Raw genomic sequence first — 56551 nt, 5'->3', positions numbered from 1 at the left:
CGAACGCCGTGTTCTTCCAGTACGCGGTTGGTGACTTCGCCTTTGGCGCGTCGTACGACCAGGCGACCGTTGCTCTCAACGGTGTTCCTTCCAATGCTGACCGTTGGGATGTCAGCGCGACCTACACGTTCAACAACATCACCGCCGCTGTGGCTTACGGTCAGACCGACGTAGCTCCCGGTCTTAGCAAACCGAGCCTGACCGTTCTGACTCTGGGTGGTGAATGGGGTGACTTCTCGGGTACTCTGTTCGTTGCAGACGACAAAACCCGAATCGCAGCAACTGACGGCACCGCATGGGGTCTGTCGGCAGCCTACAACCTGGGCGCTGCAACCACCCTGCTGTTCACCTACGGTGACGGCAACGCCGACCTCGACACTCAGCAGGTCGCAATCGGTGCGATCTACGACCTGGGTGGCGGTGCATCGCTGCGCGGTGGTATCGGTATGAACGACTGCGACATCTGCGCAGACTCGACCATCGTTGCTGACTTCGGTGCTCAGTTCAACTTCTAAGCTGATCTGAACCGTAAGGTTTAAGGGCGGGTCTTCGGACTCGCCCTTTTCTTTTGTGCCGACTTGGTGTTTTTCTGCGCCAAAGACAGATTGAGGATCCCATGTCGCTGCAAGATATCACCGTTCGTATCGCCAAAGCCGAGGACAGGTCGGGGCGTCCGACAGGCTCGGTTAAACTCATCGCCGTGTCGAAAGTTCAGCCGAATGAACGTGTACAGGCGGTCCTGGAGCAGGGGCACAGGTGTTTCGGCGAAAATCGGGTGCAGGAAGCCGCCGGGAAATGGCCGGCCTTCAAAGAACAGTTCGATGGGGTCGATCTGCACCTCATTGGCCCGTTGCAGACCAACAAAGCTCGGCAGGCGATGGAGCTGTGCAACGCGATCCACTCTTTAGATCGCCCTAAACTGGCCAAGACGCTGGCGCGATTGGCGCAAGAGATGGGGTCATGCCCGGATCTGTTCATTCAGGTCAACACAGGTGAGGAGGAACAAAAGGCCGGTATACTTCCCGCGGATGCTGACGGGTTTATCGCCGACTGCACGGCCTTGGATCTGCCGGTACGTGGATTAATGTGTATCCCTCCCGTAGACGAAGAGCCTACGCTGCATTTCGCTCTTTTAGCCAAAATCGCCGCGCGCAATGGGCTAGAGGGATTGTCGATGGGGATGAGTGGCGATTTCGAGCAAGCTATCGCTTTGGGTGCAACCCATATCCGCGTTGGCTCGGCCATTTTTGGCGAACGCGTTAAACCTCAGGAATAATCAGGCGGGTTCCCAAGGCAATGCGCCCCGCGATCCAGTGCAAATGGTCCCGACGAAAAGCCAGGCATCCTTCGGTTGGATAGCCCGGCCTGCGCCATTGGTGTAAGAAGATTGCTGATCCATCGCCGGGGACGGCGTTGGGCCAGTTCCAGTCTGTCAAAAGAACCAGATCATAAAGCGGGTCGGATCGACGAAGTTTTTCGTGACTAAAGGCGTATGGCGCAGCAACCATGTGGTTGTAGTTGCTGTCAGATACGTCATCCGACCATAAATCCTGCGGGCCAATCGGTCGCGCCCAGTAATTCGGTCGTGCAATCCGGTCTGCGCGGTAAAGCATTCCGATAATCCGATGCGCCCCAGTGGGTGTCGCACCATCACCTTCTCGCTTTGATTTGCTCAAACCGCCTTTTCCAATGGAACAAGGGAAGGTTCTGCCCAGAAACCGAATACCGCGCGGTGTCAGCACAAGGTCACTGGGGGTCAAAGCAGATGCCCCGACTTCGCAGCCTTTGTCGCCAGATAGCCCCGGTTATGCGCTGTTTCACCCACTTTCAGGGGCACGCGTTCGGTCACGGCAATCCCTGTCCGCTCCATCATTGCGATCTTGGCCGGGTTGTTGGTCAACAACCTGACCGAGTTGAAGCCCAGTGATTTCAAAATGTCCGAGCCCAGCCGGAAATCGCGTTCATCATCTTCAAAACCCAGCCTGTGGTTTGCTTCGACCGTGTCAAACCCCTGATCCTGCAGGAAATAGGCCCGCATCTTGTTGGCCAATCCGATGCCGCGACCTTCCTGATTGAGATACAGCAAGACACCAGCGCCTTCAGATCCCATCTGTGCCAATGCTCCGCGCAACTGCGGCCCGCAGTCGCATTTCAGACTGCCCATCAGGTCGCCTGTAAAGCAGGCCGAGTGCAAACGGGCCAATACCGGCTTGTCCCGATCCGGGCGGCCAATTTCGACGGCATAGTGTTCTTCGCCACCATCTTCTGGCCGGAAAACGTGCAGGCGACCGGCCTCTGACACTTCCATCGGCAATCGGGCGGCAACCACTTCGTGCAATGCGCTACGATCTGCCAGATGTGGTGCCGCGCGCGTGTGATCGATGCATGTCAGGCCGTGCGTGGCAGCAAAGGAACGCCCGTCTTCGATGGAAACAACCACAGCTGCCGGCAGGATTCGCGCGGATTTTGCCAGCGCGATTGCGATACGGTGCAGATTGGCATTGCCCTGCCGCTCGGTCATCAACGGGCCCTTCATCGGCGCGTTCAAGTCGTCCGAAGGATCTGCCACCGCCTGAACCCAGGTAATATCCGCATCTGCGGGAACCAAAACCCGCGCGAGATCTCCGTCATAGGCGCGTGCCTTTAGCGTCTCGGCCCGCCGTCCGGTTATGGCCACAACCGGCGTTCCTAATGCCTTCAGATCGGCCAGACGCTGCGGGCTGAGCGTTTCCGCAGAAACAGCAAGTACGCTGTAGCCACTGTCATCGGTAAGGGCCACGGGAACACCCATACGCAGATCAGCCCGTGCGCGGGCCAGCAATTCAGAAATATCGGGGGTGAGGCTCATCTAGGTTACCCTACAACGTTCAGCCCTTTTCCTATCTCTTACGAAAGGAAATGTGAAACATTTCTGCAAACTCTGACACGAAGGCGTGAGACGATTGCAGTAAAGCTTGTTGAAATCATATTCCACACGCAAGTGATGGAAAAGCGTTTGGAGGACCGGGAAATGGCTCAGCTCAAGAAAATCCTGTTGGTGGACGATGATGAGGATCTGCGCGAGGCGCTCAGCGAGCAACTTGTAATGACCGAGGATTTCGATGTGTTCGAAGCCTCTGACGGGACCTCGGCGATGGAACGTGCGCGTGAGGCGATTTATGACCTGGTCATTCTGGATGTCGGCCTGCCTGATACCGACGGGCGCGAGCTGTGCCGCCTGATGCGCAAACAAGGCGTCAAAAGTCCCATCCTGATGCTGACCGGTCACGACAGCGACGCCGATACCATCCTTGGGCTAGATGCAGGTGCGAACGACTATGTCTCCAAACCTTTCAAATTCCCGGTTCTTCTGGCCCGTATCCGTGCCCAGCTGCGCCAGCATGAGCAGTCAGAAGATGCCGTCTTTGTGCTTGGCCCCTATACCTTCAAACCGGCGATGAAGATGTTGATCACCGAAGATGACCGTAAAATTCGCCTGACCGAGAAGGAAACGAACATTCTCAAGTTCCTGTACCGCTCGACCGACGGCGTCGTGGCGCGGGACGTGCTGCTGCACGAGGTCTGGGGTTATAACGCCGGTGTGACGACCCACACGCTGGAAACCCACATCTACCGCCTACGTCAGAAAATCGAGCCCGATCCGTCCAATGCGCGCCTTTTGGTCACAGAATCCGGTGGATATCGGCTGGTGTCTTAACTCGTTATGGATTGATGTGGATCAAAGTGATACTGTGAAGTCATAATTAGGTTACTCCCAACCCGCGCATGTCCGGGTCATGACATGCACCTCCCTGTTGGACTGCCGGGCCGAATGGCCCGGCTTTTTTTGTGGGGTGGTTGGCAAGATGGCTGCTTTGAGCCCAGCAGAGACATCTCCAAACCCTCACGTTACAATCGATCGCAATGGAAATGGAACGCCATACCGGAAAAGTATCTAAGATTGTCCGAAGCAGGATTGTTGTGCCGACACAACTGTCGGCCAGTGAGCGGCGAACACTGTCGCACAAACTGTATTCAGTACATCAAAAGATCTTTGCGGGTGTTTCCGCCGAAGAGTTTCATCAGCACGTGATAGAACCACCGGCAGAAACAACATCCATCCAGCTTTACTGCGCGGCAGACCAACGTGTTATTGGTTATTGTGCAGTTCACCGTTATCGACGCCAAGTGCATGGGCGCGGCGCCATAGTACTGCGGGCAGAGGCTGGGTTGGAACCTGGGTTTCGCGGGCGCGGCGCAACCTACGGCTTCGGGATCGTACGTGCTTTAACTGAAAAGCTCAGCCATCCATTCACCCCGGTGTACTATCTCGGCACGCTCGTTCACACGTCGAGCTATCACCTGTTCTGCAAGTATTTTCGGCGAATTTTCCCGCACCCGGACATTAAACAGCCCGCTGATATTCAGGAAATCGCGCGCCAGCTCATAGAAAGTTTCTCTGATCCGGCAGTTCGTCCAGAAGACCCGTTTGTGCGCGACGTCGGCTGGGTCACTATCGAAACACCGCAAGAAAAACGTCTCAATGAACAGCTTGATCCATCAGACGTGCAGTTCTTTAAGCGACGCAATCCAGGTTTCACGAAGGGTCATGGCCTTGTCGTTCTAGTTCCGATGACCTGGGTCAACCTTTTAGGAGCACTTCTTTCACGTCTTTACGAGCGCGCGCGCATCGCTTCCGGACTTCATAAACCCGACCTTTGATTGAACGGCGGCTTCGTCCGCATAGCGGTCGCTCATTGACCTGGCTTTTTGGGGCCTTTTCCCATGGCACCCCATCCCACACCACGCTAACCTCCGTCCAACCGCGACAAAGGAATCCCCCATGCCCTTCACCCTTGCCACCTGGAACATCAACTCGGTCCGCCTTCGCGAGCCTATCGTATTGAAATTGTTGCAGGAAGAAGCGCCGGATGTTTTGTGCCTGCAGGAGTGTAAATCACCTGTCGAAAAGATCCCGACCGAAGGGTTTGCCGAGCTGGGCTATACCCACATGGTTGCACGCGGTCAGAAGGGCTATAACGGCGTCGCGATCCTGTCGCGCCTGCCGATGGAAGAGGTGGGCGACAAGGACTTCGCCGGTCTTGGCCACGCCCGCCATATTGCCGGGCGGTTGGAGAATGGTGTCACCATCCACAACTTCTATGTCCCGGCAGGTGGTGACGTGCCGGATCGGGAGGTGAATGAGAAATTCGGCCAGAAGCTCGACTACCTCACCGAAATGCGCGACTGGTTCCATGCGGAGAAGCCCGAGAAATCCATACTGGTCGGCGATCTGAACATCGCCCCGCGTGAAGACGATGTCTGGTCGCATAAACAACTGCTCAAGGTTGTCTCGCACACACCGATCGAGGTTGAGCACCTGGCCGAAACACAGGACGCAGGTGGTTGGGTCGACATTACGCGGCAGGATATTCCTGAGGGTCAGCTGTACAGCTGGTGGTCTTATCGGGCGCGCGATTGGGACGCAGCCGATAAAGGGCGGCGGCTGGATCATGTCTGGGCCACGCCGGATATTTCCAACGCGGGCCATTCCAGCCGCATCCTGCGGGACGCGCGCGGGTGGGAAAAGCCCAGCGATCATGCTCCGGTCTTTGCGACCTTTGACGTCTGAGATGTAACTCTGCCCTTGGTTTCTGCGGCAAGCGATTGCATATAGGGCGCAAGTTCGAACGAAAGAGTGATTGCCATGGACCTTCTGAACGGCGCAGATTCCCCCGCCACCGATCTGATCAAAGACGGGAGCGAGGCCACTTTCATGGCCGACGTGGTCGAAGCTTCGCAGGAAACGCCAGTAATTGTTGACTTCTGGGCACCTTGGTGTGGTCCGTGCAAAACGTTGGGCCCGATGCTGGAAGAGGCTGTTACCGCCGCGAAAGGCGCGGTGAAGATGGTCAAGATCAACGTGGATGAGGCGCAGATGATCGCCTCGCAAATGCGGATTCAGTCTATCCCAACCGTCTATGCCTTTTTCAAGGGCCAACCGGTCGATGGGTTTCAGGGCGCGCTGCCAGGGTCCGAGATCAAGGAGTTTGTCGACCGTGTGATCGAAGCGGCTGGCGGTGAAAGCCCGGGCGGCCAGTTGGATGATGCAGTGCAAGCCGCCGAGGAAATGCTGACCGAAGGCGCGGCTGCGGACGCGGCGCAAACTTTTGCGGCCATTCTGGGTGAAGACCCGAACCACGCAGCAGCCTATGGCGGTTTGGTGCGGGCACATATCGCAACCGGCGATCTGGAACAGGCCGAGGCGATTCTGAATGGCGCCCCAGCTGAGATTTCGACATCCGCCGAGCTGGAGGCTGCACATGCACAACTTGCGCTGGCCAAACAGGCCGCGGATGCAGGCCCCGTCGCCGAGTTGACGGCTGCTGTTGAGGCTGATCCTGGCAACCACCAAGCCCGGTTCGATCTGGCCCAGGCCCTGCATGCGAACGGCGATGTGGAAGAGGCTGTGGCGCAACTGTTGGAGCTGTTCCGCCGGGATCGCGAATGGAATGACGGCGCGGCCAAAACCCAGCTTTTTACTATCTTTGATGCACTCAAGCCCAATGATCCGATTGTTCTGAACGGTCGCCGCAAACTCAGCTCGATGATATTTGCCTAATCCCCGATCAGAGCTAGAATTGGGTACATGATTCATCCCGCCGACTTGCCGGATACGGTATCCGTTTTTCCATTGCCCGGGGCACTGCTATTGCCCCGGTCGCCTTTGCCTCTGCACATCTTCGAGCCGCGCTATCTACAGATGCTGGACGATGCGCTGAAAACCAAGGAAAGGCTGATCGCGATGGTTCAGCCGAACCCATCGGTCAGCGACGAGAACAAGCTGCACCGTATTGGCTGTGCGGGGCGGGTGACGCAGTTTTCCGAAACAGAAGACGGCCGGTATCTGATCACGCTGACCGGAGTGTCCCGCTTCCGAATTGTGTCAGAGTTGGACGCGTTCACACCCTATCGCCGGTGTGCTGTCTCGTGGGATGGATTTGATCGCGATCTTGGTAAGGCCGAGAAAGACGACGGGTTCAATCGCCCGAAATTCCTGACCCTTCTGGAACGTTTCTTTTTGTCCCGGCAATTGTCGACCGATTGGGAGTCAATGAAAGACGCTGAAGATGAGTTGCTTGTGAACTCATTGTCTATGCTTTTGGATTTCGATCCCGAAGAAAAACAAGCTCTTTTGGAGGCCCCCTGCCTGCGCACCCGGCGCGAGACGCTGGTGACGCTGATTGAATTCGCCATGCGCGGCGGATCAAACGAGGAAAAACTGCAATGACTGACACTGACCACGCTTTCGACCGCCGTATGCTCGAAGCGCTGATCTGCCCGCAGACACACACAACGTTGCGTTATGACGCAGAAAAACAAGAGCTGGTGTCCAAAGCTGCCGGGTTGGCCTTTCCCATCCGCAACGGGATCCCGGTCATGTTGATCGATGAGGCGCGGCAGCTCGACTAGATAGCTCGCCCTTGCAACAGCTTGGGCAGATCTCCGGTCAATCCTGCGGCCTCACGAACGAAGCCACGGCGCAATCCGGGCAATGACCCGACAATTCCCATTCCAATATCCCGCCCGAGGCGCAGCAGGGGGTTATCGTTGGAAAACAGCTTGTTGAAGACATCCGTCGCCATCGCAAGCGAGGCGGTGTCAAAGCGGCGCCATTCCTGATAGCGCTCCAACACTATGACCGAGCCGATATCCTCGCCGCGCCGCCCGGCCAGTGTCAGAACCTCGGCCAATGCGCCGACGTCGCGCAGGCCGGCATTTAGCCCTTGGCCTGCAATTGGGTGCATCCCGTGCGCGGCATCGCCGACCAGTGCCATGCGGTCACTGATAAAGGAATTGGCGATGGTCAGGTTCAGCGGGTATGTGAAACGGTCGCCTGCCAGACGGATATCACCCAGGAAATCGCCGAACCTTGGGCGTAGCACTTGCAGATAATCTTCTTCAGACATGGCGTTGATCCGTGCTGCAGCCTCGGTACGCTCACTCCAGACGATAGAGCTGCGGTTTCCGGTCAGCGGCAGAATCGCAAGCGGACCGGGGGGCATGAAGAACTGATGGGCAATGCCATTGTGCGGCAGATCATGTTCGATGGCACAGACCAGCGCGGTCTGACCATAATCCCAACCGGTGCGTTTAATACCCGCCCGTGACGCGGTGTCACTGCGGCGGCCGTCGCACCCAACCAGCAAGCCGCCGCCCACGGTTGTGCCGTCGTCCAACGTTAAGGTCACTTCGGTGGCGTCGGCTTGTTGGGATACAACTGTCTTACCGCTTATCTGGGAGATGCGCGGCGCCTCTGCCATTGCGTCCAGAAAAGCGCGGCGCAGATGGCGGTCTTCGACCATATACCCCATCGGGCCTTCTTCGATCTCGGCATGATCAAAATGCATGAAAAACGGCGATGGCCCTGTTCCGGCATGGCCATCTGTGACCTTGATTTCCAGCATTGGCTGAGCGTGTTCAGCAACGCGATCCCATACGCCGATCGCATCCAGCAGCCGTTGCGACGCCAGGGCCAGCGCATAGGCACGACCGTCAAATGCCGCATTCTTGCGAACCTTTTCCGCCAGCGCATCAATCACCGTGACCGAGTGCCCGGTTTGTGCCAGTGCCAGCGCCAAGGCTGGGCCGTTCAGCCCGCCGCCCACAATCAGAATGTCAGATGCCTGTGTCATGCCCTGCAATATGCGCGCCCTTTCGGGATTGTCCATGTGCAGTCCTGTCGCTACCGTCACCCAAAGCCGAAAAATCAGGAGGGGTGAGATGCAGGATTGGTTGACCATGACCGCGTGTGATTTGGGCCGTGGCATTGGGATGGGTCAGATTGACCCGGTTGAGCTGACGGAAACCTACCTGTCAGCCATCGACTCTCATCCGCATCGGGACCGCATCTATGCCCGCGTCACCCACGACCGCGCCCGGTCCGAGGCTGAAGCAGCCCAGCAACGCGCCAAACTGGGCCTGCGTCGGTCTTTGCTGGACGGCGTTCCGATCAGTTGGAAAGACCTATTCGACACAGCGGGCACTGTGACCGAGGCGGGTTCGGCGCTGCTAAAAGATCGTGTGCCGGATGCGGATGCGCTGGTGTTGCGCAATGCGACTCAGATGGGCACCGTCTGTCTAGGCAAAACGCATATGAGTGAGCTGGCATTCTCTGGTCTGGGTCTTAACCCGATTACCGAAACGCCGCCTTGCGTTCATGATGAAGCCGCTGTCCCCGGTGGGTCGTCTTCAGGGGCTGCGGCTTCGGTTGCGTGGGGTTTGGCGGCTTGTGGAATTGGATCGGACACGGGCGGGTCGGTGCGTATTCCGGCGGCGTGGAATGACCTTGTGGGATTGAAAACCACTGTCGGGCGGCTGAGCCTGGAAGGTGTGGTGCCGCTCTGCTTGCGGTTTGATACGGTCGGGCCTCTGGCGCGGTCAGTCGCGGACGCAGCGCATATGCTGGCTCTGCTTGAGGGTGGAACGCCAGCCGATCTGCGCGGTGCGTCGCTGAAAGGCCGGCGCTTTGCCGATTTGCAGAACATCGCCAAGGACGATCTGCGTGACACACCGGGTAAGGCATATGAGGATGCCCTTGCAAAACTTGCGGATGCGGGGGCTGAAATCGTGCCTTTGGAGGTGCCTGCGCTGAACGAGGCCATGACCCTGACCAGCATCGTTTACACGACCGAGGCCTATGGGCTGTGGCGCGATGTGATCGAAGCCAATCCCGAAGCGATGTATCCTGAGATTCTTGAACGGTTCCGTATTGGCATGGGATTCTCTGGCCCCGACTATGTGGCCGCCTGGTCCAAGCTCAAGGCTTGCCGCACCGCATGGGACGCAGCAACCGCCGGTTTTGATGCGGTTCTGGCCCCCACGGCCCCGATTCTGCCGCCTAATCTGGAACGGTTGATGAGCGACCACGACTACTACGTGACCGAGAATCTACTGGCCCTACGCAACACGCGGATTGGCAATCTGATGGGTCTTGCAGCGCTGAGCCTACCCACCGGAACCCCCAGTTGCGGGTTGATGATGTTGGGTTATCCCGGCTCGGAAGAGGCCCTTTTGCGGCTGGGCTCAGCAGCAGAAGCGGTACTGGCCTGAATGCCACAATCCCCTGATTCGGAACCTCTTTGTCTGGACGAAGAGGGGCCCGGGCTGTAATCTGCCAAAAAAACGGGGCGTAAATGACCCCGATATTGAGGCAGTACTATGGATTTCCCCGAGCGGTTTTCGAACCTACCGGCTTATGCATTCCCGCGTCTGCGCGCCCTGTTGGATCATCACCAGCCGGGCGGTGACGTCGTTCACATGACGATTGGCGCACCCACACATGATTTTCCGGCCTGGGTGACGGATGTCATCATGGAAAACGCCTCTGGGTTTCAGGGCTATCCGCCAAACGAAGGTTCAGAAGACCTGCGTGGTGCGATCACGGATTGGATTCATCGCCGCTATGGCGTTCAGATGGACCCGGATGCCAATGTGATGGCGCTGAACGGCACCCGTGAGGGGCTTTACAACGCCGCTATGGCGCTGTGTCCGGAACAGAAGAACGGCCAGCAACCGATCGTCCTGTGCCCGAATCCGTTTTATCAGGTCTACATGGTCGCTTCGCTTTCGGTCGGGGCGCAGCCCTATTTTGTACCCGCCACCGACGCAACGGGTCATCTGCCAGATTATGCCGGCCTGCCCGCGGAGGTGCTGAATCGCACCGCTGTGGCCTATATCTGTTCGCCTGCCAATCCGCAGGGGGCTGTTGCTTCGCGTGACTACTGGGGCGAACTGATCCGTTTGGCCGAGCAATACGATTTCCGCATTTTTGCCGACGAATGCTATTCTGAGATTTACCGGGACAAGGCCCCGACGGGCGTTTTGACCGTCGCGCAAGAATTGGGCGCTGATCCTGAACGGATCACACTGTTCAACTCGCTTTCCAAACGTTCGAACCTGGCCGGGTTACGGTCGGGGCTGATCGCGGGCGGGCCGGAGACGATCAAACAGGTCAAGCAATTGCGCACCTACGCCGGGTCGCCTTTGCCGCTGCCCTTGCAGGCTGCCGCGGCAAAGGTGTGGGCAGATGAAGAACACGTCCGCGAGAACCGCGCGCTCTATCAGGAAAAATACGCAATCGCGGATGAAGTCTTCGCGGGCGTGCAGGGATACATGTCGCCTGAGGCTGGGTTCTTCTTGTGGCTGCCGGTCGACAATGGCGAAGACACCGCATTGAAGGTCTGGAAGGACACCGGGGTTCGGGTCCTGCCGGGCGCATATCTTTCACAAGGTGATCCGGGGAATAACCCGGGCAAAGGCTTTATCCGGGTTGCATTGGTAGCCCCAAAAACAGAGTTGCAGCGTGGTCTGATCACACTCCGCGACTGTATCTATTCGTGAGGTACGAGGGCAAAATGGCATCATATAACGCGCGCAATCGCGATCCATTGTTGGACAGCACCACGCAAGCCGCCTTGGAGCGGCGCAGCAAGGAACTGATCGGCATCGCCCTGATCCTGCTGGGTTTGGCTGCGGCGGCGATGATCTGGTCCTACACGCCCGATGATCCGAACTGGATGGTGTCGACCGACGCGCCGGTGCAGAACTGGATGGGGCGTATAGGCGCATCGATCGCAGCGCCCCTTTTCATGATTGTGGGCTGGGGAAGCTGGGGTGTTGCCCTTGTTCTGATCGGCTGGGGTATGCGTTTTGCGGGTCATTTCGGTGAAGACCGCGCCATCGCCCGGTTGATTTTTGCCCCGATATGGATTGCCGTTGTCTCGGTTTACGCTGCGACCCTTGTTCCCGGTGCCGAATGGCGCGCGACGCACAGCTATGGTCTGGGTGGTCTGTTCGGCGACACGGTTATGGGCGCGTTGCTGACGCTTTTGCCGATCTCGTCGCATTTTCTGGTCAAGCTGATGTCGCTGGCCATGGCGGTCGGGATGATCGCGCTGGGTATTTTTGTTCTGGGCTTTACCAAAGCCGACGTGAAACGCGGCTTCCGTGCGTTCCTTTTGGGTTTGGTGATGGCCTACGACCTGCTGATGAATCTGCTGGGCCGTGGTGCCTCGGCGACTGCGCAGGCTGCGCGGGATCGACAGGCGCAATGGAAAGAGCACCGCGCCGCGCGGGTGGAACCTGTTTTGAATGATGACATCGCCTTCGGCGATCCCGTCTTTGAAGAACTGGAAGAAGAGCCCGAACCTGCGCCCAAAACCGGCCTGTTGGCGCGTATGCCGTCGTTGATCCGCCGCCCGGAACCGATGCCTGAGCCCGAGTTGGTCGATCCCGAACCGATCGCGGGCTTTGACGAAATGCCCGGCGAAGATCGCATCCGCTCAAAAATCTCGGCTGCTGTGCGCAATCGCAAAGTTGCCACTGGCGAGATGACGCCCGAGCCGGACCCGAACCTGCCTTTGACCAAAGGTCGAGGCCGTCGGCCCGACCCGTTGATCCTGAATGCGCATCAGCCGGATGAATTGCCGGCCGAGCCACCGGTTACCGCCAGCGGGTTGCCGCCCGAACCCCCGATGACAGCAGGAGCCGCACCCGAGTGGCATGATCCGGCCCCGGTCGAGTATGCGCCCGAAGCGATGCAAGGCCATTATGCACCGGACCCCGAACTGGACGATGAACCGCTTGTTGAGGATATGGCGGAACCCGTGCCGCAGTCGCGCCCTGCGATGAAGATCCCAGTGGCGGAGCCGCGCAAACCCGTGGTCGCGCAACCGGTGCGCCGCGCACCGCCGCCGTCGCGCCGCGCACAGGCCGAGGCACAACCTGCGTTGTCTTTTGAAGAAAAGCACTCGGATTTTGAACTGCCCCCGCTGGGATTGTTGTCAAACCCAGCCAGCATTCAACGCCATCATCTGAGTGATGAGGCGTTGGAAGAAAACGCGCGGATGCTGGAAAACGTTTTGGATGACTACGGCGTTAAAGGTGAAATCGTCAGCGTGCGTCCCGGCCCTGTGGTCACCATGTACGAATTGGAACCGGCTCCGGGTCTGAAAGCCAGCCGGGTGATTGGTCTGGCCGATGACATTGCGCGTTCCATGTCGGCGCTGTCGGCACGGGTTTCGACCTTGCCGGGCCGTTCGGTCATCGGCATCGAACTGCCCAACGAAAACCGCGAGATGGTGGTTTTGCGCGAAATCCTCGCCAGCCGTGACTTTGGCGACGGCAACCACGCACTGCCGCTGGCGCTGGGCAAGGACATCGGTGGTGAATCCGTTGTGGCCAACCTGGCCAAGATGCCTCACCTGCTGATCGCAGGTACGACCGGCTCGGGTAAGTCGGTGGCGATCAACACCATGATCCTGTCGCTGCTGTACAAGCTGTCGCCGGATGAATGCCGCCTGATCATGATCGACCCGAAGATGCTGGAACTGTCGGTGTATGATGGCATCCCGCATCTGCTCTCGCCCGTCGTCACCGACCCGAAAAAGGCGGTCGTGGCCTTGAAATGGGTCGTGGGTGAGATGGAAGACCGCTATCGCAAGATGTCCAAAATGGGCGTCCGCAACATCGCGGGCTACAATGGCCGCGTGAAGGACGCGTTGGACAAAGGCGAAATGTTCAGCCGCACGGTGCAGACCGGGTTTGATGATGAGACCGGCGAGCCGACCTTTGAAACCGAAGAATTCGCCCCCGAGGCGATGCCTTATATCGTTGTGATCGTCGACGAAATGGCCGACCTGATGATGGTCGCAGGCAAGGAAATCGAAGCCTGCATCCAGCGTCTGGCGCAGATGGCACGGGCCTCGGGCATTCACCTTATCATGGCCACGCAGCGTCCGTCGGTTGACGTGATTACCGGCACGATCAAGGCGAACTTCCCAACGCGAATTTCGTTCCAGGTGACCTCGAAAGTTGATAGCCGCACAATCTTGGGCGAGATGGGTGCCGAACAACTGCTGGGGCAAGGCGATATGCTGTATATGGCGGGTGGCGCCAAGATCACCCGCTGCCATGGTCCTTTTGTGTCTGACGAGGAGGTCGAGGAAATCGTCAACCACCTGAAGCAGTTCGGCCCGCCCGATTACATGAGCGGCGTGGTCGATGGCCCGGCCGAGGAAAAGGCAGAAAACATCGACGCCGTTCTGGGCCTGAACACCGGTGGCAACACGAACGGTGAGGATGCTCTGTACGACCAGGCGGTGGCGATTGTGATCAAGGATCGTAAATGCTCGACCTCGTACATCCAGCGGAAACTTGCCATTGGCTACAACAAGGCTGCCCGGCTCGTTGAGCAGATGGAAGACGAAGGCGTTGTTTCTGCGGCAAATCATGTCGGTAAACGCGAAATCCTCGTCCCTGAGCAGTAAGATATTTAATAACAAGGGCAGAAGGCCTATCTGTACGGCATGAAACAGATTGCTTTTGCCCTTGCTTTGACACTCGCCGCACCTGCCGCATGGGCGGCGGATAAGCTGCCGCTGTCGCAGATTTCGAATTACCTTAATGGATTGAAAACGGTTGAGACGACCTTCACGCAAGTGAACGACGATGGATCGCTGAGCACCGGTAAGCTGTGGATGCAGCGCCCGGGCAAGATGCGGTTCGAATACGATCCACCCAACAGTGCGGTCGTGCTTGCGCGTTCCGGCAGCGTACAGATCTTTGACCCGAAATCTAACCAACCGCCCGAGCAATACCCGCTGAAGCGGACACCCCTTTCCATCGTACTGGCGCGGAATGTGAACTTGGGGCAGGCCAATATGGTCGTGGGGCACAGTTTTGACGGCACCGCCACTGTAGTCACGGCGCAAGACCCAAAGAACCCAGAAGCAGGACGGATTGAGCTGATGTTCACAAACGACCCGGTCGAACTGCGCAAATGGGTCATTCACGACAATGCGGGGGGACAGACAACTGTTCTTCTGGGTGCTCTGACTGAAGGCGGACGCCTAGATCAGGGTTTGTTCTCGAACAGTAAAAGGCTCAGGTCAGGCAATCGCTGACCCGAGCCAAACTTTGTCAGTACCGGCAGTTTGACAACTGCGCCTGATATAGCTGCGCACGCGCGTCTACATCATTCGCAACGTTCAACAGCCAGGATTTGCTGTTGTAACTGCCGCGTGCGAAACCGGTATGGCCTTCGTGATAAGCCAGGTATTGATTGCGCGTATCGGCCGGGTGAATGCCGTTACGTTCGTAGCTTTTGTTCATATACCAGCCGATAAAGTCTGACGCGTCGCGAATCCGATCCCGCTTGGCGCGGCGTTTTCCGGTTTCACGCTGGTACTGTTCCCAAGTGCCATCCAACGCCTGACCATAGCCATAGGCACTGCTTTGACGCCCCATCGGGATCACACCCAACACATATCTGTGTGGGGTGCGCGCATCGTGGCGATAGCGGCTTTCCTGATAGATCGTGGCCATCTGAACGTGTACGGGAACACCCCATTTACGTTCCGTGTTCTTGAAAGCCCTGATATAGTCGGGTTTTTCGCGCGCAATGCTGCACGCGTCATTTAATTTGCTGGGCGGCTGTTTGGAGCCGCCCCCACAGGATGCCAGAAGCAGCACCCCGAAGAGTACGATAAGAATTCTGCTCATGTGCCTCATGCCTTTTTTTGGGCATTCTAGCGCAGATTGAGCGATTTTGAAATCACAATCGTTACAGAACGATAGCAAGGATAGCGGGCAGTGCCGCAACGGAAAGTACGGTTGACACCATCACCATCCCGGCGACGGCATCCGCGTCAGCTTCGAAGCGTTCCGCCAGAAGATAAGAGGTTACCGCGACAGGGGTGCACATCTGCAGAACCAGCACACCGAAGGCAATTGCATCCAACTCAAATACAACGGCGACCCCCCAGCCGAGGATGAAACATACCAGCAGCTTGAGAAACGACAGCCATACAGCCTGACCCAAACTGCGACTGGTCAGGCGTGCGATAGCCACTCCAACGGTCACGAGCATCATCGGAACAGCCATTTGCCCTAGCAAATCCAAAGTGTTGGTCAAAAAAAGCGGAGTTTCCCAGCCCTGCCACAAAAACAGGGCCCCCAAAAGCGTTGCCCAAACCATGGGCTGACGGATGACCTGACCAAAGGCGCCTTTGCCCGCCACAAGGTAGATGCCGTAAGTAAACGAAAACAAAGCGGTCACCGACAGAAAAATTACGGCATAGCCTAGACCGGCCTGGCCAAACGCGAAAATACACAGCGGCAGTCCCAGATTGCCGGTATTCCCGAATATCAGCGGTGAAAGATACGTACGCTGTTCGAGTTTCAGAACACGAACGACGCCCCAAAACACAAATGCCAGAATAATGTTTGCGACGATCGTGGCAGCGGTGAAGCGCGTCAGATCGCCTCCCGGAATCTCGGTCTGCATCAAGGCAACGAAGATCAGGCTGGGGACAGCCAGGGTCATTGCAAAGCGGGTAACAAACTGAAGACGATACTCGAATCCAAGTTTGACCCAGACAAAACCGATCCCCGCCAACAGAAAGACCGGCGCCGCAATTTCGAACACTGTCAATATTAGGTTCACAGACTGTTTCCCTGAGTTTCACATCAATGATTGGCTTTTAGGGCCAGAAACGGGTAGTAAATGCTTTGGGGGCTGAAACAATGCTAAAGACACGTGCAAAATACGGCTTAGGCCAGGTGGTTCGTCACAAAAAACACCCTTTTCGAGGGGTGATTTTTGACGTGGATCCAGAATTTTCGAACACCGAGGAATGGTATCAGGCCATTCCCGAAGACAGTCGTCCGCGGAAAGAACAGCCGTTTTACCACCTGCTGGCTGAGAACGACCAATCCTTCTATGTTGCTTATGTTTCAGAACAAAATCTGGTTGCGGACTATTCCGGAGAGCCGGTCGAGCACCCTGATATCCCCAATATGTTCGGTCCGTTCGAAGACGGAGCATACCCCCTGCATTTCCAACTGAACTGAGGTTCTCCAACCACGCGAGCGTGATTGCGCGTTTATCAGTAGCCAATCGCGCAACCGTCCTTGCGTGGGTCGCTGGCCCCCTCCAAAATACCATCTTCGCGGATTCGGATCGACTGCGCACCCCCAAGCGGCGTTTCCGGTCTTTCGATAGTGTGTCCGATTTCCGATAATTGTTTCGCAACCCCTTCAGGGTAGCCGCGTTCCAGTTTCAGAACCGATCCGTCGAAAAACGCACGGGGGGCGTTGATGCTCTCTTGCAGTTCAAGTCCGAAATCCCTGAGGTTTGAAACAAATCTAGCGTGGCCTGTTGGCTGGTAGGCTCCGCCCATCACGCCAAATGGCATCATAATGCGGCCATTCTCGGTCAGCATCCCTGGAATGATCGTGTGCATCGGACGCTTGCCACCGCTCAGTTCGTTCGGGTGCCCCGGCTCCAGCGTGAAGCCTGCGCCACGGTTCTGAAGCAATATGCCGTATTTTTCCGAGGCGATCCCCGACCCAAAGCTGTGGAAAATCGAATAGATCAGCGAAACCGCCATCTGGTCGCGATCTACGACGGTTATATACACGGTGTCCTTGTGAACAGCCTCGGTCAGTTGAGCCGCCGAAGGCATGGCGCGTTTCGGATCAATAAGCGCGGCAAGTTTTGCGGCTAAGTCCGGGTCAAGGAAACGCTCGGCTTTGGACACATGGTCCGGGTCCGCGATGAACCGGTTGCGCGCGTCATAGGCCAACTTGGTGGCCTCAGCCTCGATATGGACCCGTTCAGCGCCAAAGGGGTCCATGTTGGCCAGATCCAAATGTTTCAGAATATTGAGCAACAAAATTGCAGTTGCGCCTTGGCCGTTTGGCGGATGCTCAACCAGTTCGATCCCGTTATAGGCCCCTCGCATGGGCTGCGTTTCTGTAAATTGCGTGTTTTGAAAGTCGTCGGCGGAATGCACACCGCCCTGCGCTGACACGGCAGCGATCATGTCTTCGGCAATTGCGCCCGAATAAAACGCATCGCGTCCTTCGCGCGCGATGCGCCGCAACACTTCAGCCTGACCAGGTGCGCGAAAAACTTGACCGACATCAGGTGCTTGCCCATCGATCAGGTAATGGTCGCGCGCGGCACCTTGCAGCGTTGCAGCTCCAATCTTCCAGTCAAACGCAACGCGGGGCGCAACCGGAATGCCGGCTTCCGCGTAGTGAATTGCAGGGGACAGGATTGCCTCCAACCCCAAACGGCCTTCGGCCTCTGCCAGATGGCAGAACGCATCCACGGCACCCGGAATTGTAACGGAGTCCGGTCCGTTCAGTGGCACAGAGGACAGACCAAGATCGCGCAAAGGCTGTGCTTGCGAGCCGGCTGGTGACCGCCCCGAGCCGTTCAGAGCGCGGACCCGGTTCTCTCCAGCGCGGTTGAACAGAACAAAACAATCGCCACCCAGTCCGGTCATTTGCGGTTCGCAAATTCCCAAAAGGACCGCTCCGGCAATTGAAGCATCCATTGCGTTGCCGCCCCGTTCCAAAATGTCGATTGCGACTTTGGCCGCCAGCGGATGAGAGGTTGCGCACATCCCTTGTGTCGCAAAGACTTCTGACCGGCCTGGTTTGTGCAAATCCCGCATAGTTTCTTTCTCCTTGGAACAGGGGAAAGCTATTCACTGATCGGGGATTGTCCAGAAATTTCAGGGAAGAAGTTCCTCGGCGCCGTTCACTGGGTGGGGGCTGTGATAATTGGCGCCGAGGGAAGCTATCTGAGCTACGAGTCACTGTATGGCGGTTGTTTGCGGCGCGACAATGTTTCGAAAATGGCGTTATTGTGACCAATTGGGCCTGATTACGCACTTTTGCCGAAGTTAAACCGCAGCGAAAGCCGATTACACCCATCTCGGCGCTCATATTGGATGTCACTGGTGAGTTGGTGAATCAGGAACCAGCCAAACCCCCCTTCCGGCAAATCTTGCGTTGTTTTCCCCAGCGGCGCGGGCGTTCCGTCCGGCATTTGTAGGCCAGGCAGCGGGTGCCCGGTATCCGAGATCAAGATGTCCAGCCGATTCCGATCAAGTCGACAAGTCACCTGCACCTTAGCCGGAGCAATGCCCTTGTAAGCATGTTCCACCACATTGTTGATTGCTTCGGCCAATGCAATCTTCACATCGTCAGATTTATCAGGCGGCAAACCATGGTTTGCCAGACCGCTGCTAAGCCGCGCGATACCTGCGCTGGCTTCGGCGTCTGTTGCGGGGAAGCTTAGTTCCAGGCAGGTCTCGTTACAAATTGGCTCCACGCCCATTCACTCCTGCCTTGGTCACGCATCCGGGTCCGACAGTGCGTCGTCCAGTGTTTCAAACAGCCGGAAAACGGTGTCCATCCGGGTCAGGCGAAAGACTTTCTGGACCACGGGTTGCGGTCCGGCCAGATCCAGCCTGCGGTCTTTGCCCAGTTGCTTCATCGACGCCACAATCGCGCCCAGACCGCTGGAATCGATAAACTCAACCCCCGACAAATTCAGCACAACCCGATCTGCGCCGTTTTCGGTTTCCGCGCGCATGTCTTCCTTGAACTGAATGGCCATCGCGGCATCGATCCGGTCGGAATGCACGGTTATGACCTGTATTGGGCCGTGTGATGTGCTGGTCAGCCCCATGGCTCGGGCGCCCTCCAAACTGAAAAATGAGTCGTAGAAATACGCTAGACGCCAATTCTTACCATTCGGTATTCAAGAACCCGAAAGCAGGAGGAAAACCCGGATGAAAGATGTTGTGATTACAGGAGCCGCCAGAACGCCGATGGGTGGCTTTCAGGGCATGTTCGACGGCGTTGCCGCCGCCGACCTGGGGGGGGACGCAATCCGGGCTGCGTTGCGCCAGGCCGGGGCCCAGACCGTCGACGAAGTTCTGATGGGATGTGTTTTGCCTGCGGGGCAAGGCCAAGCCCCCGCGCGGCAGGCCGGATTTGCAGCTGGTTTGGGCGAAGAAGTTCCTGCGACCACGTTAAACAAGATGTGCGGCTCGGGCATGAAAGCGGCGATGGTCGCCTTTGATCAGATCGCGCTGGGCCATGCGGATACAATGGTCGCTGGCGGCATGGAGAGTATGACAAATGCTCCTTACCTGCTGCCCAAGATGCGCGGCGGCGCCCGAATTGGCCACGGTCAGGTGGTCGACCATATGTTCCTGGACGGGCTGGAAGATGCCTATGACAAAGGTCGTCTGATGGGCACCTTTGCCGAAGACTGTGCCGAAGCGTATCAGTTCACACGCGAAGCGCAGGATGAGTACGCTCTGCAATCTTTGTCGAATGCCCTGACCGCACAGGAAAACGGGGCCTTTGATCAGGAAATTGCGCCTGTCACAGTTCGCACGCGTAAGGGCGAGATTGTCCAGGACTGTGATGAGCAACCGAAATCTGCCCGCCCTGACAAAATCCCGACCTTGAAACCCGCGTTTCGAAAGGACGGCACGGTGACGGCTGCCAACTCCTCTTCGATTTCGGATGGCGCCGCAGCGCTTGTCCTGGCCTCGGCCGAAGCAGCCGAAGCGCAAGGATTGGCGGTGCGCGCACGTATTCTGGGTCATGCAAGTCACGCGCAAGCGCCCGGGCTTTTTACCACTGCGCCGGTTCCGGCCGCACAGAAACTTTTGTCCCGCATCGGTTGGAGCAAGGATGACGTTGACTTGTGGGAGGTTAACGAAGCCTTCGCGGTTGTGCCGATGGCGTTCATGCATGAGATGGGTCTGCCGCGCGACAAAGTGAATGTGAATGGCGGGGCCTGTGCGTTGGGTCATCCTATTGGTGCCTCGGGCGCGCGCATCATGGTCACATTGCTGAACGCTTTGGAGAAGCGGGACCTCAAACGCGGCGTGGCGGCAATCTGTATTGGCGGCGGCGAAGGCACAGCGATAGCAATCGAACGCGTTTGACCCTTCATCTTTTTCCAAATACTTCGAGGGTGCGGGGGCATGGCCCCCGCGCGGCCCCTATGGATAAGAAACAATGAAAGTCGAATACGATACCCTGACCAAGACAATCGCGGCCTTGACTGAAGGCGAAACGGATCTGGTCGCTTTGATGGCCACGGTCGCGTGCGAGGTGCATCATTCCGATGACCGCTTTGACTGGACAGGGTTTTATCGGGTCGTTGACCCTGGCTTGTTGAAAATCGGCCCTTATCAAGGCGGGCACGGTTGCCTTGTCATCCCATTTGACCGGGGCGTCTGTGGTGCCGCCGCAAGGACAGGTGAGGTGCAGCTTGTGCCGGATGTCGACGCCTTCCCCGGCCATGTTGCGTGCGCCTCTTCAACTCGGTCCGAGTTGGTTTTACCCGTTCGCAACGCAGCGGGTGAGGTGATCGCGGTTTTTGACATCGACAGCAATCAACCGGATGCGTTTTCGGTCGATGACGCGGAAAATCTGTCGACGATTCTGTCACAGACCTTCGCTTCAGCGTAGCAGTTTTTGGATGGGTTCAGACTCGTTCAATGGTGGCTGTGTTTTGGTTCTTCTCGGCATCTGATACAGTGTAGCTGCCGAATTTGAGTTGGAGCGGGCATGACACCAAACCAGTTCTCCACACCGCGCCTTTTGGTCAATCATTGGACGGAAGAACTTCAGGTCCCGTTGCTGCGGCAGAAACTCGAAAGCGAGCTCAGCACATTGCTGACACCCAATGTCTTGAAGTGCTTGCCGCCATCCATGCAGTTGCAGGATCGGGACATTTCGCACTGGATCGACGCCCGTTGCGTTGAAAGTGATGTTCTGGTGGTGCGGCAAAGACAAGATGGTCATCTGATCGGACTTACGATTCTGGCTACTGAGTTAAGTCTCAATGCAGTCCCAAATATTCATCTCGGCTATCTGATCGCAGAAAACGCCTGGGGCAATGGCTATGCCTCAGAGCTTTTGGATGGGCTGATCGCTGCGTTGACACCGGGCCCGGTCACACGCCTTGTTGCCGGGGTAGGACGTGATAACCCGGCTTCCACCCGCGTTCTTCAAAAATCAGGCTTTGTGTTGCTTTGTGAAAATGCGCCGGCAGATACCGAGATGTATGTCTGCCAAACCGGTAAACCGACAGAGCCATCGGCTGTTTAGTTTCCAAAGGCAGATTACCTGCGATGCAAGCCCGAGTGCGCATCGATCCGGAATGAGGGGTGCATGAAAAAAGGCTTGGATTTTTCACCAAATTGCCTCATCGTGAAAAAAGGATAAAAAATTTCACGAGATTCGGAGTGTCTGTGTGAACAACCAAGCCCCACAAAGCGCGACATTGGGTGCTGACTTGCGTGCCTTGCGCAAGGCGCGTGGGTTAACCCTGACCGAGATCGCGACACGGCTGGAGCGCTCGGTCGGTTGGCTCAGCCAGGTTGAACGGGACATGTCCGACCCTTCCATCTCGGATCTGCGACAGATCGCAGAATGCCTTGGTGTACCTATGTCGATGCTGTTTGCTCATGCGGCGGTTCCGGTTGATGAGAAGGGATATGTTGTTCGTGCGGGAACGCGCCGGCCCATGGGGTCGGGGGAAGAAGGGTTGATCGAAGAACTGCTTTCGCCTGATCTGACCGATGATTTCGAAATGGTGCATTCCACGTTCGAGCCCAATTCGAAGATGCAGACGCCCGCTAATCGCCCGACGCAGGAAGTGGGCTACATGATTTCGGGCCGGTTGGATCTGACCATCGGGTCGCGCGTATTTACCGTTGGCCCGGGTGACAGCTTTCGGATCAAACACGAAACTTACCAATGGTCCAACCCCTATGATGAGCACGCAGTGGCAATCTGGGTCATTGCCCCGCCGGTGTATTGATGAGCTTTGAAGCCTGGACCATATTCGCGCTGTTTTGCGTGGTGTTCGTGACCACGCCGGGTCCGAATGCGGTCAATTGTATCTCGAACGGGATGAGTTTGCCCTTCCCAAAGGCGATGTTGGGTGTTCTGGCAATCCTGACGCAAGCAAGCGCGTTTCTGATCATGTCGGCGCTGGGCATCACCGCACTGATCGCCGCGTCACCGACCGGGTTCTTCGCGGCCAAACTTGTGGGGGCCGCTTTCCTGATTTGGGTCGGCATCCGAGGCTGGATGAACGCTACGAAACCAGCGCCGGCCTCTGAACGACCTGCTCGGCATGTCTATTTTCACGCGCTGGCAGTGGCGACGATCAATCCTAAAAGCGTGGCCGGATACCTCGCTGCCTTTTCGCAATTCGTGCAACCTGACGTGCCGATCTGGCAGCAAATGGGGGTGATCATGCCCACCGCGCTGATCATCACCACGCTCAGCTATACCGGCTTCACCTTGTTGGGTGCGCTGATGGGCAAGGCGGCACTAGGGGCTGTGTTCAACATCTGGGTTCGCCGCGTGATGGCAACCTGTTTCATCATCTATGGCGTGTTGCTGGGGGCCAGCTCCACGCCCACAGCAAGGGGGTAGTCTAATGCATACTGGTTCCTGCCTGTGCGGCGCAGTTGCGTTTACGATCGATGGAGAGCTGTCGCCGCCCTCGGCCTGCCATTGCGGCCAGTGCCGCAGGCAGTCGGGCCATATCTGGTCCTCGATCTCGACCCAGCAGGACAACCTGAGCTTTACCGCCAGTGACACGCTGCGTTGGTTCCGTGCGTCAGATATCGCGCGGCGTGGCTTTTGCAGTGAATGTGGCTCTTTCCTGTTCTGGCAGCACAATGCCGAAGACACGATTTCGATTTCCATGGGTGCGCTCAGCGAACCTACGGGCCTGAAACTCTCAAAGCACATCTTTGTCGCTGACAAAGGTGACTACTACGACATCTCAGACGATCTGCCCCAGCGGGCACAGTAACAGAGGATCAAAACACATGAGTGACTTTCCAACCAAAGCCCGTGTTGTCATCATCGGTGGCGGCGTCGTGGGCTGCTCGTCCCTTTATCATCTGGCCAAGAAGGGCTGGACCGACTGCGTTCTGCTGGAAAAGAACGAGCTGACTGCTGGCTCGACTTGGCACGCGGCGGGCAATGTGCCGACCTTCTCGACCTCATGGGCGATCATGAACATGCAGCGCTACTCGACCGAGCTGTATTCGCGCTTGGCTGAAGAGGTCGACTACCCGATGAACTATCACGTTTCGGGTTCCATCCGTCTGGCGCATAGCAAAGAGCGGATGCAAGAGTTCGAGCGCGCCATGTCCATGGGCCGCTATCAGGGCATCCCGATGGAGATGTGGACCCCCGAACAGGCCAAGGAGCACTATCCGTTCCTTGAGACGCATGACCTTGAGGGCGTTTTATACGATCCCACCGACGGCGATATCGACCCGGCGCAGCTGACGCAGGCGCTGGCCAAAGGCGCGCGCGATCTGGGTCAGAAGATCATCCGCTTCTGTCCTGCGACCGGCGTCACCCAGCATGACGATGGCACCTGGACCGTGCATACGGAAAAGGGCGACATCGCCTGTGACTATGTGGTGAACGCCGCCGGCTATTATGCGCAGCGCGTGGGCGAGATGTTCAAGCCCTATGGCGGCCGCACCGTTCCCGCGATGGTCATGAGCCACCAATACCTGCTGACTGATGAAGTCCCCGAAGTCGAAGCGTGGTCGAAGGAACATGGCGGCAAGCTGCCTCTGCTGCGGGACGTCGATGTCTCCTACTATCTGCGGCAGGAGAAGAACGGCTTCAACCTCGGCCCCTACGAGCCCAACTGCAAAGGCCACTGGATGACCGAAGACGATCCGATGCCCGAGGATTTCAGCTTCCAGCTTTGGAATGACGATCTGGATCGAATCGAGGACATCGTCACCGACGCAATGGAGCGGGTGCCGCTGATGGCAACGTCGGGCGTAGGCCGGGTGATCAACGGCCCGATCCCCTACGCGCCGGATGGCCTGCCGCTGATTGGTCCGATGCCGGGTGTGAAAAACGCGTTCGAGGCGCACAGCTTTACCTTTGGCATCGCGCAGGGCGGTGGCGCGGGCAAGGTGCTGGCCGAGTGGATCGTTGATGGCGCGACCGAGTGGGACATGTGGGCCGTCGATCCGCGCCGTTACACCGATTACACCGATCAGGACTATTGCAACCAGAAAGGCATGGAAGTCTACGGCAACGAATACGCCATGCATTTCCCGCACCACGAATGGCCTGCCGCGCGTGACAAAAAGCTGTCGCCGGTACATGACAAGGTCAAAGCGCTGGGCGGCGTGATGGGTGTGTATAACGGCTGGGAACGTGCCAACTGGTTCGCGCAGCCGGGCGATGATACATCTTTGGAGGCGACGCATACCTGGGGCCGTTCCGGCCCGTGGGAGCAGCGGATCAAAGAAGAATGCGAGGCGGTGCGCGACCATTGCGGCGTGCTTGACCTGCCAGGGTTCTCGCGTTTCATGGTCAAAGGCGAAGGCGCGGCCGAGGCACTGCGTGGCCTAGTAGCTGGAGGATTGCCTAAAGTGGGACGTATCAATCTGGTCTACATCTCGGATGACCGCGGCCGCATCCTGACTGAGATGTCCTGTCTGCGTTTGGGTGAAGATGAGTTCGTCATGATCACTGCCGCGACCGCGCAATGGCATGACCGCGATATTCTGGTGAACGCAATGCCTACCAGCGTATCGGTTGAGGACGTCACCACAACCCGCGACACGCTGATCGTCACCGGCCCAAAGTCGCGTGAGATTCTTTCGGGCCTGACCGATGCCGATCTGTCCTCGGGCTGGCTGACCCACCAGGCCGCGACTGTGGCTGGCCAACCGGCCCATCTGATCCGCGTGTCTTTTGCTGGTGAGTTGGGGTGGGAAGTTCACGCCCTGAACGAGCATATGCCTGCGATCTATGACGCGATCATCGACGCCGGTGCCAAGCCGTTCGGCATGTACGCGCTGAACTCTCTGCGGATCGAGAAAGGCTACCGCGCATGGAAGGGCGATTTGTCGACCGATTACTCGCTGCTCGAAGGTGGTCTGGAGCGGTTCGTCAAACTGGACAAACCGCAGGACTTCCCCGGCAAGGCCGCGATCCTGAGCGAGAAGCAGCAAGGCGTGAAGAAGTCGTTCGTCACCCTGACTGTTGAGGCTGGCGATTGCGACGCGCCATACATGTCCTGCATCTGGCAGGGAGACGAGATCGTCGGTGAGACGACGTCGGGCGCATGGGGGTACCGTGTCGGCAAATCCATCGCTCTGGGCATGATTAAGGCTGAGCTTGCAAACCCGGGTACCGAGCTTGAGGTCGAAATCTACGGCCAAAAGTGCCGCGCTGTGGTAGAGCAGGATCAACCGCTTTGGGATCCCGAGAACGAGCGGTTGCGCGCTTAACCCCTTGCGGAGACCGCCATGAGCAAACGATACGCCAAACTGGGGCCCGGCGAGGGCCCCAACTATGACTGGGAAAATGACCATACCTTCGTGAAGGTGTCAGGTCAGGACACAGACGGCGCATACACGCTTATGGAAGACAATCTGAAGGCCAGCTTCGCGCTTGGCCTTCATCGCCACGATACGCACGCCGAAACCTTCTATTTTTTGGAAGGTGAAGTTGACTTCTATGTCGACGGCGACTGGCATCGATGCGGGCAGGGCACCACGATGCACGTTCCGCCCGGAGTACCGCACGCGTGCCGCATTGCAGGTGATACACCTGCCAAAATGCTCATGATCTTTCAGCCGTCAGGGTTTGATGGGTTCCTTGCCGAACTCGCGAAGATGACCGAGGCAGACTTTGCCGATGAGGCCAAAATGGCGAAGGTCAACGCAAGGTACGATATCGTTCCCATGGGGCCTGTTCCCGCGCACCCGGATGATGAGGTCTGAGATGGCTATCCCCAACACCATGTCTGGCGTTTATCTGACCGGTCACGGTGGACCCGAAGTCTTGGAGTGGCGCGAAGATATTCCGGTGCCAAAGCCCGGTCCGGGCCAAGTGCTTGTTCGGGTTGCCGCGGCCGGTGTGAACAACACGGATATCAACACGCGTGTCGGCTGGTACTCGTCGGATGTGACCGGCGCTACGGATACCGTGGAGCAAGACGTCGAAGCCGGTGGGTGGGGCGGTGCCTTGCACTTCCCTCGCATTCAGGGTGGGGATCTGTGCGGCATTGTCGAGATGGTGGGCGAAGGAGTTCATTTCAGCCCGGGCCAACGCGTAACCTGCCCGATCAACCTTCCGCGCCCGCGTCCCGGACATCCTCGGGGGTTCATTGCGCTGGGGTCAGAGATCGACGGCGCGTTTGCCCAGTATTGTCTAGTAGAGGCGGATGATCTGTACGACGTCAGCACCTCGCCCTTGTCGGATGCTGAAATTGCAGCCATACCCTGTGCCTTTGGAACCGCCGAAAACCTGCTGACCCGCGCAGGCGTGACTGCAGGGCAAAAGGTCTTGATCACTGGTGCGTCAGGTGGTGTCGGTCTGGCCGCTGTACAGCTCGCGTCACTGCGCGGGGCCACTGTATGGGGCGTAACGGGCGCTGCGAAAGCCAAGGTCGTCATGTCCCAGGGGGCAAGAGCTACGTTTGACCGTAGTGAACCGCTGCCTCAAGACATCTTTGATGTGGTCATTGACGTCGTTGGTGGTCCTGCTTGGGCATCGCTGATCCTTGCCCTGAAACCCGGAGGGCACTACGCCGTGTCGGGTGCAATCGCAGGCCCAATTGTTCAGGCCGATCTGCGGGATATCTACTTGCGCGACATCACAATTCACGGGTGCACCCATCAAAGCCCTGAAGTCTTTGGACGTCTTGTCGAATTGATGAATTCGGGACGGATCAAACCGCTGATCTCTTGCACCTATCCGTTAAAGGATATCGCCCAGGCGCAAGCGGACTTCCAATCCAAGACCTTACCGGGCAAGCTGGTTCTTTTGCCTCAAGGAGCGATAGCATGACAGATATCACCCTTTTGGATGGTTCGATCGGGCAGGAACTGGTTAAGCTCAGTGGCAATGCTCCAACGGCGCTTTGGTCAACCCGTGTCATGATTGAACACCCCGAATTGGTGCGCGAAGTTCACGCCGAATATTTTCGGCGTGGGGCCACCATTGCGACCACCAACACATATGCGGTTCACCGGTCGCGACTGCGGTTTGAAAACATCGAAGATCAGCTTGAGGCCCTTGTTGATACGGCCGTCTCGCAAGCGCAAGCGGCTTGCGAGGGTCGGCAAGGGCGCGTTGCCGGATCATTGGGGCCTTTGCTGGCATCGTACAGACCTGACCTGAAGCCCGACCCAATCGATGCTGGTGAGAAATTTGCGGAACTGGTTGGCCTTATGGCGGATCACGTAGATCTGTTTCTGATCGAGACGGTGTCATCAGTACTTGAAGCCGAAGGTGCGCTACGGGGTACGTCGGAATGTGGCAAGCCGGTATGGCTTGCTCTTTCAGTAAATGATGACGACGGTCGCTTCCTCAGGTCGGGAGAGCCCTTGGCGGATATTGCTCCGCTTATCAAAGAGTTTTCCCCGGATGCGCTGTTGATCAACTGTTCGCGTCCCGAAGCGATCCCGGCCGCGTTGGAGATCCTGTCCGGCATGTCCCTGCCATTTGGGGCCTATGCCAATGGGTTCACGCATATCTCGGACGGGTTCCTCGAAGATGCGCCGACAGTGGACGCATTGGAACAACGTCACGATCTTGGCCCGGACGCTTATGCAGATCACGCGATGCGTTGGATCAATCAGGGTGCTACTATTGTTGGCGGATGCTGCGAAATCGGCCCGGATCATATCGAAACACTGGCCAACCGTTTGCGGGCGGCCGGGCACAATATCGTCTGAGCACACAGATGACAGCAGAAGCGACACAGAGAAGCCCAAAGCAGACGATCCAGCATTTCGACATACTGGTCGCGCCCGGTTTTGTGCTGCTTGAGCTCGCCTCGCTGGTGGATGTTCTGCGTGTGGCGAACCGTGTTTGTGCTTCTCCACCTTTCACATATTCGTACCGGTCGCTGCGCGGTGGCGATGTGGCCAGCAGCAGTGACGCGGTTGTTTCGACCTCAATTGTGCCGCAGCAGCCCAAGGCGGACTATCTATTTGTCATCGGCAATTCCGACCCGGATCAACCCGACCTGTCGCTTGGGCGCACTGTCTCGGATTATACGTACCGTGGTGCACAGGTTTTTCTGCTGTCTGAAGCCGCCAGCCGTTACATAGATGAAAAAGGCACCGAAGACCTGGCAACCCATTGGGAAAATGCCTCTTTCCTGCGTGAGCGCGGCGCCCGGTTTGAGGCGAAACTTCTGATTGCCACAGAGAACGGACCTGTGGTCACATGTGCGGGCATGGGTGCGACTGCGGACATCGCACTGGCTGTCATCGGGCGGCACATCTCGGGGCCGGCGAAAATGACCGTCGCGGATATCATGCTGCATGAGCAGATTCGCGACTTTTCTTCCATGCAGCCGTTTTCCGGGGCAAAAACCTCGGCCACCGGAGATGCAAAACTGGATCAGTGCATCAAACTGATGCAAGAGAACATCGAAGATCCGCTGCCCATCCAGCAGATTGTCGAGGATCTGAACCTGTCGAATCGGTCGCTGGAGCGTAAGTTCAAATCCTTTTTGGGCACCACGCCCAATGGGTTTTATCGTGAAATGCGTCTGGCAAAGGCCAACAACTTGCTTATGAACACCACGATGAGCGTGCGCGAAATCGGTATGGCTTGTGGGTTTCCAAACGGATTTTCTTCTGTTTACAAGAGCTTCTTCGGGGTTACTCCGTTTGTCATGAGGCGGGACAGGCGTCAGACCAACCAAAGATGATTTTCACGAATTTGGTGACGTTTTTGGTGCATTTCCTGTCGACCTCCTATGGCATCCTTCCGCAGACCAAACACTATCGGAGTCGTCATCATGGTTGATCTTCCCAGCAAGGCCCGCGTGGTCATTATTGGCGGCGGTGTCATCGGATGTTCTGTTGCCTATCACCTGACCAAAAAGGGCTGGAAGGATGTTGTTCTTCTGGAACGCAAGCAGCTAACCAGCGGTACCACATGGCACGCGGCGGGTTTGATCGCACAACTGCGTGCCACTGCGAACATGACCAAGCTGGCGAAATACAGCCAGGAACTTTACGGATCTCTGGAAGAAGAAACCGGTGTTGCCACGGGCTTCAAACGCTGTGGATCAATCACCGTGGCTTTGACCGACGAGCGCAAGGAAGAGATTTACCGTCAGGCGGCCATGGCGCGCGCCTTTGGTGTCGAGGTCGAAGAAATCTCGAACGAACGCGTTCAGGAGCTGTATCCGCATATCAATCTCGATGGCGTCAAAGGGGCCGTTTACCTGCCGCTGGACGGCCAGGGTGATCCCGCCAATATCGCACTGGCGCTGGCCAAAGGTGCACGGCAACGCGGCGCCGTCGTGAAGGAACGGGTTAAAGTCACTGACATCGTCAAGCAGGGCCGTTCTGTCACCGGGGTGGATTGGGTCGCGGATGACGGCAGCGCTTCGGGCCATATCGAATGCGACATGGTGGTGAACTGCGCCGGGATGTGGGGCCACGAGGTAGGCCGCATGGCGGGTACCAACGTGCCGCTTCATGCGTGCGAGCATTTCTATATCGTGACCGAAAATATCGACGGTCTGACCCAACTGCCAGTGCTGCGTGTGCCTGACGAATGCGCGTATTACAAAGAAGATGCAGGTAAAATCCTGCTGGGCGCGTTCGAACCCAACGCGAAACCGTGGGCAATGGACGGCATCCCGGACACGTTCGAATTCGATCAACTCCCCGAAGACTTCGACCATTTTGAGCCGATCCTCGAAGCTGCGTGTGAGCGGATGCCGATGCTGGCCGAAGCCGGTATCCACACTTTCTTCAACGGCCCGGAATCGTTCACACCTGACGATGCCTATCATTTAGGCCTTGCGCCCGAGATGGATAATGTATGGGTCGCTGCGGGCTTCAACTCGATCGGTATTCAGTCTGCCGGTGGCGCGGGTATGGCGCTGGCTGAATGGATGGACACAGGCGAGAAACCCTTTGATCTGGGCGATGTGGACATCAGCCGGATGCAGCCGTTCCAGGGCAATAAAAAGTACCTCTTCGAACGCTCGAAAGAGACGCTGGGGCTGCTGTATGCCGACCACTTCCCCTATCGTCAAAAAGCCACTGCGCGCGGTGTGCGTCGAACGCCGTTCCACCACCACCTTTTGGAACAGGGTGCTGTCATGGGCGAGTTGGCTGGTTGGGAGCGCGCCAACTGGTTCGCGGGTGAAGGGCAAGAGCGCGCATACCAGTATAGCTGGAAGCGTCAGAACTGGTTCAAGAACTCGGCTGCTGAACACCGCGCCGTGCGCGAAAATGTCGGCATGTATGACATGTCGTCTTTCGGCAAGGTCCGCGTCGAAGGTCCCGACGCCGAAAAGTTCATGAACTATATCGGTGGTGGCGACTACTCGGTACCTAATGGCAAGATTGTCTACACGCAGTTTCTGAACCGTGCCGGCGGGATCGAAGCCGATGTGACTGTCACACGACTGAGCGAAACCGCATATCTGGTCGTGACTCCTGCTGCGACACGTCAGGCAGATCAAACCTGGATGATGCGCCACGCGGGCGATTTCAACGTCGTGATCACCGATGTCACAGCAGGTGAGGGTGTCTTGGCCGTTATGGGGCCCAACTCGCGTGCTCTGCTCGAGAAAGTGTCGCCCAACGATTTCACCAACGCGGCCAACCCCTTCGGCACTGCGCAGGAGATTGAGATCGGAATGGGCCTGGCGCGTGCTCATCGCGTCACCTATGTGGGCGAGCTTGGATGGGAGATCTATGTTTCTGCGGACATGGCAGGCCATGTATTCGAAACCCTCCACGAGGCCGGACAGGATATGGGGCTGAAGCTGTGCGGGATGCACATGATGGACAGCGCCCGTATCGAAAAAGGCTTCCGCCATTTCGGGCACGACATCACCTGCGAGGATCATGTGGTGGATGCGGGTCTTGGCTTTGCCGTCAAGGTGGACAAGGGCAGCGACTTCATCGGTCGGGAAGCCGTGATTGCCCGCAAGGAAAGTGGCCCCAAGAACCGGTTGGTGCAGTTCAAGTTAACAGACGCTGAACCGCTGCTGTTCCACAACGAACCAATTGTCCGCGATGGCGAATATGTGGGCTATCTGAGTTCGGGCAACTATGGCCACACATTGGGCGGTGCCATTGGTCTGGGTTATGTCCCATGCGAAGGCGAAAAGCCTGCGGACGTTCTGGCATCCACTTATGAGATCGATGTCTGTGGGGTGAAGGTTAGAGCAGAAGCTTCGCTTAAGCCGATGTACGACCCAAAATCCGAGCGCGTGAAAGTCTGACAATGGCGAGGGGGCACTGCCCCCGCCGCCCTTCTCGGGCGACTCCCCCGAGGTATTTGGGGCCAGATGAATGTAGGATCCCTTGTTCATCTGGCCTAAAAATACCTCGGAGCGCGAGGCAGCGCCTCGCTGCACTAACATGGGTTTCCAGGCGACGTCTGAGATCGACCCATCACTATTCGTTATGTACGACTTCACGGTTTTCAGAGTTTTCAAGTTGACCTGAACTGCCGTAAGTGTGTCCGGTACTTACCGGAGACTTACTGTGGCAAACACGCCTCCTGCTTCTCAGAATGCAGATACCCCGAAGGGCCTTGCGCTTGCGGTTACCGCCTATGTTTTGTGGGGGTTTCTGCCGCTTTACCTGAAAGCGCTGGACCATATCGGGCCGGTTGAGGTTGTGGCCCATCGCATTATTTGGTCGGTTCCGGTGGCCGGGTTGCTGTTGGTTATTCTCGGGCGCACTAGGGACCTTAAGGCGGCTCTGACCAATCCGAAGATGTTGGGGATGGCTGCATTGACGGCAGCGCTGATCTCGGTGAACTGGGCGATTTATGTTTGGGCAATTTCTACAGGGCACGCGTTGGATGCAGCGCTGGGATATTATATCAACCCCCTCTTCAGCATCGCACTCGGCGCGATTTTGTTGCGCGAGCCATTGACGCGGACGCATTTGGTGGCCGTAGGTCTGCCCGCTTTGGGTGTGTTGGTTTTGGTCCTGGAAGCGGGTCGACTACCTTGGGCTGCGCTTGGTCTGATGGTCAGCTGGGGATTTTACGCTTTTTTCAAACGATCTCTGCCAATTGGACCCAATCAAGGATTCTTGCTTGAGGTGCTGATCCTTTTGATCCCGGCTTTGGTCTACGTCACATTTCTGGGTGTGCAGGGTACGGGAAAATTTGGCGTGGCTCTTTCCGATACCTTGCTGTTGTCCTGCGCCGGAATCGTGACGGCCGTGCCGCTGCTGGTCTATGCAAACGGTGCCAAGCTGGTGCGGCTGTCCACGATGGGTATCCTGCAGTACATCGCGCCGACCATGATCTTTGTGACGGCAATCACTGTTTTTGGCGAAAAGATCGACACCGGTCGGATGATCGCTTTCCCGCTGATCTGGGCGGCGTTGATTGTCTATTCGATCCCGATGATCCGGCAGGCGCGGGCTCAGGCCTGACGCAACAATTGCGCTGCGGCGTCCGCCCAAAGGGCGTAGGCGTGTGGACTGGGATGATAGCCGTCCGGGGCAGCAAGCGCCGGGTCATCCGGCAGATCGAGTTTCAGATGCTGGACATGGGGGTAGGCCGACACAACCTGCTGCAGTGCCTGATCCAGCCGGGCCGCCTGACGGCCGAGGACCCAAGCCAAAGGATGGGACAAAGCCGGGAACCTGTTCATCTGTGGAACGCCGGTTACGACAATGCGTCGTGCTCCCAGATCGTTGGACAGAGCAGTGATAAGCTGCGTTTGGCGGTACGCAAATTGTCGGGATGTAACGGCACGGGTCACATCATTGACGCCCAACGCCGTGACAACTGCGTCAAACTCCCCCTTCAGGCTTTTCAAGCGGTCGAGTGTGTCCAGTGTTGTGTATCCCGTGGTCGCTTCCAATTGCCACTCGACCGAATAGTGTTTGGCCAGCCGGTCAACCAACTGCCCAGACAGAGCCTGCGCCTGAGTTCCGGCCCCAACACCAGCCGCCGAGCTGTCGCCACAGATGAGCAGGCGCAGGCGTGGTCCGCGACCTGATCGGCCATTCCGCGGGCCCGTCGGCTCTGGCAACATCTGAGCGTTGCTCCGGACTGAAAGCCCCTGCGCTGCCAGAACCGGCAGCAGAGGAATGCGCAGGACCTGATCGGCTGCAATCAAACCGCGCACGATCAGCTCAGGGCGTCTTTGAACTTGAGAAACCGTGCATCGGTCATAACGCGCGCCATCATCGCCTCTCGTAGTGCACCCACTGTCTTGTATGGCCGCATCGCGACCTCGAAGGTTTGAATCAAACCGTCGTCGTTTAGCGTGATCAGATCCACCCCGATCCCGTCAAGATCGCCGACCTTGCACTGGAATTCCAACGCCCAGTCTTTTCCTTCGCCCATGATGCGGCGATAGCGGAAGTCTGAAAACACCTGACCAACATGTCCCAGAACGGCGGCCACCGGCGCGCGCCCGGTCCAGGTGCTGTAGTAGGTTGGGGGCAGGAACCGGACATCCTTGGCCAGAAGCGCGTGGATCAGGGTTTCATCGCCTTTGGCGACAACCTCTTGTATTCGTTCGATGGTCGGGTGCATGTCGTTTCCTCCTGTGTCGAAGGTCTCTGAACATTGCCCAACAGGCAAGGACGACGTTGCGGGAGGTCACGGGCTGCGATAGGCAGGCCCCCATGAGCGAGACTTATGCCCCCCCTCAAACCCCGCTGGATGTCTTGCACGAAGACGCGCAACTCATTGTGGTGAACAAACCGTCTGGCCTGCTTTCGGTGCCGGGGCGTGGTGAACACCTGGCCGATTGTCTTTTGACTCGGGTGCAGGCGGCTTTTCCCCAGGCATTGCTGGTGCATCGGTTGGACCGGGATACATCAGGGGTCATGGTTTTTGCCCAAACGCCCCATGCTCAGCGCAATCTGAGCATGCAGTTCGAACAGCGCCAGACCCGCAAAACCTATGTCGCCCGTGTCTGGGGTCGGCTGGAGCCAAAGACCGGCACAGTGGACCTGCCTTTGATTGTGGACTGGCCCAACCGGCCCCGACAAATGGTCTGCCACGACACCGGAAAGCCTGCGCTCACCGATTGGCGCGTCGTAAAACATGAGGGCGACACAACGCGTGTGCGCCTGTTTCCCAAAACCGGTCGGTCTCATCAGTTGCGGGTTCACATGCAGGCGTTGGGTCATCCGATTCTGGGCGACCCGTTTTATGCAACGGGTGCTGCGGCGGATTTCCCAAGATTAATGCTGCATTCGGAAGAACTGCGCCTGAAACACCCAGAAGGCGGGGTTTCGATGAAATTTCGTGCCGGGGCCGATTTTTGAAGAATTCGCATCCCAGTTGGCGGCTAATTGCCGATCTCACTGGATTGTTGCTTGAGATCCAACACCCTGACCGTGATATACTGGGGAAAACCAAAAGCGCCTGACAAACGGGTGTTTGAGCAGAAGGTGATATCATGACGATTTCCAAGTTTATTCTGGCCACGGGGCTGAGTTCGGCTCTTGTTCTGTCGGCTTGCACAGATCCGGGTACGTTGTCGGTGCAAAGCGATCCGAACCAAAATACCAAGCAAGGCGCCGTTCTGGGCGGTCTTGTCGGGGCGGGCATCGGGGCGATTGCCAACAACTCGAACCCCGGTCTGGGCGCGCTGGCAGGGGCCGCAATTGGCGCTGCTGGTGGCGGTCTGATCGGCAACCAGCTGGACAAACAGGCGGCAGAGCTGCGTCAGCAATTGGCAAATGACGGGATCACCATCGTTAATGCGGGTGACCGGCTGATTGTGACTGTTCCTAACGATATTACCTTTGACACCGACAGTTCGACCGTGCGCCCGGCGCTGCGATCGGATTTGGTGAAAGTGGGTCAAAATCTGGTCAATTACCCCAATTCGAACGTGCAGATCATCGGTCACACAGACAGCGACGGTGACGCGGGTTACAATCAAGGGTTGTCTGAGCGTCGCGCCAATGCGGTTGCGGATGTCCTGCAGGCTAATGGTGTCAGCTATAATCGCATCACAACAATCGGTCAGGGCGAGAACAATCCTGTGGCATCGAACCTGACACCGGAAGGCAAGGCGCAAAACAGGCGGGTTGAAATCGTTGTTGTGCCCAGCGGAAACGCGTAACGCGGATTAAACATTTTGCACGGGGTCGCCTTTGGCGGCCCCGTTTGCGCATTGACTGTGCGTCAAATGGGGTTTGGAACAGGTCCAACTCGGGCTAGTTTCCCAGAAATCACAGAAATGGAGTTCCCCTAGATGTCTCAACCCACTCTCCTTGGTCTGTCCGGGTCCCTGCGTCAGGATGCGTCCAATCGCAAGCTTTTGCGAGAAGCGGCCCGGTTGTTTGATCCGACCCACTTTGTCGAAGCAGACCTGAACTTGCCCCTTTATGACGGGGATCTGGAAGAGGGTGAGGGCATACCGGCAGCGGTGCAGTCTCTGGCAGATCAAATCGCACAGGCTGACGCGGTAATTATCTCGACGCCGGAGTACAATAAGGGTCCATCTGGCGTTCTGAAGAACGCGCTGGACTGGGTCAGCCGCACTCAGGGTAACCCTTGGGCCGACAAACCGGTTGCGGTCATGTCGGCGGCAGCGGGTCGCGCAGGTGGTGAGCGGGCACAGATGATCCTGCGGTCGTTTATGGTGCCCTTTCAGCCACGCATTCTGCAGGGGCCTGAAATCCATCTGGCGAACAGTTCGAATGAGTTTGACGAGCACGGAAAACTGGCCTCTGAACGCTATGAAAAGTCACTGCACAAACTGATGCAGAAACTCCGGGCCGAGGCTGGTATCTGACAGCGGCCCGCGTATTGGGCATGGCACGTTCGGGCTGACTAGCCTCAAAGGGTGGTGTTTGGTCTATGCGTCCATCTCGTAGAGTGCATCGATTACAATGAGGCGTCGGGTCGGAAATCTTCGGGGATTTCATCCCGGTCTTCCAGCATCAGATCAGCCATGACCTCGGCGATCTTGGGGGCCATGCCAAACCCGATCTTGAACCCGCCATTTGCGATGAACTGCCCCTGATGCAATGGATGTGCGCCCAGCATTGGCGCGCGGCTGTTACTGCGGGGGCGGACACCAGCCCAGCGTTCTATTACCTCGGCCCCGTGCAGCAGCGGCAGGGCGCGCGTGGCGCGGTCAATCACGTCGTCCAGAGCGCTGTCTGTGCTGGTCGGATCGTCATACTCCCGTTCCGAGGTTGATCCGATCGCCAGTGTTCCGTCCGCGTGGGGCACAATATGTATAGCATCGGCAAAGAGCTGCGGGACCTCACCCGCGTCAAAGCGCAGCAGGGCAGCTTGCCCTTTGACGCCGTTGCCAACGGTCTTGCCGTAGGCATCGTTGAGCTCTTGTAACCCGGCAAGGCCAGTTGCGTGCACAACCTGTCCTATGTTTTCCGCATCATTGACAACGTGAACGCCCATAACATCAAGGGCGGCCACAAGCGCGGCGCAGGCTCGTCGGGGGTGCATCCGTGCGGTCAGAGTGTCCCGGATGACAAATCCGGTGGGGCTGGGCGGGCACCACGCTCCAGCTTGCGCGGTGGTGATCACGCGCCATTCGGCCTGACCTTGCCAAAGTCTATCTGCCGTACCTTCGCGCTGCCGCGCAAGGTCAAGGCTGCGGGTATCCGAGATGGGTTGAAGGCGACCCAACCGACCATAACCGGAGGAAACGCCGCCGGTTTCTTCGACTTGCCGCCAGAAAGCTTCAGCCATGATCAGGCTTTCGAACTGAAAGGCTTTCTTGGCGTTCCAGTTTTCAGGTACATGCGGGGCCAATGCGCCGACCAGACCGCCGCTGGAGCCGGCTCCGGGTCCGAATGGATCGACAACCTGCACTTTCGCGCCGCGCCGGGCGCAGGTCCAGGCAATGGACAGGCCGAAAATGCCTGCACCGCGAACTGTAACATCGACCATTGCCAATTCCCTTTTCCTTGTTCAGTGTCGCGCCGCTTAGCTACAGGATTCCCCGATGGCAGACCAGCGTGCCAAATTGACTTGGACCGAGGATCAGATACCGGTCTCGGATCGTTTCGATGATCCCTATTATTCGTTGCAGAACGGGCTGGAAGAGACGCGACACGTGTTTTTGGCCGGCAATGATTTGCCTGCGCGCTTCACACCTGGATTTCACATTGCCGAGCTGGGTTTTGGCACGGGCCTGAATCTGCTGACCGTTTGGTCTGAGTGGGAGAAATCAGGTCAAACAGGACCCTTGCGGTTTACCAGTTTCGAAGCTTTTCCCATGGCCGCGAAAGATATGCAGCGTGCGCTTGAAGCCTTTCCCGAATTGCAAGCGTGGAGCAGCCGGTTTCTTGCGCATTGGACGGGCCGCGATTGCACGCTTGAAACCCTCGCGTTTGAGCTGATCATCGGAGATGCTCGTGAGACTTTGCCGAAATGGGCCGGAATAGCAGATGCCTGGTTTCTTGACGGGTTTTCGCCCGCCAAGAATCCGGAACTATGGGGTGCAGACCTGATGCAGGAGGTTGCAAACCACACCGTTACAGAGGGGACCGCCGCCACATATACCGCCGCAGGCTTTGTGCGCCGAGGGTTGGAGGATGCCGGGTTCGACATCACCCGCGCGCCCGGCTATGGCCGCAAGCGACATATGACGCGGGCATTCAAAGCATGACACAAAAGAACAACGTTGGCGCAGGCATCGCCTTAATGGTGGGCGCGACAATTGTCTTTGCCCTACAGGACGGAATCTCGCGCCATTTGGCCGGGACCTACAACACCTACATGGTGGTTATGATCCGCTATTGGTTCTTCGCGGCGTTTGTCATAGCGATAGCCGCGCGCTCTGCAGGCGGTTTGAGGGCCGCGACGCAAACAAATCAGTTGGGTCTGCAGATCACCCGGGGCGTGTTGTTGGCCGCAGAGATCTGCGTCGCGGTCTTCGGCTTCACTGTGCTTGGACTGATCGACAGCATGGCCATTTTCATATGTTATCCTTTGCTTGTCGCCGCACTCAGCGGGCCGGTTCTGGGCGAACAAGTCGGATGGCGGCGGTGGAGCGCGATTGGAGTGGGGTGTATCGGCGTTCTGATCATTTTGCAGCCCGGCGTTGGGGTATTTGACCCATGGGCGATCATTCCCCTGATTTCCGCCCTGATGTTTGCGATCTACGCCTTGTTGACACGTTATGCCGCGTGTCAGGACAGCACAGCCACCAGCTTTTTCTGGACCGGCGTCTCAGGCGCAGTTGCAATGACTCTGGTCGGTATGTGGTTTTGGGAGCCGATGGTCCCCGCCGACTGGGGCTGGATGGCGTTGCTGTGTGTAAGTGGTGCATCCGGGCACTGGTTGCTGATCAAGTGCTACGAGATGGCCGAGGCCAGCGCGGTGCAGCCCTTCGCCTATTTCCATCTGGTCTGGAGCGCGATTCTGGGGATCTCGGTCTTTGGCGAGATGCTGCGCCCCGAAGTTGTCGTAGGCGCAGCAATTGTTGTGGCCGCAGGGCTGTTCACCTTATGGCGCGAACGCCGCCAGAGATGATCCGATCAGCTCCTGCGAGAACGGGATCGGAAGCGCGGGCTGCCCCAATCGGGCCCGGTACACTGGCAGGCTTTCGGTCACGCGCATCACGTAGTTGCGGGTTTCACTGAACGGAATTGTCTCGATCCAGTCGACGATATCTATCTGGCCGGCGCGGGGGTCGCCAAAACGTTCCATCCACGAGATCGGTCGCCTTGGCCCCGCGTTGTACCCGGCCGCCATCATCACTACGTTGCCGTTGAAATCAGCGGCCAGTCCAGAAAGGTAGTTGGCCCCCAGCTTGGCGTTGTACTGCCAATCCGTGATCAATCGACCGGTTTTGTGGCCACTGAGAATGCCCAGCTCACCTGCGACCAGCTTGGCTGTTGCTGGCATTACCTGCATCAGGCCGCGCGCTCCCGCGCCACTAATGACGACAGGATCAAACTCGCTTTCGCGTCGCGCAATCGCCAGCGTCATTTCCTTGGCCATAGGCAGGCGCATATCGGCCACCGGATGCATCGGGTAATATGCTGCGGGCAAAACAGTGCCTGTGGTCGCTGCCCGCTTGGCGATCATAACCGCCAGGTGCGGCTGTTTCAGCTCGATGACCAAGTCGCCAAGTTGATTGGCCTGTACTGGATCAAGGCTTTCAACCAGATGGGTCAGGAACCTCTCGGACAGGTTCGCCTCTCCGGCCTTCAGCAGCAGCAAGCCTGCTTCCAAAACACTGGAATCGGCAAATTCTGCCTGCCGCCAATGCGGTGCGCGGCGTGGGTTGGCCAGCTCTGTGTCAAACGGCCTTCCTATCTGTTCCGCAGCAAGCAAGCCGTAGAACGAAGTCTGATAGTCGGCCCCTGCGGCATACGCGTCATATGCTTTGTCCGCATCCCCCGACGCAGCATAAGCCCGCCCAAGCCAATAGCCGCCGCGCCCCTTCGAGATTGGGGATCGGACCGCGTCCGAGAAGTTTTGGAAATGCCGTACAGCCGTGGCTGGGTCATTCAGCTTACGCAGCGCCAGAAACCCTGCCAGCCACTCCAGATCTGCATAGCCATAGCCCATTTCAGGTGTCATGTGGTGATTGGCGGCGACGTCGTAAGCTCGTGCCAATCGTCCAGACCGCATCTCAAGCCGTGCCAGACGGCGGCGCCCTTCGGCCCATTTGTCGGGTTCGCCCAAGGCATCCGGGCCAGTCGAACGCGCCAGCATAAGGTCAATGGCACTGTCATCCAGTTCCTTCCTGTCCCGCCAGACAAACCGATCAAAGGCAAGCCCAGGCGCATCCTTTAGCGATTTCGGAACCGCCGCGACTTTGCTGTCTACACCAGGCTGGCGCTTTTGCAAGGCGATCCGCGCCTCTGCCAACTTGCGCTGATCGGCATTGACCAGCGACAGCATTTGGCCGGAACTGACCAGATGACCATCCCACAACATTCGGTCCAAACGTGCGGTGTGATGCGGTTTCAACAGCTTCGCAAAGTTTTCCAGATATGTCTTCTGCAACCCCGAACCCATCGGCATGGTCCGCCACGCGGTGACGATATCCGCTTCGGCGTCTCCGACGCGCCCCTTTGCTTTCAGAGCGATTGCATAGTTCAAAGCACCTTCAGCAGTCTGAGGGGGCATGTCAGAATAAAACTTCAATACCCTGTCAGGATCGGCGCCGGTAAAGACCGGTTCGCTTTTGCGGCGCAACCATGCAAGTCCGGGCCAGTCCGGACGGCGTTCAAGAAACACCAGCACATCGCCCGAGCTGCCGAACCCTTCGCGCAGCCAGTGCCAGACGATGATATCGCGCGATACGGACCCGCGCTGGCCAGACACACGCAGCGCGGCGTTCCAGTCGCCCTTGCGCATTTCATAAAGACCTGCGCGCAAATCACCTGCGGCATCCGCCCGCGCAAGCTGCGGTGCCGTCACTGAATACACAATCACAGCAATCAACAATGCCAGAAAGCGTGTCATCCCTTGCATTTCCCAACCAACCGAGGATAGAGCCTGTGAGGATAAACCGTGCGTCGCCGGGATCAACTCACAAAGCTGGAAACGTGAGGGACCGAGGCGCAAAAACCGCAAATTGCACCTTAAAGGAGCGTGTCATGTTCAAAGGCTCAATGCCAGCCCTCGTCACCCCGTTCAATAACGGCGAGTTGGACCTGAAGACGCTCAAACACCTTGTGGATTGGCAGATCACCGAAGGCTCGACCGGTTTGGTGCCGGTCGGAACCACGGGCGAGAGCCCCACGCTCAGCCATGATGAGCATGAAACGGTGATCGAAGAGGTTGTGAAAACAGCGGCGGGCCGCGTTCCGGTCATCGCCGGGGCCGGATCGAACAATACGGTCGAGGCTATTCGGTTCGTGCAGTTCGCCGAAAAGGTCGGCGCGGACGCAGCGCTGGTCGTCACCCCCTATTACAACAAGCCGACCCAAAACGGCCTGATCGCACATTTTCAGGCTCTGCACGAAGCTGCGAATATTCCGATCATCATCTACAACATTCCCGGGCGGTCCGTTGTCGATATGACACCCTCTACAATGGGTGAGTTGTCGAAGCTGCCACGCATCGTTGGAGTCAAAGACGCCACGGGCGATCTGGCCCGTGTCAGCCAACAGCGCGCGACCTGTGGCTCAGATTTCTGCCAGCTTTCCGGTGAAGATGCGACGGCGCTTGGTTTCAATGCTCATGGCGGTGTTGGCTGCATCTCGGTCACCGCAAACGTAGCCCCCAGGCTCTGTGCCGAGTTCCAACAGGCCACACTGACCGGGGACTATGCAAAAGCGCTGGCCTATCAGGACAAGTTGATGCCGCTGCACGAAGCCATCTTTATCGAGCCGGGCCTTGTTGGCGCCAAATACGCACTCAGCAAACTTGGTCTCTGCAGCACCGAGGTCCGTTCACCTTTGACCGAGCTTGAGGACAGCACCAAGGCCGCAATTGAAGCCGCAATGGCACATGCCAGCCTGATCTAAGATGGACCCGAGATGACAAAGGGCGGCCTCGAAGCACGAGAGCCGCCCTTTTCATTTTACGGGTCCAGACTTCATCTGGCTATAAATACCTCGGGGGAGGCGCGGCTTGCCGCGTCGGGGGCAGAGCCCCCTTTTAGCGTTTCCCGTAGTATAGCCCTACGACATGTTCTGCCTGCGCAAAGAACAACCAGCGGGACGTCGCCACACCCGCCAGATGCGACGCTACGGCCAGCAACGCAAAGACGTGATTGAACGGTAAAACCAGCAGCAACACCGGCAGCACAAAGGCCAGAACAAACGAGATGATCCGCAGCTTCTCGGCATGTTTGCGACCGACTACGTGCACAAATTCCCGCAGCAGATAGTTGGTTCCGGTATGCGGTGGTTCAAAGGCGCGGACAGATCCGCGCGCGCCAAGACCAGTCGCGGTGCCCAGATCGGTTCCCGAGGATGCAAAGGCCTGATCCCCTTTGCGCCAGTACAAGATCTGTACAAGCGCGGCGATCAGAAGCAGTGGAATAGCAACGCTTGTTTGACCAGCCAGCAATGCACCACCCGCCAAGCTAAAGCTAAGGAACATCACTGGGGTCAGGTTCATGTTCCAGCGCGGGATGGTTTTGAGCTGTGTGTAGATCATCGACGTGGTGAAAACAGTTGCCAGCGAGAACAGCGCACCGATCAAGCCCAACAGGCTCCATTTCTGATCCAGAAATACCAGGCCAAGCGCGTAGAGGCCCATGAAAATCAGGGCCAGAACAGCGCACCAGCCTTCGCGGCTGAGCCAACTGGTCTTCCATTGGGTAAAGGCTTTCCAAGCGCGCTCCGGGTGGCCCAGATGGAACGTTGATGCCATCAGCCCGCCGACAGCCAACGCATAGGCGATGGCAAAGAAGACAAAAGCTATCCAGCCCGAGACGGCTGGAAACCCGAGGCCCAGGAAGACCAACAGGCCAAAACCCAGTCCGGACAAAGTGGTGAAGATAATGACGGAGGGTGCAGGATGCATTAGAGTTTCTCCAGCGTCTTGTCGAGCCAGCCGAGGAAACCTTTGGGTTCTTCAGCGACCGGCGCCAACAGGGGTGCCAATATGTCGATTTGGTCTTCAACCGTATCCTTGGGGCGCGGCGGCAGGTATTTGTTAACGGGTTTGGTGCCCATTTCGGGCATCAGATCCATGCCACCCCGGTCTGCAACCAGCTTGCTGACGTCGCTGTCAGGATCGCCCAGATCGCCAAAGTGCCGGGCACCAGCGGGGCAGGTGCGTACACAAGAAGGGACACGATCCACCTCTGGCAGGTTTTCGTTATAGATTCGGTCAACGCAGAGCGTACATTTTTTCATGACGCCTTCGGCCTGATCCAGCTCGCGCGCGCCGTAAGGGCACGACCAAGCGCAGAGGCCGCAGCCGATGCAGTCGCTTTCGTTCACCAAAACGATGCCGTCTTCAACACGCTTATAGCTGGCACCAGTCGGGCAGACGGTGACGCAGGGCGCATCTTCGCAATGCAGGCACGACTTCGGGAAGTGGATTAACTGCGCGTGACCTTCCGCAGGTTGCACTTCGTACGAATGCACCCGGTTCAGGAACGTGCCCGAGGGGTTGGCGCCATAGGCGTCCTGGTCAGACAGAGGCGCGCCGTAGTTTTCGGTGTTCCAGCCTTTGCACGAGATCACGCAGGCGTGGCAGCCCACGCAGGTGTCCAGGTCAATGACCAGACCCATCTTGCGCTCGGTGGATGTGGGGAGCTGGGTCATGACTGCCTTGCCTCCGCGATTGTGGTGAGGGCGGGCTGGGGCTCAGCCCCAGACCCCGAGGTATTTTGGGCCAGATGAAAAGCGGATCGGGTCATTTTCCCACCTTCCACGCCAGGTCTTTCGGACCTTGGCCAACTGGTGATTTGATCGGTGCAAATTCCGGCTGGCTTTCTGTATCTGAAGGCGGTGCGGCCTTTTCGAGTTTGACTTTGAGGTCAAACCAAGCGGCCTGACCGGTGATCGGGTCGGAATTGGCCCAGCGCAGACCGTCGCCCTTTGCTGGCAGAAGCTCGTGGATCAGGTGGTTCAGCAGGAAACCCTTGGTGGCTTCGGGCGCGTCCTCCTGCAGGGCCCAAGCGCCTTTGCGTTTGCCGATGGCGTTCCAGGTCCAGACGGTGTTGTCGTTCAGTGCCGCCATTTCCATGACCGGGACCGTGATCTCTCCGTGCGGAGACGTCACCTTGGCCCAATCGCCGTCCTGCAGCCCGTGCTCGCGCATCAGCTTGGTCGGCACGTAGAGCGGGTTGCGCCCGTGCAATTGGCGCAGCCAGGCGTTCTGGGTGCCCCAGCTGTGATACATCGCCATCGGGCGTTGGGTCAGGGCATTGACGGTGAAGCCCTCGTTGCCAGTCTGATCGGTTTCGTACCAGATGGGCATCGGGTCCAGCGTCTCTTTTATGCGCGCGCGCAGATGATCCGGCGGTTGACGTTCGCCATGGCCTTCGGCGGCCAGCTGGAATTTGCGCATCGGTTCGGAATAAAGCTGGAACAGGTAGGGTTGCGGGCTGTCATAGATGCCCATGTCTACGGCCCAGTCCTGATAGGCAGTGTTCCACGGCTTGTAATAATCCGCACCCTGAGGGATGTGGGCCACGTAGAAGCCGCCGTTTTCGATGTAGCGGTTCAACTGGTCCGGGTTGACCTCGCCCCGACCTTCCTTGTCGCCGTTCTCGCCCCGGAACCCAGCCAGCGGGCCGATGCCCGGTTTGCGTTCGTGGTTCACGATGTAATCGGCATAGTCCGTCCACTTGGCACTGCCGTCTTCATTGGTGAAGCCGGGCAGGCCCATGCGGTTGGCCAGATCGATCAGCACCGACTGGAACCCGCGTACGTCGCGATCAGGTTCGATTACAGGCCAGCGGATCGCGTCTGCGGCGGCTTCGGCCTCGCAGATGGGGCGGTCAAGCAGTGAGATACAATCGTGGCGTTCCAGATAGGTGGTATCTGGCAGGATCAGGTCGGCATAAGCCACCATTTCCGAACTGTAGGCATCGGAGTAGATGATGCGCGGGATCACGTAATCGCCGTTCTCATCCTTGTCGGTCAACATCTCCATGACGCCCTTGGTGTTCATGGTCGAGTTCCACGACATGTTGGCCATGTACATGAAAAGCGTATCGATCTTGTAGGGATCACCTGCGTGGGCGTTCGAGATCACCATATGCATCAGCCCGTGGCTGGACATCGGGTTTTCCCATGTGAACGCCTTGTCGATCCTCGCCGGGCTGCCATCAGCCTTGAGTGCCAGATCATCAGGTCCTTGAACAAAGCCCAGATGCGGGCCGTCCAGCGGTGAGTTCGGAGTAACCTTGCAATGTGGTTTCGGGTGCGCCTCGACCGGTTTGGGGTAGGGCGGTTTGAAGCGGAAGCCGCCGGGAACCTCGACCGTGCCCAGCAGGATCTGAAGCACATGCAGCGCGCGGCAGGTTTGGAAACCGTTGGCATGGGCCGAGACGCCGCGCATCGAGTGCATGGCGACGGGCCGGCCGATCATCTTGGTGTGTTTTTCACCGCGGAAATCGGTCCATTCGTGATCCAACTCGAACGCTTCGTCGAAGGCGACGCGGGCCAGTTCACCTGCGATGGCACGGATACGCTGGGCCGGGATGCCGCACTGATCGGCGACATTCTCGGGGGCATATTCATCGCTGAGATACCGTTCGGCCATCAGGTGGAAGACCGGGCGGTGGGTGACGCCGTCTTTTTCGTAAGTGGCCGACAAGTCCGGGCGAACACCGGGCTTGTCAAAGGCAGTCAATTCACCGGTGACGCGGTCGATGACAAGCGGTTTGCCATCCTCATCCCGCAGGAACAAACCCTTGGTCGCGCCTTCGGACGCGTCGATCAGTACCGGTGCGTTGGTGTAGCGGCTGAGGTAGTCGAGGTCGATCTTGCCTGCTTTCATCAACACGTGGATCATAGACAGGATGAACAGCCCATCGGTGCCGGGTGTGATGCCGACCCAGTCATCCGCCACGGCGTTATAGCCCGAGCGGATCGGGTTGACACCGATGACCCGCGCACCTCGAGCTTTGATTTTGCCGATACCTATTTTGATCGGGTTTGAATCGTGGTCTTCCGCCACGCCAAACAACATGAACAGCTTGGTGTGGTCCCAATCGGGTTGTCCGAATTCCCAGAACGCGCCGCCCATCGTATAGATGCCACCCGCAGCCATGTTTACGGAGCAGAAACCGCCATGCGCTGAGTAATTACATGTGCCAAAATTTTGTGCCCAGAAACTGGTGAAGCTTTGGCTCTGGTCGCGGCCAGTGAAGAAGGCCAGCTTTTCAGGATTGTCCTCGCGGATCGGCTTCAACCAGCTGACGGCAAGTTCCAGTGCTTCATCCCAGCTGATTTCCTCGAACTCACCCGAGCCGCGCGGACCAACGCGTTTCAGCGGCGCCCGCAGCCGCGACGGCGCGTTGACCTGCATGATCCCCGCAGAGCCTTTGGCGCATAGGACGCCTTTGTTGACGGGGTGATCCCGGTTGCCCTCGATATAGGCGACTTTGCCGTCTTTCATGTGCACGTTGATGCCGCAGCGGCAGGCACACATATAGCACGTGGTCTTGCGCACCTCGTCCGAAACTTTCGGAGATTTATCAAGGATCGGCTGCTGATGGGTCATTGGCGGGTCCTGTCGGTTGAGTTGGGAAGAATGTGTCAGTTTCTTCCTAATTTGAGAACACTGTTCCGAAAAACGGTGTGAATAAGTGCGTTACGTCTTTTTGGCTTGCAGGCAGGTCACAGCGATCATTTGAGTCACATCCGCGGCGGAGCATCCACGCGAAAGATCGTTGGCCGGTTGGGCCAGCCCCTGAAGCACAGGACCAATCGCGGTGTAACCTCCCAGTCTTTGAGTGATCTTGTAGCCGATATTGCCCGCATCGAGATTGGGAAAAATCATCACGTTGGCCTGACCGGCGACGGATGATCCGGGGGATTTGCGTTCGCCGACCGAAGGAACAAAAGCGGCGTCAAACTGCAATTCTCCGTCGACGGACAGATCTGGTGCGGTCTGACGTAAAGTGTCCGTGGCTTCGATCACCTTGTCCACGTCCGGGTGTTTGGCGCTGCCTTTCGTCGAAAAACTGAGCATTGCGATTTTCGGATCGATCTGAAGAAGAGTCTTTGCCGAAGCGGCCGAGGCGATGGCGATTTTGCTCAATTCAGAAGCAGACGGATTGATGACCAGACCGCAGTCTGAATAAAGCATAGCCCGTGCGTCGGGTTGGGCATTTTCCGGAGGGTACATCAGAAAAAATGACGAAACCATTCCTGCATCGGGGGCCATTCCGATAACCTGAATTGCAGCACGGACAATATCGCCGGTGGTGTGCACCGCACCGCCAACCGTTCCGGTGGCGCGCCCGCTGCGCACCAGCATGGCGGCATAGACCGGCGCTGTTTCAACGGCAGCGCGAGCCTTGGCCAAGTCGACGCCCTTGTGTTTGCGCAATTCGTAAAATGTTTGGGTAAACTCCTCGGTCAGATCCGAGGTTGCAGGGTCATGCACCGCAACGTTCTGTGAAGGAGCAGCACCTTGGTCTTTCAGGACTGCTTCGACTTCGGCTTGCGGGCCAACCAGAACAACATCGGCCAGATCGGCCTTTTGGGCGGCAAGCGCCCCCGCAACAACGCGGGGATCACTGCCTTCGCATAAAGAAATCACAGGACGGGTGGCCGGGGCGCGCTGACGCAACAGCTCGATTGGTGTTTGGGTCATGCGCGCTGGCTCCTGTTCTGCTTAGACGGCTTGCTCGCGCATGTCGTCGGCGTCGATACCGGCAACAGCTACAGGCTTTTTCATCGCGTCACGACGGAAGGGCTCACCCAGTTCTTGGTTGATCAGAGCTTCGATCAGAGTGGTGATGCCGTTTTTCTGGTCTTCAATCGCCTGGTTCAGCGCATCGGTCAGCTCTTCCTGAGTGCGAGCGACAACGCCTTTCAGTCCACAGGCCTTGGCGATACCGGCATAGGAAACCTGAGTGTCCAGCTCGGTGCCGACGAAGTTGTCATCGAACCACAGGGTCGAGTTCCGCTTTTCCGCACCCCACTGGTAGTTGCGGAAAACGATCTGAGTCACGGCGGGCCATTCCGAACGGCCAATGGCGGTCAGTTCGTTCACGGCGATACCGAATGCACCGTCACCAGCAAAGCCGACAACAGGAACGTCTGGCTGGCCGATTTTCGCGCCAACGATGGCAGGCAGACCGTAGCCACAGGGGCCGAACAGGCCAGGGGCCAGGTACTTGCGGCCTTCTTCGAAGGACGGGTAGGCGTTGCCGATGGCGCAGTTGTTGCCGATGTCGGACGAGATGATCGCCTCTTTCGGCAGCGCGGCCTGGATTGCGCGCCATGCCATGCGGGGGCTCATCCAGTCAGGCTTGGCAGCACGTGCACGCTCGTTCCAGGTGGTGCCCGGATCGTCGTCTTCGTGGGTCATCGAGGTCAGTTCCTGTGCCCATGCGGATTTCTTCTGGGCGATACGGTCCTTACGCTCTTGACGGCCTTCGTCACCTGCAGTTTCGCTCAGGCGAGACAGGATGCCGGTGGCCACTTTGGCTGCGTCACCGATGATGCCGACGCTGACGTCTTTGGTGAGGCCGATACGGTCAGGGTTGATGTCGACCTGAATGATCTTCGCGTCTGCCGGCCAATAGTTGATGCCGTAGCCGGGCAGGGTCGAGAACGGGTTCAGACGCGTTCCCAGAGCCAGAACAACGTCTGCTTCCGAGATCAGCTCCATACCGGCTTTCGAGCCGTTATAGCCCAGCGGGCCAGCAAACAGCGGGTGGTTGCCGGGGAAGGCGTCGTTGTGCTGGTAGCCAACGCAGACCGGGGCGTCCAGACGCTCGGCCAGGGCTTTCGAAGCTTCGATGCCACCTTCGGCCAGAACAACACCGGCACCGTTCAGGATGACCGGGTTCTTGGCGTTCGAAAGCATTTCTGCAGCTGCCGCAACCGCATCTTCACCGCCTGCGGGACGTTCGAATTCCACGATCTTGGGCAGCTCGATGTCTACAACCTGGGTCCACATGTCGCGCGGGATGTTCAGCTGCGCCGGTGCGCTGGCGCGCTTGGCGTTCATGATCACGCGGTTCAGAACTTCGGCAACGCGCGAGGGGTCACGCACTTCTTCCTGGTAAGCAACACAGTCTGCGAACATGCGCATCTGCTCCATCTCCTGGAAGCCGCCTTGACCGATGGTCTTGTTGGCTGCCTGCGGAGTGACCAGCAGAACCGGAGTGTGGTTCCAGTAGGCGGTCTTAACAGCGGTGACAAAGTTGGTGATGCCAGGGCCGTTCTGCGCGATCATCATCGACATTTTGCCAGTGGCGCGGGTGTAGCCGTCTGCCATCATGCCGCCTGAACCTTCGTGGGCGCAATCCCAGAAGTTGATTCCAGCTTTCGGGAACAGATCCGAAATCGGCATCATTGCCGAGCCAATGATACCGAACGCATGTTCGATCCCGTGCATCTGCAGAACCTTAACAAAGGCTTCTTCGGTCGTCATCTTCATGTGAGTGCTCTCCAAACAAGTGGGTGAAACCGGGCAGATTGCCCGGGGTTTGATAAGGTTTTGGCGTATGGCCGCGACTGGCGTTAGGGCCAAAACGAAAGCCAGATTAGGTCCAGATGCCGCTTAGGCAGTCCGAATGGCGTCTGCGATCAGTTTGACGCCCGGCGCGATGCGCTCGGTCGAGATCGAGGAGTAACCGAGGCGGTAGAAGTTCTGAGGTCTGTTCCGCCCGGAGAAAAATGGCGCGCCTGGTTCAATATGAACACCTTGGGATTGCAGCTTTAATGCAAGTTGGGTCGTGTCTACTTGTTCGGGTGCTGACATCCACATTGAGGACCCGCCAATCACGCCACGTCCGGCCACGGTCAGCCCGCTTTCTTCTATGGCTGAGTTCATTGCCGCACGCCGCTCTTGCAAAGCTTTGGACATGCGCCGGATCTGCGCGTCGTAGTGACCCAGTGATAGAAAATATGCTGCTGTACGCTGTATGTGACCAGGCGGGTGACGCAGGACCAATGACCGAAGTGCACGTGCTTCACGGATAAAAGGTTCAGAGCCGACCATATATCCAAGTCGCAAACCGGGGAACAGCGACTTGGAAAAACTGCCGACATAAATCACGCGCCCATCCCGATCCATGGATTTGAGTGCTGGGGACGGCGCACCTCGAAAAGCCATTTCAAACTCGTAGTCATCTTCGACAACCATCGCATCCAGTTCGTGGGCTCGATCCAGCAGTTGGTTGCGGCGCTCGATTGGCATTGTCGCGGTGGTCGGGCTTTGATGGCTGGGAGTCGTAAAGATGACATCGGCGTCGTCAGGGATCGCCTCAGGCGGAAGCCCGTTTTGATCGACACTCAAGGGCGTAACCGCGCAGTCCCAATGGTTCAGTAGGCTCCGGAGCGCGTAGTAGCAGGGGTCTTCAATCACGGCGGAACGATTGTGAGTCAGCAAGATACGCGACGCCAGCCAGAGCGCGTTCTGCGCGCCCAACGTGATCAGTATTTCTTCGGGGCGGGCGGTAATGCCGCGCCTGGGAAGGGTGTGGCGGGCGATGAACTCGACCAGAAGAGGGTCATCCTGATCCACGTAATCACCGGTCAGTGAATCGAAGTCCTTGTGTCCCAACGCGCGCACGGCGCACAAGCGCCAGTTGGCGTGATCAAACAAAGTCCGGTCAGCCTGTCCGTAAATGAACGGATAGCGGTACTCGCGCCAGTCGCTGGGTTTTGGCAGTACGTTGCGGTCCAGAAAACGACGCGCCAGTGCTTTGTCCCAGTCAACGGATTCTGTGCCGCGCTGGACAGGAGAGTATTTAGGTGGGACAGGCGCGTTATGCGAAACGTAGTATCCAGATCGTCCCTTAGCGGTCAGGTAATCGTTCGCCAGCAATTCTGTATAGGCCAGTGTCACCGTGATTCGACTGACGCCAAGGTGGGCGGCCAGTTTACGCGAGGAGGGTAGCTTTTCTCCTACGTGAAAGCGTCCCGACAAGATGCCTTCGGCAATCATCTGTTGGATCTGAGCCTGCAGCGTGCCCTGACCGTTGAGTTCAAGAAAGAATGTATCGACCGAAATCCCCATGCTTGCTTATAGGGTGGACCTAAGGGGTGTGCAATCTGGACTTACATGGGCGCGACGTATTTTCCGGGCCTGGGTTGACTAGAGGATTTATTTAAACTAAAAAACCAGAAATCTAGTTTAATGGAGGTGCCGCATGTGGGAAGCAGCAGCTGCCGGATTTTCCGCCATGGGCTCGGAGGCCCGGCTGAAGGTCCTCAAGACCCTGGTACGGGCTGGCGAGGCCGGTTTGACGGTTGGTGAAATACAGAGCAGGACGGGTATCGCCCCGTCGACCTTGGCCCATCACCTGCGGTTTCTTGCGGCCGGTGGTGTGGTTGAACAGGAAAAGATCGGGCGTACCACGATCAACCGGGCCAGTTACGATGAATTGAGAAACCTTGCGCAGTTCATTCTAAGCGAATGTTGCGCCGACGCGGTTGGAGAGGCTGCGAACGATGGCTGAATTAACACAAAACCCCAAAGTGACTGCCAAGGGCGCGATTGAACTGATCAAGACGCCGTGGGCATTGATCGTTGCAATTCTTGCGGCTGTGGCGGTCCTGGATCCAAGTAATCTGCGCGAAGTCATAACGTTTGCCGCCAAGGCTTTGGCGCATACAGGGCAATACATCCTGTTTGCCGTGTTGCTCTTGTCATACCTGAAGGCCACCGGTGCGGAAGTGATGGTTGCGCGCGCCTTTGAGGGGCGCGAGACCCGGATGATCTTTCTGGCCGCACTGTTTGGCGGGCTGGCGCCCTTCTGTTCTTGTGAGGTCATTCCCTTTATCGCGGGTCTTCTGGCCCTTGGGGCGCCATTGTCAGCGGTCATGGCGTTCTGGCTCAGTTCGCCCTTGATCGACCCGCCGACGCTTTTGATTACCGCTGGTGCATTGGGATGGCCCTTTGCCATTGGCAAAGCCGTCGCGGCCGTTGCTTTGGGCCTGTTTGGTGGGTTCGCGGTGCGGCTGCTGATGCGCCATGGTGCATTTGCCCAGCCTCTGCGCGAATACAAACCGGCTGGATGCTGCGGATGCGGTCCAAAACTGGATGACAAGCCAGTCTGGAAATTCTGGCAGGAGCCCGAGCGACGCGTTCGGTTCCGCTCGGAATTCGTGCACAACGGCTTGTTCCTTTTGAAATGGCTGGCTCTGGCCTATGTGCTCGAAGCGCTGTTGGTCAACTACGTGCCTGCCGACCTCATCGCTGGCGCGGTTGGTGGGGAAGGTGTGCTGCCCATCGTTGTCGCCGCTTTGGTGGGAATGCCGGCCTATCTGAACTCGTACGTCGCACCGCCACTGCTGGCCGGTTTGATGGAGCAAGGAATGACAGCAGGGGCGGCCATGTCTTTTATGGTTGCCGGTGCCGTCAGCTCGATCCCGGCGATGGCCGCTGTGTGGTCGTTGGTCAAACCCCGCGTGTTTGCGACCTACCTGAGTCTTGGTGTGGGTGGTGCGATTTTCGCAGGCATCATCTTTCAGATGGTATAAATACAAAAGCCGCCCGACGTGAGGGCCGGGCGGCTTTATTACACGGGTTCAACCCATCAGTTGTCTTCGCACAGGTGTGGCAGTTTGAACCTATACCGGGCCTCGCCACTTTCGACATATACGCGTTTCTCGATACAAGCCGTTGTGCCCACGGTTTGGGAAATTTGCCCTTCGGTCGACGTGATTGAAGTAGCAGATCCATCCGGCAACCGAACCGAGGCGATGACTCCGTTTTTAAGATCTCCGTTCACCGCAGTCGCAGTCAAAACCGGTACTGTCAGGAAGGCTTCGTGCTCGTGTTCACCTTCGTCACCCAGCAGAAACAGGAACGTGACAATAGCGATCATGACAACGCCGCCAGCCAAACCAAGACCCCAGGTTTTGAGGAAGGCATAAATCGAGACGGCGCGATGCGGGCCAAAAACAGCGGAAAAAACGTTAAGCATGGCTAGTCCGTAAAAAAGCCCCAGCCGTACCGGCCAGGGCAGATTTTGGATTATGGGCGAAGATCATCTTCGTCTTCGTCATCCGCCCCACCTTTGGGAAGGTTGAAGAAGCTGTCGGCATCGATGACCGGCTCTTCGTCTTTTTCTTCTGCTGGTTCGTCGGACAGCGAGAAGGTTTCGAGCCCTTCAATGGCCGTCGGGATTTTCGGCGCGGCATCCATTTCCAGAGACTGTTCGGTCGAGACCAGTTTGCGACGCTCATCATCGCTCATCACACCGCCTTCGGCTGCTTTCTTGGCGGCTGCTTTCTGAACGGCTGTGTCCAGCTCGGATTGTTTGCAAAGGCCCAAAGCAACCGGATCGATGGGTTGCATGTTGGTGATGTTCCAGTGGGTACGCTCGCGGATCGACTGGATTGTCGGTTTCGTGGTGCCCACCAGCTTGGCAATCTGGCCATCGCTGAGTTCGGGGTGGAACTTGACCAGCCACAGGATCGAGTTCGGACGGTCTTGGCGTTTAGACAGCGGGGTGTAACGCGGACCACGGCGCTTTTCTTCGCCAGCGGCCGAAGGATTGAACTTGAGCTTCAGCTTGTGAAGCGGGTTGTTCTGCGCCGCGTCGATCTCGTCCTGGGTCAGCTGGTTGTTGGCGATCGGGTCAAAGCCCTTAACGCCAGCAGCGACATCACCATCGGCGATACCCTGCACTTCCAACTCGTGCATTCCTACGAAATCCGCGATCTGCTTGAAGCTGATCGTGGTGTTGTCCACCAGCCATACGGCGGTTGCCTTGGCCATAAGCGGTTTTGCCATCAGCCCGTCTCCTATACATACATCTGTCCCGTCGCCGGAATGCGGCGGCCCCGGGGATTTGGGGCAGGTTTCCGTTGTCGGGGAACTTGGGGCCTATATAGTCGCGGCAAGGCAAGAAGGGAAGAGGCGAATGCGCCACGGTATTTCGGGGCTGGTATTGTGGGTCTTCAGCGCGATTGCTGCGCAGGCCGACGGCGAAAAGGCCGGAGAGTTCGACTACTATGTTCTGTCGCTCAGCTGGTCGCCCAACTGGTGCGTCCGCGAAGGTGATGCGCGTGGGTCTGATCAGTGCGATGCGCGGCATGATCATGGCTGGATTCTGCATGGCCTTTGGCCGCAATTTCACCAAGGCTGGCCGTCGTATTGCAGAACGCCGGAAGCACCGCCAACCCGACGTATGACACGCGAAATGGAAGATATTCAGGGCAGTGCAGGCTTGGCCTGGCACCAGTGGAAGAAACACGGCACCTGTTCCGGGCTGTCGGCAGCCGATTATTTCGCGCTGTCCCGGAGTACCTATGACGCGGTTGAGCGCCCGGAGGTCTTCCGTAAGCTGGACGCATCCGTGAAGTTGCCCGCCGAAGTGGTCGAAGAAGCGTTTCTGAAGGCCAATCCCGAACTAGAGCGCGACATGATCACCGTCACGTGCAAGCAAGGCTATATCGAAGAGGTCCGCCTGTGCCTGTCGCGCGACCTTAACCCCGTGCCTTGTGGCCGTGACGTGATCCGCGACTGCACCGCAAAGGACGCTCTGTTCGATCCGATTCGTTAAAGCTTTTTGTTCTGACAATCGCGGGCATAATCCAGTGCTTTGGCGGTGCCTTTGAGATCGATGGCCATGACGACCTCACCAGCCGGATTGTAGACGGTCATTGTCTTGTTCTGGGCGATTGCGTTGACGAAGCTTCTGTCGGTGAAAAACACGGTTGCGCCCGGCACGTCGCGCTCGTTGAACCCGATGGCCGTGGCATCATAGCTTTTGCCGTCCAGATCAAAGCGGATCGGATAGCTCTCACCCTGTTTAATGTCGCCCCACGCCTTGTTGTAGACTGCGAAATACCCGCGATTGCCCAATGCGTCGTAGCCCAACCTGACCACCGAGAGATCCTGATACACCGTCTGGATCAGACAGCCATTGCCAAGTGCTGGGTCCATCATGATGTTCCAGCCTTCGACGAAGCCCTTGTCGACAAGTTCCTGCGACAGGGCGGTGGTTGCAGTGAAGGTGGCGAAGGTGAGGGCGAGAAGGCGGGTCATAACGTATTCCAATCAAAGGGATCAAGTCTGAGGCATTCTACTACGCGCGCACGGAAGGCAAAGGCCCTTTTGCTTTTTAGCGACCTTTTTGACTCCGGGTCTTGATCCATGCGCAAGGGTGAACCCTGCTATGAAGGCTTGGCCAGCAACTTGAAACCCGGACGCTGACCCATAGTTTTATGCCGAAACAGATTCAGGAGCGTTCCATGTCTCAATTTCCAAGAACCTTTTCACATATCGGATTGTCGGTTCCAAATGTGGATGAGGCTGTAAAATTCTACTCCGAGGTCCTAGGGTTTTACGTCATCATGACGCCCACGGATGTGGTCGAGGATGACTCGGATATTGGCGTCATGTGCACGGATGTTTTTGGTCCGGATTGGAAAAAACTACGTATCGCACATCTGGCGACTGCGGATCGCATCGGGATTGAGCTTTTTGAGTTTGACGGGAATTACGCGCCCGAAAACAACATCGATTTCCGCAGAAATGGAACGTTTCACTTTTGCATTCAGGACCCTGACGTCGAAGGTCTGGTCGAAAAGATTGTGCAAGCCGGTGGAAAACAGCGGATGCCGATCCGGCACTATTATCCCGGAGAAAAGCCATACCGCATGGTCTATGTTGAAGACCCATTTGGTATCGTATTCGAACTCTACAGCCACTCGTATGAGCTGACCTACTCGTCTGGTGCTTACACCTGAAGCCTGCGAGCATGCTTTGATAAGCGTTAGGGCGACAATGCAGTTGTCGCGCTGGTCCAACACGACCCGCTATATTTCCTTTCGCGCCCTGAGTGCCGCGGTGATTGTCCCGTCATCCAGATAATCCAGCTCTCCGCCAATCGGCACGCCCTGAGCCAGTGAGGTCAGGCGGACCTGCCCCTCCAACTGATCGGCGATGTAGTGGGCTGTGGTTTGGCCATCGACGGTGGCGTTGAGCGCAAGGATAACCTCTGTGATCCCTTCGGCCAGAACCCGATCCTTCAGGCGCGGGATGCGCAATTCGTCCGGGCCAACTCCGTCCAGCGCCGACAGCGTGCCGCCCAGAACGTGATAGCGGCCCTTGAACACGCCAGCGCGTTCCATCGCCCAGAGGTCGGCCA

58 protein-coding genes (2 of these 58 running past the window's edge) are annotated in these 56551 nt (G+C 57.7%); 36 read left to right on the top strand and 22 right to left on the bottom strand.

Annotated features, from left to right (window positions below):
• On the top strand, positions 1–515 hold the 3' end of the coding sequence (locus GS632_RS00545; protein WP_171238685.1) for a porin. The gene continues 544 nt to the left of window position 1, outside the view; 515 of the gene's 1059 nt are visible here — the last part of the coding sequence; its start codon lies off the left edge, out of view; its stop codon occupies positions 513–515.
• 101 nt (positions 516–616) lie between these two features.
• The gene (locus tag GS632_RS00540) at positions 617–1276 is read left to right on the top strand and encodes a YggS family pyridoxal phosphate-dependent enzyme (RefSeq protein WP_171238684.1); all 660 of its coding nucleotides are present in this window, start codon (positions 617–619) and stop codon (positions 1274–1276) included.
• Here the strand turns inward: GS632_RS00540 and GS632_RS00535 are convergent.
• Both GS632_RS00535 and ribA read right to left on the bottom strand, forming a co-directional pair.
• Positions 1260–1760, bottom strand: a complete 501-nt coding sequence (locus tag GS632_RS00535; RefSeq protein ID WP_171721961.1) for a L,D-transpeptidase — start codon at positions 1758–1760, stop codon at positions 1260–1262. The genes GS632_RS00540 and GS632_RS00535 overlap by 17 nt on opposite strands.
• Entirely contained in the window at positions 1757–2848 is a 1092-nt protein-coding gene (ribA, locus tag GS632_RS00530; RefSeq protein WP_171721960.1) for a GTP cyclohydrolase II, read from the bottom strand. Before ribA ends, GS632_RS00535 begins: the two co-directional genes overlap by 4 nt.
• Positions 2849–3010: 162 nt before the next feature.
• Between ribA and GS632_RS00525 the strand changes: the two genes are divergently transcribed.
• The 6 genes from GS632_RS00525 (at position 3011) to GS632_RS00500 (ending at position 7452) form a co-directional block, all read left to right on the top strand.
• Positions 3011–3697, top strand: coding sequence for a response regulator transcription factor (locus tag GS632_RS00525; protein ID WP_171096035.1), 687 nt, complete (start codon positions 3011–3013; stop codon positions 3695–3697).
• Positions 3698–3960: 263 nt separating this feature from the next.
• On the top strand, positions 3961–4701 hold the full coding sequence (locus GS632_RS00520; protein ID WP_371810046.1) for a hypothetical protein: 741 nt from the start codon (positions 3961–3963) through the stop codon (positions 4699–4701).
• A gap of 121 nt (positions 4702–4822) precedes the next feature.
• Positions 4823–5611: an exodeoxyribonuclease III gene (locus GS632_RS00515; protein ID WP_171180266.1), complete on the top strand. Its 789-nt coding sequence runs from the start codon at positions 4823–4825 to the stop codon at positions 5609–5611.
• 75 nt (positions 5612–5686) lie between these two features.
• Positions 5687–6601, top strand: coding sequence for a thioredoxin (trxA, locus tag GS632_RS00510; RefSeq protein WP_171721958.1), 915 nt, complete (start codon positions 5687–5689; stop codon positions 6599–6601).
• Positions 6602–6628: 27 nt separating this feature from the next.
• Entirely contained in the window at positions 6629–7270 is a 642-nt protein-coding gene (locus GS632_RS00505) for an LON peptidase substrate-binding domain-containing protein (RefSeq protein ID WP_171180262.1), read from the top strand.
• Positions 7267–7452, top strand: coding sequence for a Trm112 family protein (locus GS632_RS00500; protein WP_171180252.1), 186 nt, complete (start codon positions 7267–7269; stop codon positions 7450–7452). The genes GS632_RS00505 and GS632_RS00500 overlap by 4 nt, the downstream gene beginning before the upstream one ends.
• Here GS632_RS00500 and GS632_RS00495 read toward each other — a convergent pair.
• Positions 7449–8711, bottom strand: a complete 1263-nt coding sequence (locus GS632_RS00495) for an FAD-dependent monooxygenase (protein ID WP_245222917.1) — start codon at positions 8709–8711, stop codon at positions 7449–7451. The two genes, GS632_RS00500 and GS632_RS00495, sit on opposite strands and share 4 nt — an antisense overlap.
• Before the next feature lie 52 nt (positions 8712–8763).
• On the opposite strand from GS632_RS00495, the gene GS632_RS00490 reads away from it, so the two are divergent.
• The 4 genes from GS632_RS00490 (at position 8764) to GS632_RS00475 (ending at position 14945) form a co-directional block, all read left to right on the top strand.
• The gene (locus GS632_RS00490; RefSeq protein ID WP_171620059.1) at positions 8764–10092 is read left to right on the top strand and encodes an amidase; all 1329 of its coding nucleotides are present in this window, start codon (positions 8764–8766) and stop codon (positions 10090–10092) included.
• A gap of 108 nt (positions 10093–10200) precedes the next feature.
• Entirely contained in the window at positions 10201–11382 is a 1182-nt protein-coding gene (locus GS632_RS00485; protein WP_171180248.1) for an aminotransferase class I/II-fold pyridoxal phosphate-dependent enzyme, read from the top strand.
• A gap of 14 nt (positions 11383–11396) precedes the next feature.
• Positions 11397–14309 carry a DNA translocase FtsK gene (locus GS632_RS00480; protein ID WP_171721957.1) on the top strand — a complete coding sequence of 971 codons (2913 nt, stop codon included), beginning with the start codon at positions 11397–11399 and terminating at the stop codon, positions 14307–14309.
• 39 nt (positions 14310–14348) lie between these two features.
• Positions 14349–14945 carry an outer membrane lipoprotein carrier protein LolA gene (locus GS632_RS00475; RefSeq protein WP_171721956.1) on the top strand — a complete coding sequence of 199 codons (597 nt, stop codon included), beginning with the start codon at positions 14349–14351 and terminating at the stop codon, positions 14943–14945.
• Positions 14946–14961: 16 nt separating this feature from the next.
• Here the strand turns inward: GS632_RS00475 and GS632_RS00470 are convergent, their stop codons facing one another.
• Both GS632_RS00470 and GS632_RS00465 read right to left on the bottom strand, forming a co-directional pair.
• Positions 14962–15543 (bottom strand): lytic transglycosylase, encoded by a 582-nt coding sequence (locus GS632_RS00470; protein WP_171180236.1) that lies wholly within the window; start codon positions 15541–15543, stop codon positions 14962–14964.
• A 61-nt stretch (positions 15544–15604) separates the two neighbouring features.
• Positions 15605–16486, bottom strand: a complete 882-nt coding sequence (locus GS632_RS00465; RefSeq protein ID WP_171180233.1) for an AEC family transporter — start codon at positions 16484–16486, stop codon at positions 15605–15607.
• Between the two features lie 80 nt (positions 16487–16566).
• Here GS632_RS00465 and hspQ point away from each other — a divergent pair, with 80 nt between their 5' ends.
• A complete protein-coding gene (hspQ, locus tag GS632_RS00460) occupies positions 16567–16893 on the top strand; it encodes a heat shock protein HspQ (RefSeq protein ID WP_171180231.1) in 327 nt (108 codons plus the stop codon).
• Between the two features lie 35 nt (positions 16894–16928).
• Here the strand turns inward: hspQ and GS632_RS00455 are convergent, their stop codons facing one another.
• The 3 genes from GS632_RS00455 to GS632_RS00445 form a co-directional block, all read right to left on the bottom strand.
• Positions 16929–18506: a gamma-glutamyltransferase family protein gene (locus tag GS632_RS00455; RefSeq protein ID WP_171721955.1), complete on the bottom strand. Its 1578-nt coding sequence runs from the start codon at positions 18504–18506 to the stop codon at positions 16929–16931.
• A 212-nt stretch (positions 18507–18718) separates the two neighbouring features.
• Entirely contained in the window at positions 18719–19174 is a 456-nt protein-coding gene (locus GS632_RS00450) for an ATP-binding protein (RefSeq protein ID WP_171180226.1), read from the bottom strand.
• 15 nt (positions 19175–19189) lie between these two features.
• Positions 19190–19528, bottom strand: a complete 339-nt coding sequence (locus GS632_RS00445) for an STAS domain-containing protein (RefSeq protein WP_171180223.1) — start codon at positions 19526–19528, stop codon at positions 19190–19192.
• Positions 19529–19631: 103 nt separating this feature from the next.
• On the opposite strand from GS632_RS00445, the gene GS632_RS00440 reads away from it, so the two are divergent.
• The 13 genes from GS632_RS00440 to rarD all read left to right on the top strand — a co-directional run bounded on the left by GS632_RS00440 (position 19632) and on the right by rarD (position 33317).
• Positions 19632–20804 (top strand): acetyl-CoA C-acyltransferase, encoded by a 1173-nt coding sequence (locus tag GS632_RS00440; protein WP_171236065.1) that lies wholly within the window; start codon positions 19632–19634, stop codon positions 20802–20804.
• A gap of 73 nt (positions 20805–20877) precedes the next feature.
• Positions 20878–21333: a GAF domain-containing protein gene (locus GS632_RS00435; RefSeq protein WP_171721954.1), complete on the top strand. Its 456-nt coding sequence runs from the start codon at positions 20878–20880 to the stop codon at positions 21331–21333.
• Between the two features lie 99 nt (positions 21334–21432).
• A complete protein-coding gene (locus GS632_RS00430; protein WP_171180218.1) occupies positions 21433–21975 on the top strand; it encodes a GNAT family N-acetyltransferase in 543 nt (180 codons plus the stop codon).
• A gap of 145 nt (positions 21976–22120) precedes the next feature.
• On the top strand, positions 22121–22690 hold the full coding sequence (locus GS632_RS00425) for an XRE family transcriptional regulator (protein ID WP_171180216.1): 570 nt from the start codon (positions 22121–22123) through the stop codon (positions 22688–22690).
• Positions 22690–23313, top strand: a complete 624-nt coding sequence (locus GS632_RS00420) for a LysE family translocator (RefSeq protein WP_171721953.1) — start codon at positions 22690–22692, stop codon at positions 23311–23313. The genes GS632_RS00425 and GS632_RS00420 overlap by 1 nt, the downstream gene beginning before the upstream one ends.
• A 4-nt stretch (positions 23314–23317) precedes the next feature.
• The gene (locus GS632_RS00415) at positions 23318–23698 is read left to right on the top strand and encodes a GFA family protein (RefSeq protein ID WP_171721952.1); all 381 of its coding nucleotides are present in this window, start codon (positions 23318–23320) and stop codon (positions 23696–23698) included.
• A gap of 16 nt (positions 23699–23714) precedes the next feature.
• Positions 23715–26162, top strand: coding sequence for an FAD-dependent oxidoreductase (locus tag GS632_RS00410; protein ID WP_171721951.1), 2448 nt, complete (start codon positions 23715–23717; stop codon positions 26160–26162).
• A gap of 18 nt (positions 26163–26180) precedes the next feature.
• Positions 26181–26657, top strand: a complete 477-nt coding sequence (locus GS632_RS00405; RefSeq protein WP_171721950.1) for a cupin domain-containing protein — start codon at positions 26181–26183, stop codon at positions 26655–26657.
• Position 26658: 1 nt separating this feature from the next.
• The gene (locus GS632_RS00400; protein ID WP_171721949.1) at positions 26659–27726 is read left to right on the top strand and encodes an alcohol dehydrogenase family protein; all 1068 of its coding nucleotides are present in this window, start codon (positions 26659–26661) and stop codon (positions 27724–27726) included.
• A complete protein-coding gene (locus GS632_RS00395) occupies positions 27723–28616 on the top strand; it encodes a homocysteine S-methyltransferase family protein (protein WP_171721948.1) in 894 nt (297 codons plus the stop codon). The genes GS632_RS00400 and GS632_RS00395 overlap by 4 nt, the downstream gene beginning before the upstream one ends.
• Before the next feature lie 8 nt (positions 28617–28624).
• Positions 28625–29602, top strand: a complete 978-nt coding sequence (locus GS632_RS00390; RefSeq protein WP_171236059.1) for a GlxA family transcriptional regulator — start codon at positions 28625–28627, stop codon at positions 29600–29602.
• A gap of 90 nt (positions 29603–29692) precedes the next feature.
• A complete protein-coding gene (locus GS632_RS00385) occupies positions 29693–32146 on the top strand; it encodes an FAD-dependent oxidoreductase (protein WP_171721947.1) in 2454 nt (817 codons plus the stop codon).
• Between the two features lie 265 nt (positions 32147–32411).
• Positions 32412–33317, top strand: a complete 906-nt coding sequence (rarD, locus tag GS632_RS00380; RefSeq protein WP_171721946.1) for an EamA family transporter RarD — start codon at positions 32412–32414, stop codon at positions 33315–33317.
• Here rarD and GS632_RS00375 read toward each other — a convergent pair.
• Both GS632_RS00375 and GS632_RS00370 read right to left on the bottom strand, forming a co-directional pair.
• A complete protein-coding gene (locus GS632_RS00375; RefSeq protein ID WP_371810043.1) occupies positions 33308–34018 on the bottom strand; it encodes an SGNH/GDSL hydrolase family protein in 711 nt (236 codons plus the stop codon). The two genes, rarD and GS632_RS00375, sit on opposite strands and share 10 nt — an antisense overlap.
• Before the next feature lie 2 nt (positions 34019–34020).
• Positions 34021–34431: a nuclear transport factor 2 family protein gene (locus GS632_RS00370; RefSeq protein ID WP_171721945.1), complete on the bottom strand. Its 411-nt coding sequence runs from the start codon at positions 34429–34431 to the stop codon at positions 34021–34023.
• Between the two features lie 92 nt (positions 34432–34523).
• Here GS632_RS00370 and GS632_RS00365 point away from each other — a divergent pair, with 92 nt between their 5' ends.
• From GS632_RS00365 to GS632_RS00355, 3 genes are all read left to right on the top strand, one after another.
• Positions 34524–35171, top strand: a complete 648-nt coding sequence (locus GS632_RS00365) for an RluA family pseudouridine synthase (protein WP_171620041.1) — start codon at positions 34524–34526, stop codon at positions 35169–35171.
• A 134-nt stretch (positions 35172–35305) separates the two neighbouring features.
• Positions 35306–35977: an OmpA family protein gene (locus tag GS632_RS00360; protein WP_171620039.1), complete on the top strand. Its 672-nt coding sequence runs from the start codon at positions 35306–35308 to the stop codon at positions 35975–35977.
• A gap of 132 nt (positions 35978–36109) precedes the next feature.
• Complete coding sequence (locus GS632_RS00355) at positions 36110–36652, top strand: NADPH-dependent FMN reductase (RefSeq protein WP_171721944.1); 543 nt, start codon at positions 36110–36112, stop codon at positions 36650–36652.
• A 92-nt stretch (positions 36653–36744) separates the two neighbouring features.
• Here the strand turns inward: GS632_RS00355 and GS632_RS00350 are convergent, their stop codons facing one another.
• Positions 36745–37779: an FAD-binding oxidoreductase gene (locus GS632_RS00350; RefSeq protein ID WP_171721943.1), complete on the bottom strand. Its 1035-nt coding sequence runs from the start codon at positions 37777–37779 to the stop codon at positions 36745–36747.
• Positions 37780–37834: 55 nt separating this feature from the next.
• Between GS632_RS00350 and mnmD the strand changes: the two genes are divergently transcribed.
• Both mnmD and GS632_RS00340 read left to right on the top strand, forming a co-directional pair.
• Complete coding sequence (gene mnmD / locus GS632_RS00345) at positions 37835–38500, top strand: tRNA (5-methylaminomethyl-2-thiouridine)(34)-methyltransferase MnmD (protein ID WP_171180184.1); 666 nt, start codon at positions 37835–37837, stop codon at positions 38498–38500.
• Positions 38497–39366: a DMT family transporter gene (locus tag GS632_RS00340; RefSeq protein WP_171721942.1), complete on the top strand. Its 870-nt coding sequence runs from the start codon at positions 38497–38499 to the stop codon at positions 39364–39366. Before mnmD ends, GS632_RS00340 begins: the two co-directional genes overlap by 4 nt.
• On the opposite strand, the gene GS632_RS00335 is transcribed toward GS632_RS00340, so the two are convergent.
• Positions 39340–41313, bottom strand: coding sequence for a lytic transglycosylase domain-containing protein (locus GS632_RS00335; protein ID WP_171721941.1), 1974 nt, complete (start codon positions 41311–41313; stop codon positions 39340–39342). The two genes, GS632_RS00340 and GS632_RS00335, sit on opposite strands and share 27 nt — an antisense overlap.
• A 134-nt stretch (positions 41314–41447) precedes the next feature.
• On the opposite strand from GS632_RS00335, the gene dapA reads away from it, so the two are divergent.
• Entirely contained in the window at positions 41448–42320 is an 873-nt protein-coding gene (gene dapA, locus GS632_RS00330; protein ID WP_171180179.1) for a 4-hydroxy-tetrahydrodipicolinate synthase, read from the top strand.
• 133 nt (positions 42321–42453) lie between these two features.
• Here dapA and GS632_RS00325 read toward each other — a convergent pair whose 3' ends face one another.
• The 6 genes from GS632_RS00325 to GS632_RS00300 all read right to left on the bottom strand — a co-directional run bounded on the left by GS632_RS00325 (position 42454) and on the right by GS632_RS00300 (position 51465).
• A complete protein-coding gene (locus GS632_RS00325) occupies positions 42454–43326 on the bottom strand; it encodes a DmsC/YnfH family molybdoenzyme membrane anchor subunit (protein ID WP_171721940.1) in 873 nt (290 codons plus the stop codon).
• The gene (locus GS632_RS00320) at positions 43326–44075 is read right to left on the bottom strand and encodes a 4Fe-4S dicluster domain-containing protein (RefSeq protein WP_171180175.1); all 750 of its coding nucleotides are present in this window, start codon (positions 44073–44075) and stop codon (positions 43326–43328) included. The genes GS632_RS00325 and GS632_RS00320 overlap by 1 nt, the downstream gene beginning before the upstream one ends.
• Positions 44076–44166: 91 nt before the next feature.
• On the bottom strand, positions 44167–46986 hold the full coding sequence (locus tag GS632_RS00315) for a molybdopterin oxidoreductase family protein (RefSeq protein WP_171721939.1): 2820 nt from the start codon (positions 46984–46986) through the stop codon (positions 44167–44169).
• A gap of 90 nt (positions 46987–47076) precedes the next feature.
• The gene (gene pta, locus GS632_RS00310; RefSeq protein ID WP_171721938.1) at positions 47077–48084 is read right to left on the bottom strand and encodes a phosphate acetyltransferase; all 1008 of its coding nucleotides are present in this window, start codon (positions 48082–48084) and stop codon (positions 47077–47079) included.
• Positions 48085–48105: 21 nt separating this feature from the next.
• Complete coding sequence (gene xsc / locus GS632_RS00305; protein ID WP_171180169.1) at positions 48106–49881, bottom strand: sulfoacetaldehyde acetyltransferase; 1776 nt, start codon at positions 49879–49881, stop codon at positions 48106–48108.
• 123 nt (positions 49882–50004) lie between these two features.
• Positions 50005–51465, bottom strand: a complete 1461-nt coding sequence (locus tag GS632_RS00300; RefSeq protein WP_171721937.1) for a PLP-dependent aminotransferase family protein — start codon at positions 51463–51465, stop codon at positions 50005–50007.
• 133 nt (positions 51466–51598) lie between these two features.
• On the opposite strand from GS632_RS00300, the gene GS632_RS00295 reads away from it, so the two are divergent.
• Positions 51599–51907: a helix-turn-helix transcriptional regulator gene (locus tag GS632_RS00295; RefSeq protein ID WP_171180164.1), complete on the top strand. Its 309-nt coding sequence runs from the start codon at positions 51599–51601 to the stop codon at positions 51905–51907.
• Positions 51900–52931 carry a permease gene (locus tag GS632_RS00290; RefSeq protein WP_171620029.1) on the top strand — a complete coding sequence of 344 codons (1032 nt, stop codon included), beginning with the start codon at positions 51900–51902 and terminating at the stop codon, positions 52929–52931. The genes GS632_RS00295 and GS632_RS00290 overlap by 8 nt, the downstream gene beginning before the upstream one ends.
• A 56-nt stretch (positions 52932–52987) precedes the next feature.
• On the opposite strand, the gene GS632_RS00285 is transcribed toward GS632_RS00290, so the two are convergent.
• Entirely contained in the window at positions 52988–53377 is a 390-nt protein-coding gene (locus GS632_RS00285; RefSeq protein WP_171180160.1) for a hypothetical protein, read from the bottom strand.
• A 50-nt stretch (positions 53378–53427) separates the two neighbouring features.
• Positions 53428–54189, bottom strand: coding sequence for a DUF1013 domain-containing protein (locus GS632_RS00280; RefSeq protein WP_171180158.1), 762 nt, complete (start codon positions 54187–54189; stop codon positions 53428–53430).
• A gap of 130 nt (positions 54190–54319) precedes the next feature.
• Between GS632_RS00280 and GS632_RS00275 the strand changes: the two genes are divergently transcribed.
• Positions 54320–54961 (top strand): ribonuclease T2, encoded by a 642-nt coding sequence (locus tag GS632_RS00275; protein ID WP_171721936.1) that lies wholly within the window; start codon positions 54320–54322, stop codon positions 54959–54961.
• Here the strand turns inward: GS632_RS00275 and GS632_RS00270 are convergent.
• A complete protein-coding gene (locus GS632_RS00270) occupies positions 54958–55446 on the bottom strand; it encodes a hypothetical protein (RefSeq protein ID WP_171236039.1) in 489 nt (162 codons plus the stop codon). The genes GS632_RS00275 and GS632_RS00270 overlap by 4 nt on opposite strands.
• A 206-nt stretch (positions 55447–55652) precedes the next feature.
• Between GS632_RS00270 and GS632_RS00265 the strand changes: the two genes are divergently transcribed.
• On the top strand, positions 55653–56150 hold the full coding sequence (locus tag GS632_RS00265; protein ID WP_171721935.1) for a lactoylglutathione lyase family protein: 498 nt from the start codon (positions 55653–55655) through the stop codon (positions 56148–56150).
• Positions 56151–56219: 69 nt separating this feature from the next.
• On the opposite strand, the gene recR is transcribed toward GS632_RS00265, so the two are convergent.
• Positions 56220–56551: the 3' portion of a recombination mediator RecR gene (gene recR, locus GS632_RS00260; protein WP_171180150.1), read on the bottom strand. Its footprint extends 262 nt past the window's final position; the window shows 332 of its 594 coding nt (coding positions 263–594); the start codon falls outside the window, past its right edge; it ends in the stop codon at positions 56220–56222.

The sequence above is a fragment of the Ruegeria sp. HKCCD7296 genome, assembly GCF_013110775.1.
Lineage (GTDB): Bacteria > Pseudomonadota > Alphaproteobacteria > Rhodobacterales > Rhodobacteraceae > Ruegeria.
This window is presented reverse-complemented; position numbering and strand designations above follow the sequence as displayed.

What these genes read in the sequence shown, in the direction of transcription:
- GS632_RS00360 (WP_171620039.1), top strand. Translation starts at nt 35,306, where the DNA reads ATGACGATTTCCAAGTTTATTCTGGCCACGGGGCTGAGTTCGGCTCTT.
- GS632_RS00370 (WP_171721945.1), bottom strand. Translation starts at nt 34,431, where the DNA reads ATGCACCCGACCATCGAACGAATACAAGAGGTTGTCGCCAAAGGCGAT.
- GS632_RS00485 (WP_171180248.1), top strand. Translation starts at nt 10,201, where the DNA reads ATGGATTTCCCCGAGCGGTTTTCGAACCTACCGGCTTATGCATTCCCG.
- trxA (WP_171721958.1), top strand. Translation starts at nt 5,687, where the DNA reads ATGGACCTTCTGAACGGCGCAGATTCCCCCGCCACCGATCTGATCAAA.
- GS632_RS00430 (WP_171180218.1), top strand. Translation starts at nt 21,433, where the DNA reads ATGACACCAAACCAGTTCTCCACACCGCGCCTTTTGGTCAATCATTGG.
- GS632_RS00350 (WP_171721943.1), bottom strand. Translation starts at nt 37,779, where the DNA reads ATGGTCGATGTTACAGTTCGCGGTGCAGGCATTTTCGGCCTGTCCATT.
- GS632_RS00470 (WP_171180236.1), bottom strand. Translation starts at nt 15,543, where the DNA reads ATGAGCAGAATTCTTATCGTACTCTTCGGGGTGCTGCTTCTGGCATCC.
- GS632_RS00415 (WP_171721952.1), top strand. Translation starts at nt 23,318, where the DNA reads ATGCATACTGGTTCCTGCCTGTGCGGCGCAGTTGCGTTTACGATCGAT.
- GS632_RS00325 (WP_171721940.1), bottom strand. Translation starts at nt 43,326, where the DNA reads ATGCATCCTGCACCCTCCGTCATTATCTTCACCACTTTGTCCGGACTG.
- GS632_RS00275 (WP_171721936.1), top strand. Translation starts at nt 54,320, where the DNA reads ATGCGCCACGGTATTTCGGGGCTGGTATTGTGGGTCTTCAGCGCGATT.
- GS632_RS00480 (WP_171721957.1), top strand. Translation starts at nt 11,397, where the DNA reads ATGGCATCATATAACGCGCGCAATCGCGATCCATTGTTGGACAGCACC.
- ribA (WP_171721960.1), bottom strand. Translation starts at nt 2,848, where the DNA reads ATGAGCCTCACCCCCGATATTTCTGAATTGCTGGCCCGCGCACGGGCT.
- GS632_RS00435 (WP_171721954.1), top strand. Translation starts at nt 20,878, where the DNA reads ATGAAAGTCGAATACGATACCCTGACCAAGACAATCGCGGCCTTGACT.
- GS632_RS00265 (WP_171721935.1), top strand. Translation starts at nt 55,653, where the DNA reads ATGTCTCAATTTCCAAGAACCTTTTCACATATCGGATTGTCGGTTCCA.
- GS632_RS00340 (WP_171721942.1), top strand. Translation starts at nt 38,497, where the DNA reads ATGACACAAAAGAACAACGTTGGCGCAGGCATCGCCTTAATGGTGGGC.
- pta (WP_171721938.1), bottom strand. Translation starts at nt 48,084, where the DNA reads ATGACCCAAACACCAATCGAGCTGTTGCGTCAGCGCGCCCCGGCCACC.
- mnmD (WP_171180184.1), top strand. Translation starts at nt 37,835, where the DNA reads ATGGCAGACCAGCGTGCCAAATTGACTTGGACCGAGGATCAGATACCG.
- GS632_RS00500 (WP_171180252.1), top strand. Translation starts at nt 7,267, where the DNA reads ATGACTGACACTGACCACGCTTTCGACCGCCGTATGCTCGAAGCGCTG.
- GS632_RS00420 (WP_171721953.1), top strand. Translation starts at nt 22,690, where the DNA reads ATGAGCTTTGAAGCCTGGACCATATTCGCGCTGTTTTGCGTGGTGTTC.
- GS632_RS00385 (WP_171721947.1), top strand. Translation starts at nt 29,693, where the DNA reads ATGGTTGATCTTCCCAGCAAGGCCCGCGTGGTCATTATTGGCGGCGGT.
- GS632_RS00390 (WP_171236059.1), top strand. Translation starts at nt 28,625, where the DNA reads ATGACAGCAGAAGCGACACAGAGAAGCCCAAAGCAGACGATCCAGCAT.
- GS632_RS00450 (WP_171180226.1), bottom strand. Translation starts at nt 19,174, where the DNA reads ATGGGCGTGGAGCCAATTTGTAACGAGACCTGCCTGGAACTAAGCTTC.
- GS632_RS00395 (WP_171721948.1), top strand. Translation starts at nt 27,723, where the DNA reads ATGACAGATATCACCCTTTTGGATGGTTCGATCGGGCAGGAACTGGTT.
- GS632_RS00475 (WP_171721956.1), top strand. Translation starts at nt 14,349, where the DNA reads ATGAAACAGATTGCTTTTGCCCTTGCTTTGACACTCGCCGCACCTGCC.
- dapA (WP_171180179.1), top strand. Translation starts at nt 41,448, where the DNA reads ATGTTCAAAGGCTCAATGCCAGCCCTCGTCACCCCGTTCAATAACGGC.
- GS632_RS00495 (WP_245222917.1), bottom strand. Translation starts at nt 8,711, where the DNA reads ATGGACAATCCCGAAAGGGCGCGCATATTGCAGGGCATGACACAGGCA.
- GS632_RS00410 (WP_171721951.1), top strand. Translation starts at nt 23,715, where the DNA reads ATGAGTGACTTTCCAACCAAAGCCCGTGTTGTCATCATCGGTGGCGGC.
- GS632_RS00440 (WP_171236065.1), top strand. Translation starts at nt 19,632, where the DNA reads ATGAAAGATGTTGTGATTACAGGAGCCGCCAGAACGCCGATGGGTGGC.
- GS632_RS00270 (WP_171236039.1), bottom strand. Translation starts at nt 55,446, where the DNA reads ATGACCCGCCTTCTCGCCCTCACCTTCGCCACCTTCACTGCAACCACC.
- GS632_RS00525 (WP_171096035.1), top strand. Translation starts at nt 3,011, where the DNA reads ATGGCTCAGCTCAAGAAAATCCTGTTGGTGGACGATGATGAGGATCTG.
- GS632_RS00300 (WP_171721937.1), bottom strand. Translation starts at nt 51,465, where the DNA reads ATGGGGATTTCGGTCGATACATTCTTTCTTGAACTCAACGGTCAGGGC.
- GS632_RS00290 (WP_171620029.1), top strand. Translation starts at nt 51,900, where the DNA reads ATGGCTGAATTAACACAAAACCCCAAAGTGACTGCCAAGGGCGCGATT.
- GS632_RS00455 (WP_171721955.1), bottom strand. Translation starts at nt 18,506, where the DNA reads ATGCGGGATTTGCACAAACCAGGCCGGTCAGAAGTCTTTGCGACACAA.
- hspQ (WP_171180231.1), top strand. Translation starts at nt 16,567, where the DNA reads ATGCTAAAGACACGTGCAAAATACGGCTTAGGCCAGGTGGTTCGTCAC.
- xsc (WP_171180169.1), bottom strand. Translation starts at nt 49,881, where the DNA reads ATGAAGATGACGACCGAAGAAGCCTTTGTTAAGGTTCTGCAGATGCAC.
- GS632_RS00320 (WP_171180175.1), bottom strand. Translation starts at nt 44,075, where the DNA reads ATGACCCAGCTCCCCACATCCACCGAGCGCAAGATGGGTCTGGTCATT.
- GS632_RS00285 (WP_171180160.1), bottom strand. Translation starts at nt 53,377, where the DNA reads ATGCTTAACGTTTTTTCCGCTGTTTTTGGCCCGCATCGCGCCGTCTCG.
- GS632_RS00540 (WP_171238684.1), top strand. Translation starts at nt 617, where the DNA reads ATGTCGCTGCAAGATATCACCGTTCGTATCGCCAAAGCCGAGGACAGG.
- GS632_RS00295 (WP_171180164.1), top strand. Translation starts at nt 51,599, where the DNA reads ATGTGGGAAGCAGCAGCTGCCGGATTTTCCGCCATGGGCTCGGAGGCC.
- GS632_RS00365 (WP_171620041.1), top strand. Translation starts at nt 34,524, where the DNA reads ATGAGCGAGACTTATGCCCCCCCTCAAACCCCGCTGGATGTCTTGCAC.
- GS632_RS00515 (WP_171180266.1), top strand. Translation starts at nt 4,823, where the DNA reads ATGCCCTTCACCCTTGCCACCTGGAACATCAACTCGGTCCGCCTTCGC.
- GS632_RS00335 (WP_171721941.1), bottom strand. Translation starts at nt 41,313, where the DNA reads ATGACACGCTTTCTGGCATTGTTGATTGCTGTGATTGTGTATTCAGTG.
- GS632_RS00355 (WP_171721944.1), top strand. Translation starts at nt 36,110, where the DNA reads ATGTCTCAACCCACTCTCCTTGGTCTGTCCGGGTCCCTGCGTCAGGAT.
- GS632_RS00280 (WP_171180158.1), bottom strand. Translation starts at nt 54,189, where the DNA reads ATGGCAAAACCGCTTATGGCCAAGGCAACCGCCGTATGGCTGGTGGAC.
- GS632_RS00505 (WP_171180262.1), top strand. Translation starts at nt 6,629, where the DNA reads ATGATTCATCCCGCCGACTTGCCGGATACGGTATCCGTTTTTCCATTG.
- GS632_RS00315 (WP_171721939.1), bottom strand. Translation starts at nt 46,986, where the DNA reads ATGACCCATCAGCAGCCGATCCTTGATAAATCTCCGAAAGTTTCGGAC.
- GS632_RS00490 (WP_171620059.1), top strand. Translation starts at nt 8,764, where the DNA reads ATGCAGGATTGGTTGACCATGACCGCGTGTGATTTGGGCCGTGGCATT.
- GS632_RS00400 (WP_171721949.1), top strand. Translation starts at nt 26,659, where the DNA reads ATGGCTATCCCCAACACCATGTCTGGCGTTTATCTGACCGGTCACGGT.
- GS632_RS00405 (WP_171721950.1), top strand. Translation starts at nt 26,181, where the DNA reads ATGAGCAAACGATACGCCAAACTGGGGCCCGGCGAGGGCCCCAACTAT.
- GS632_RS00445 (WP_171180223.1), bottom strand. Translation starts at nt 19,528, where the DNA reads ATGGGGCTGACCAGCACATCACACGGCCCAATACAGGTCATAACCGTG.